General features: G+C 66.9%; 57 protein-coding genes and 3 pseudogenes (1 of these 60 cut by a window edge). 16 read left to right on the top strand and 44 right to left on the bottom strand.

Annotated elements, in window-relative coordinates:
- The 15 genes from eccD to C0J29_RS30400 form a co-directional block, all read right to left on the bottom strand.
- A protein-coding gene (gene eccD, locus C0J29_RS30470; RefSeq protein ID WP_120795068.1) for a type VII secretion integral membrane protein EccD crosses the window boundary here: on the bottom strand, positions 1-1,462 show its 5' portion. The gene continues 47 nt to the left of window position 1, outside the view; only the first 1,462 of its 1,509 coding nucleotides appear in the window; the start codon lies at positions 1,460-1,462; the stop codon falls past the left edge of the window.
- Positions 1,459-2,784 carry a MinD/ParA family ATP-binding protein gene (locus C0J29_RS34600; RefSeq protein ID WP_162951652.1) on the bottom strand — a complete coding sequence of 442 codons (1,326 nt, stop codon included), beginning with the start codon at positions 2,782-2,784 and terminating at the stop codon, positions 1,459-1,461. Before C0J29_RS34600 ends, eccD begins: the two co-directional genes overlap by 4 nt.
- A gap of 153 nt (positions 2,785-2,937) precedes the next feature.
- Positions 2,938-3,840, bottom strand: coding sequence for an ESX secretion-associated protein EspG (locus C0J29_RS30460; RefSeq protein ID WP_120795066.1), 903 nt, complete (start codon positions 3,838-3,840; stop codon positions 2,938-2,940).
- Between the two features lie 73 nt (positions 3,841-3,913).
- Positions 3,914-4,204, bottom strand: coding sequence for a WXG100 family type VII secretion target (locus C0J29_RS30455; protein ID WP_120795065.1), 291 nt, complete (start codon positions 4,202-4,204; stop codon positions 3,914-3,916).
- Positions 4,205-4,243: 39 nt separating this feature from the next.
- Entirely contained in the window at positions 4,244-4,540 is a 297-nt protein-coding gene (locus tag C0J29_RS30450) for a WXG100 family type VII secretion target (protein WP_084023600.1), read from the bottom strand.
- A 169-nt stretch (positions 4,541-4,709) separates the two neighbouring features.
- A complete protein-coding gene (locus tag C0J29_RS30445) occupies positions 4,710-5,903 on the bottom strand; it encodes a PPE family protein (RefSeq protein ID WP_120795064.1) in 1,194 nt (397 codons plus the stop codon).
- 7 nt (positions 5,904-5,910) lie between these two features.
- Entirely contained in the window at positions 5,911-6,207 is a 297-nt protein-coding gene (locus C0J29_RS30440) for a PE family protein (protein ID WP_120795063.1), read from the bottom strand.
- Positions 6,208-6,303: 96 nt separating this feature from the next.
- Positions 6,304-10,527, bottom strand: coding sequence for a type VII secretion protein EccCa (gene eccCa / locus C0J29_RS30435; protein WP_120795062.1), 4,224 nt, complete (start codon positions 10,525-10,527; stop codon positions 6,304-6,306).
- Positions 10,524-12,038, bottom strand: a complete 1,515-nt coding sequence (eccB, locus tag C0J29_RS30430) for a type VII secretion protein EccB (RefSeq protein ID WP_242460701.1) — start codon at positions 12,036-12,038, stop codon at positions 10,524-10,526. The genes eccCa and eccB overlap by 4 nt, the downstream gene beginning before the upstream one ends.
- A gap of 14 nt (positions 12,039-12,052) precedes the next feature.
- Positions 12,053-13,138, bottom strand: a complete 1,086-nt coding sequence (locus tag C0J29_RS34180; protein WP_242460702.1) for a VldE C-terminal domain-containing protein — start codon at positions 13,136-13,138, stop codon at positions 12,053-12,055.
- A gap of 83 nt (positions 13,139-13,221) precedes the next feature.
- Positions 13,222-13,713, bottom strand: coding sequence for a hypothetical protein (locus C0J29_RS30420; protein ID WP_162951651.1), 492 nt, complete (start codon positions 13,711-13,713; stop codon positions 13,222-13,224).
- Positions 13,714-13,742: 29 nt separating this feature from the next.
- Positions 13,743-14,891, bottom strand: a complete 1,149-nt coding sequence (locus tag C0J29_RS34175; RefSeq protein WP_242460703.1) for a lysozyme family protein — start codon at positions 14,889-14,891, stop codon at positions 13,743-13,745.
- A 108-nt stretch (positions 14,892-14,999) separates the two neighbouring features.
- Positions 15,000-15,344: a type II toxin-antitoxin system PemK/MazF family toxin gene (locus tag C0J29_RS30410; RefSeq protein ID WP_084023347.1), complete on the bottom strand. Its 345-nt coding sequence runs from the start codon at positions 15,342-15,344 to the stop codon at positions 15,000-15,002.
- Positions 15,338-15,598, bottom strand: coding sequence for a ribbon-helix-helix domain-containing protein (locus C0J29_RS30405; RefSeq protein WP_120795059.1), 261 nt, complete (start codon positions 15,596-15,598; stop codon positions 15,338-15,340). Before C0J29_RS30405 ends, C0J29_RS30410 begins: the two co-directional genes overlap by 7 nt.
- A 254-nt stretch (positions 15,599-15,852) precedes the next feature.
- Positions 15,853-16,746: a hypothetical protein gene (locus tag C0J29_RS30400; protein ID WP_084023351.1), complete on the bottom strand. Its 894-nt coding sequence runs from the start codon at positions 16,744-16,746 to the stop codon at positions 15,853-15,855.
- An 831-nt stretch (positions 16,747-17,577) separates the two neighbouring features.
- Here C0J29_RS30400 and C0J29_RS30395 point away from each other — a divergent pair.
- A complete protein-coding gene (locus C0J29_RS30395; RefSeq protein ID WP_139809394.1) occupies positions 17,578-17,985 on the top strand; it encodes a hypothetical protein in 408 nt (135 codons plus the stop codon).
- Positions 17,986-18,168: 183 nt separating this feature from the next.
- Here the strand turns inward: C0J29_RS30395 and C0J29_RS33075 are convergent, their stop codons facing one another.
- The 5 genes from C0J29_RS33075 to C0J29_RS30380 form a co-directional block, all read right to left on the bottom strand.
- The gene (locus tag C0J29_RS33075) at positions 18,169-18,390 is read right to left on the bottom strand and encodes a hypothetical protein (protein WP_139809395.1); all 222 of its coding nucleotides are present in this window, start codon (positions 18,388-18,390) and stop codon (positions 18,169-18,171) included.
- A gap of 61 nt (positions 18,391-18,451) precedes the next feature.
- Positions 18,452-18,760 (bottom strand): hypothetical protein, encoded by a 309-nt coding sequence (locus C0J29_RS33070; protein ID WP_139809396.1) that lies wholly within the window; start codon positions 18,758-18,760, stop codon positions 18,452-18,454.
- 28 nt (positions 18,761-18,788) lie between these two features.
- Positions 18,789-19,049, bottom strand: a complete 261-nt coding sequence (locus C0J29_RS30390; RefSeq protein ID WP_139809397.1) for a hypothetical protein — start codon at positions 19,047-19,049, stop codon at positions 18,789-18,791.
- 63 nt (positions 19,050-19,112) lie between these two features.
- Positions 19,113-19,811, bottom strand: coding sequence for a hypothetical protein (locus tag C0J29_RS30385; protein ID WP_162951650.1), 699 nt, complete (start codon positions 19,809-19,811; stop codon positions 19,113-19,115).
- Between the two features lie 35 nt (positions 19,812-19,846).
- Entirely contained in the window at positions 19,847-20,350 is a 504-nt protein-coding gene (locus tag C0J29_RS30380) for a helix-turn-helix domain-containing protein (protein WP_162951649.1), read from the bottom strand.
- A gap of 385 nt (positions 20,351-20,735) precedes the next feature.
- Here C0J29_RS30380 and C0J29_RS30375 point away from each other — a divergent pair, with 385 nt between their 5' ends.
- A complete protein-coding gene (locus tag C0J29_RS30375; protein WP_162951648.1) occupies positions 20,736-21,089 on the top strand; it encodes a WhiB family transcriptional regulator in 354 nt (117 codons plus the stop codon).
- Positions 21,090-21,834: 745 nt separating this feature from the next.
- A complete protein-coding gene (locus C0J29_RS30370) occupies positions 21,835-22,896 on the top strand; it encodes a helix-turn-helix domain-containing protein (protein ID WP_236725529.1) in 1,062 nt (353 codons plus the stop codon).
- Between the two features lie 30 nt (positions 22,897-22,926).
- Here the strand turns inward: C0J29_RS30370 and C0J29_RS30365 are convergent, their stop codons facing one another.
- The 5 genes from C0J29_RS30365 to C0J29_RS30350 form a co-directional block, all read right to left on the bottom strand.
- Positions 22,927-23,265, bottom strand: coding sequence for a YbaB/EbfC family nucleoid-associated protein (locus tag C0J29_RS30365; RefSeq protein ID WP_084023363.1), 339 nt, complete (start codon positions 23,263-23,265; stop codon positions 22,927-22,929).
- Entirely contained in the window at positions 23,262-24,953 is a 1,692-nt protein-coding gene (locus tag C0J29_RS30360; RefSeq protein ID WP_207106138.1) for a PPE domain-containing protein, read from the bottom strand. The genes C0J29_RS30365 and C0J29_RS30360 overlap by 4 nt, the downstream gene beginning before the upstream one ends.
- A 14-nt stretch (positions 24,954-24,967) precedes the next feature.
- Positions 24,968-25,273, bottom strand: coding sequence for a hypothetical protein (locus tag C0J29_RS33065; protein ID WP_084023623.1), 306 nt, complete (start codon positions 25,271-25,273; stop codon positions 24,968-24,970).
- 80 nt (positions 25,274-25,353) lie between these two features.
- A complete protein-coding gene (locus C0J29_RS30355) occupies positions 25,354-25,653 on the bottom strand; it encodes a hypothetical protein (protein WP_084023624.1) in 300 nt (99 codons plus the stop codon).
- Positions 25,654-25,718: 65 nt separating this feature from the next.
- Entirely contained in the window at positions 25,719-27,023 is a 1,305-nt protein-coding gene (locus C0J29_RS30350; RefSeq protein ID WP_162951646.1) for a DUF4226 domain-containing protein, read from the bottom strand.
- 653 nt (positions 27,024-27,676) lie between these two features.
- Here C0J29_RS30350 and C0J29_RS30345 point away from each other — a divergent pair.
- Together C0J29_RS30345 and C0J29_RS30340 are read left to right on the top strand one after the other, a co-directional pair.
- The gene (locus tag C0J29_RS30345; RefSeq protein ID WP_162951645.1) at positions 27,677-28,381 is read left to right on the top strand and encodes a WhiB family transcriptional regulator; all 705 of its coding nucleotides are present in this window, start codon (positions 27,677-27,679) and stop codon (positions 28,379-28,381) included.
- Between the two features lie 4 nt (positions 28,382-28,385).
- Positions 28,386-30,287: a hypothetical protein gene (locus C0J29_RS30340; protein ID WP_120795056.1), complete on the top strand. Its 1,902-nt coding sequence runs from the start codon at positions 28,386-28,388 to the stop codon at positions 30,285-30,287.
- A gap of 188 nt (positions 30,288-30,475) precedes the next feature.
- On the opposite strand, the gene C0J29_RS30335 is transcribed toward C0J29_RS30340, so the two are convergent.
- From C0J29_RS30335 to C0J29_RS33060, 3 genes are all read right to left on the bottom strand, one after another.
- The gene (locus C0J29_RS30335) at positions 30,476-30,868 is read right to left on the bottom strand and encodes a hypothetical protein (RefSeq protein WP_084023630.1); all 393 of its coding nucleotides are present in this window, start codon (positions 30,866-30,868) and stop codon (positions 30,476-30,478) included.
- Positions 30,861-31,655 carry a ParA family protein gene (locus tag C0J29_RS30330; RefSeq protein ID WP_084023632.1) on the bottom strand — a complete coding sequence of 265 codons (795 nt, stop codon included), beginning with the start codon at positions 31,653-31,655 and terminating at the stop codon, positions 30,861-30,863. The genes C0J29_RS30335 and C0J29_RS30330 overlap by 8 nt, the downstream gene beginning before the upstream one ends.
- A 478-nt stretch (positions 31,656-32,133) precedes the next feature.
- Positions 32,134-32,391 (bottom strand): hypothetical protein, encoded by a 258-nt coding sequence (locus C0J29_RS33060; RefSeq protein WP_162951644.1) that lies wholly within the window; start codon positions 32,389-32,391, stop codon positions 32,134-32,136.
- A 91-nt stretch (positions 32,392-32,482) separates the two neighbouring features.
- Between C0J29_RS33060 and C0J29_RS30325 the strand changes: the two genes are divergently transcribed.
- Positions 32,483-33,196, top strand: a complete 714-nt coding sequence (locus C0J29_RS30325; protein ID WP_084023631.1) for a ParA family protein — start codon at positions 32,483-32,485, stop codon at positions 33,194-33,196.
- Entirely contained in the window at positions 33,196-34,065 is an 870-nt protein-coding gene (locus C0J29_RS30320) for a ParB/RepB/Spo0J family partition protein (protein ID WP_120795055.1), read from the top strand. Before C0J29_RS30325 ends, C0J29_RS30320 begins: the two co-directional genes overlap by 1 nt.
- A 26-nt stretch (positions 34,066-34,091) precedes the next feature.
- On the opposite strand, the gene C0J29_RS30315 is transcribed toward C0J29_RS30320, so the two are convergent.
- Positions 34,092-34,520, bottom strand: a complete 429-nt coding sequence (locus C0J29_RS30315; protein ID WP_084023284.1) for a hypothetical protein — start codon at positions 34,518-34,520, stop codon at positions 34,092-34,094.
- Positions 34,521-34,714: 194 nt separating this feature from the next.
- Between C0J29_RS30315 and C0J29_RS30310 the strand changes: the two genes are divergently transcribed.
- Both C0J29_RS30310 and C0J29_RS30305 read left to right on the top strand, forming a co-directional pair.
- A complete protein-coding gene (locus C0J29_RS30310; RefSeq protein ID WP_084023282.1) occupies positions 34,715-34,927 on the top strand; it encodes a hypothetical protein in 213 nt (70 codons plus the stop codon).
- A gap of 107 nt (positions 34,928-35,034) precedes the next feature.
- Positions 35,035-35,427: pseudogene (locus C0J29_RS30305) on the top strand (AAA family ATPase); the annotation flags it as partial.
- 105 nt (positions 35,428-35,532) lie between these two features.
- On the opposite strand, the pseudogene C0J29_RS30300 reads toward C0J29_RS30305, so the two are convergent.
- Together C0J29_RS30300 and csoR (C0J29_RS30295) are read right to left on the bottom strand one after the other, a co-directional pair.
- Positions 35,533-35,822 (bottom strand): annotated as a pseudogene (locus C0J29_RS30300) (DUF1490 family protein); the annotation flags it as partial.
- Positions 35,823-35,992: 170 nt separating this feature from the next.
- Positions 35,993-36,364: a copper-sensing transcriptional repressor CsoR gene (gene csoR, locus C0J29_RS30295; protein WP_084023299.1), complete on the bottom strand. Its 372-nt coding sequence runs from the start codon at positions 36,362-36,364 to the stop codon at positions 35,993-35,995.
- A 149-nt stretch (positions 36,365-36,513) separates the two neighbouring features.
- Between csoR (C0J29_RS30295) and C0J29_RS34900 the strand changes: the two are divergent.
- Positions 36,514-36,588: pseudogene (locus tag C0J29_RS34900) on the top strand (molybdopterin-dependent oxidoreductase); the annotation flags it as partial.
- Positions 36,589-36,975: 387 nt separating this feature from the next.
- On the opposite strand, the gene C0J29_RS30285 reads toward C0J29_RS34900, so the two are convergent.
- From C0J29_RS30285 to C0J29_RS30275, 3 genes are all read right to left on the bottom strand, one after another.
- Positions 36,976-37,593 carry a DUF5134 domain-containing protein gene (locus C0J29_RS30285; RefSeq protein WP_084023280.1) on the bottom strand — a complete coding sequence of 206 codons (618 nt, stop codon included), beginning with the start codon at positions 37,591-37,593 and terminating at the stop codon, positions 36,976-36,978.
- Positions 37,594-37,660: 67 nt separating this feature from the next.
- Positions 37,661-39,955: a copper-translocating P-type ATPase gene (locus C0J29_RS30280; protein WP_120795126.1), complete on the bottom strand. Its 2,295-nt coding sequence runs from the start codon at positions 39,953-39,955 to the stop codon at positions 37,661-37,663.
- A 61-nt stretch (positions 39,956-40,016) separates the two neighbouring features.
- Complete coding sequence (locus C0J29_RS30275; RefSeq protein ID WP_084023297.1) at positions 40,017-40,322, bottom strand: DUF1490 family protein; 306 nt, start codon at positions 40,320-40,322, stop codon at positions 40,017-40,019.
- A 471-nt stretch (positions 40,323-40,793) separates the two neighbouring features.
- Between C0J29_RS30275 and C0J29_RS30270 the strand changes: the two genes are divergently transcribed.
- From C0J29_RS30270 to C0J29_RS30240, 6 genes are all read left to right on the top strand, one after another.
- Positions 40,794-41,081, top strand: coding sequence for a metal-sensitive transcriptional regulator (locus C0J29_RS30270; protein ID WP_084023276.1), 288 nt, complete (start codon positions 40,794-40,796; stop codon positions 41,079-41,081).
- A gap of 302 nt (positions 41,082-41,383) precedes the next feature.
- Positions 41,384-41,746: a copper-sensing transcriptional repressor CsoR gene (gene csoR, locus C0J29_RS30265; protein WP_120795054.1), complete on the top strand. Its 363-nt coding sequence runs from the start codon at positions 41,384-41,386 to the stop codon at positions 41,744-41,746.
- 170 nt (positions 41,747-41,916) lie between these two features.
- Positions 41,917-42,192: a DUF1490 family protein gene (locus tag C0J29_RS30260; protein ID WP_084023295.1), complete on the top strand. Its 276-nt coding sequence runs from the start codon at positions 41,917-41,919 to the stop codon at positions 42,190-42,192.
- Positions 42,193-42,271: 79 nt separating this feature from the next.
- A complete protein-coding gene (locus C0J29_RS30255; protein WP_120795053.1) occupies positions 42,272-44,569 on the top strand; it encodes a copper-translocating P-type ATPase in 2,298 nt (765 codons plus the stop codon).
- Positions 44,570-44,632: 63 nt separating this feature from the next.
- The gene (locus C0J29_RS30250; protein ID WP_084023270.1) at positions 44,633-45,256 is read left to right on the top strand and encodes a DUF5134 domain-containing protein; all 624 of its coding nucleotides are present in this window, start codon (positions 44,633-44,635) and stop codon (positions 45,254-45,256) included.
- Positions 45,257-45,679: 423 nt separating this feature from the next.
- A complete protein-coding gene (locus C0J29_RS30240) occupies positions 45,680-46,465 on the top strand; it encodes a sulfite exporter TauE/SafE family protein (RefSeq protein ID WP_084023268.1) in 786 nt (261 codons plus the stop codon).
- A gap of 167 nt (positions 46,466-46,632) precedes the next feature.
- Here the strand turns inward: C0J29_RS30240 and C0J29_RS30235 are convergent, their stop codons facing one another.
- From C0J29_RS30235 to C0J29_RS30190, 10 genes are all read right to left on the bottom strand, one after another.
- Entirely contained in the window at positions 46,633-48,558 is a 1,926-nt protein-coding gene (locus tag C0J29_RS30235) for a heavy metal translocating P-type ATPase (RefSeq protein WP_084023266.1), read from the bottom strand.
- Positions 48,555-48,929 (bottom strand): ArsR/SmtB family transcription factor, encoded by a 375-nt coding sequence (locus C0J29_RS30230; RefSeq protein WP_084023264.1) that lies wholly within the window; start codon positions 48,927-48,929, stop codon positions 48,555-48,557. The genes C0J29_RS30235 and C0J29_RS30230 overlap by 4 nt, the downstream gene beginning before the upstream one ends.
- Before the next feature lie 34 nt (positions 48,930-48,963).
- Positions 48,964-50,364, bottom strand: coding sequence for an NADH-quinone oxidoreductase subunit N (locus tag C0J29_RS30225; RefSeq protein ID WP_084023292.1), 1,401 nt, complete (start codon positions 50,362-50,364; stop codon positions 48,964-48,966).
- Between the two features lie 15 nt (positions 50,365-50,379).
- Positions 50,380-51,870 carry a complex I subunit 4 family protein gene (locus C0J29_RS30220; protein ID WP_084023262.1) on the bottom strand — a complete coding sequence of 497 codons (1,491 nt, stop codon included), beginning with the start codon at positions 51,868-51,870 and terminating at the stop codon, positions 50,380-50,382.
- 5 nt (positions 51,871-51,875) lie between these two features.
- Positions 51,876-53,708, bottom strand: coding sequence for a proton-conducting transporter transmembrane domain-containing protein (locus C0J29_RS30215; protein ID WP_174814925.1), 1,833 nt, complete (start codon positions 53,706-53,708; stop codon positions 51,876-51,878).
- 4 nt (positions 53,709-53,712) lie between these two features.
- Positions 53,713-54,015 carry an NADH-quinone oxidoreductase subunit NuoK gene (locus C0J29_RS30210; RefSeq protein ID WP_084023258.1) on the bottom strand — a complete coding sequence of 101 codons (303 nt, stop codon included), beginning with the start codon at positions 54,013-54,015 and terminating at the stop codon, positions 53,713-53,715.
- Complete coding sequence (locus C0J29_RS30205; protein ID WP_084023256.1) at positions 54,012-54,575, bottom strand: NADH-quinone oxidoreductase subunit J; 564 nt, start codon at positions 54,573-54,575, stop codon at positions 54,012-54,014. Before C0J29_RS30205 ends, C0J29_RS30210 begins: the two co-directional genes overlap by 4 nt.
- A gap of 4 nt (positions 54,576-54,579) precedes the next feature.
- Entirely contained in the window at positions 54,580-55,500 is a 921-nt protein-coding gene (locus C0J29_RS30200; RefSeq protein ID WP_084023254.1) for an NADH-quinone oxidoreductase subunit H, read from the bottom strand.
- Positions 55,493-56,632 (bottom strand): hypothetical protein, encoded by a 1,140-nt coding sequence (locus C0J29_RS30195; protein WP_242460704.1) that lies wholly within the window; start codon positions 56,630-56,632, stop codon positions 55,493-55,495. Before C0J29_RS30195 ends, C0J29_RS30200 begins: the two co-directional genes overlap by 8 nt.
- Before the next feature lie 116 nt (positions 56,633-56,748).
- On the bottom strand, positions 56,749-57,069 hold the full coding sequence (locus C0J29_RS30190; protein ID WP_371872517.1) for an NADH-quinone oxidoreductase subunit A: 321 nt from the start codon (positions 57,067-57,069) through the stop codon (positions 56,749-56,751).
- Positions 57,070-57,388: the final 319 nt, after the last annotated feature.

Below are 57,388 nucleotides of genomic sequence, written 5' to 3'. Positions count from 1 at the left end.
ACGGGAAAACGGCGGCCAGACACAGGTATTCGATCCACTCCACGACTTTGCGGAACGTCGGGGTGTAAAACCGGTGCGGCACCACCACCCCGGCCACCAGTCCCGCGACCGGCACGGCAACCATCACCGATGCCCCGACCACCAAAGCCGCCACCGTCCACAACCCCACCACGTAACGGCCCGCCACACCGATCACCACCGCGACGGCCGCCGCCGCCAGCACCGTGGCCTGCCACCGATCAGTGAACGAGCGGCCTCGCAGTAACACAGCCACCGCCACCAATCCCGCCACCAGCAGCGGCAGCCATCGCCGCGGCCCGTGCGGATCGCACAACCCCACGCAACACACCACCATCAGGGTGGCCGTGGCGATCAGCAGCCCCGACAAATAGGCGTGGGCCCGGTCGGTGCACACCACCACATCACGCACCGACTCCGGCCCGTCATAGGTGGCGATGCCGCCGGAGGCCACCACTTTGTCCGACGGCAGGTCTGGGCGGGTTTCAAAAATCCAGCGCCCCGACGCCGATGGGAACACCGGCAACCGGATCCCCGCCGCCCACCGCGCCACGGTCGGCGCCAGGTGCATCATCAGCACTGACGCCAGCAGCACAGTGGTCAACAGGGTCACCGCCGAGGTCACCAGGAACATGCGCGCCAGCGCAGCCAGCCCGGCCGCCCCACCGGCCACGACCACCGCTGTCCCCAGGGCGATATAGCGGCCGGTGAACCGAACTATCAGCACCGCCGCGCTGATCAGCGTCGCCAAACCCAAGGCCGCATGCGGGGCCCCGACCGGGCCCGGCACCACCGCTGCGGCACCCACCCCCGCCGGCACGCCACCGGTCAGCAGCAATGTGTCGCCGATTCGGCGAGGTTCGGTGCGGGTCAAGCGCACCACGATGATCACCGCCGCGGTGAACAGCATGACCGCCAGGGCGCCGCAGAACAGGCTCGGCCACCACCCCGGGTGGCCATAACGCCACCGCAGCATCAACACCGAGGCGGCCAGCACGCCGGCGACCACCATCGCCGCCCCGACCCGCCCCGCCCAGGCCGGCGTCAGACCCGGCCACCGCTTGGTGAGCTCCTCGGCCACCGCCGAGGTCACATGTTCGACCACATTGATCCGCGCCTCACTATCAGGCACGAACCGAAGCCACAGGCGCGTGCCGTCGCGGACACCCTGATCGGCCAGCGATCGCGATGGTTTGAGCGCGTTGCCGTCCACCCAGCACAACGCCCACCGGCCCCGGCCCTGCCCGGCGGTCATGGCGGGCTGCCCAAGCTCGTCGAGCCGGGCATTGATCACCTCGACCAGGGCCGACATCTGCACCGACACCGGCGCGCAGGCATCCAGAACCACACCGACTTTGGTCGTTGCGGCCGTCACTGCCACCAGCACCCGCGGCGGTAACACCGCCGCCGGTGTGCCCGCGGCGTCGTGCTGCTCGGCGCTCACCCGTGCAGCGCTCCTGCGGTGGGGAATCCGTCGGCCAGTTCGGCGGCCAGGTCGATCAACGCAGCGCGCGTCCGTGGTCGCAGCCCACCGAAGTCCAGCGGCTGCGCGTCGCGAAGGTGCGCGTCGAAGGGAATGACCTTCACCGCCGCCACCCGCGGACCCAGTGTCTGTGTGACGTGCGTGATGAACTTCTTGTTCGCGCACCGGTAGGCGTCGTTGAGCACGATCACCGACCGCTTCAACAGCTCGTGCCCGTTGCGGGCGGCCAGCCAGTCCAGCGTCTTTTCGACCGCCAGGCCCCCTTCGATGTTCATCGATCCCACGATCATCAGCGCGTTGGACGCCGACAACACCGACGGGATGACCGGATGGTCGATTTCAGCCCCGCAGTCCACCAGTGACAGCTGATAGAAGCCTTGGGTGCGCGCGATGGTGTCGGCGAACGTCTCCGGTGTCAGGGGCAGCGGATGGGCCACGTTCTGGTTGCCGGCCAGGACCTCGAGCCCTTCCTCGTTGTGGCCGAAGAATTGCCGGGCGATGCTGTAGCTCGTCAAGTCGCCGTGCCCCAGGAATTCCCGAATGGAGGACGGCGCCTTGGTGCCATCTGAGACCAAACGACCCAAGCCCCCGTAGGTCGGATTGGCGTCGACGGCGATGACCGGTTCGTTGCGGAACTTGCGCAGTGTGCTACCCACGGCCGCGACCAACGTCGTCTTCCCCACACCGCCCTTGATGGAAATCGCGCTGATCTGGTAGACGCCCGGGATGTTGGTCGTGATCCGTGCCGTCTGGTCCCGCAATGTCCGCTCGGCCGGGCCCGCGCCCAAGTTCACCTGATGCATCGTCGCTGCGTAAACCGCTTTGCGCCAACCCATTTCGGGTGGCCGCCGGCGCTGCTTGACGACCTCGCCGACTTGAATCTGCCGGTGGCCGTATGCCGCGGCATGAGGGTCGGCCTGCGGGGCCCACCGCTGGGCCGCGGCGGCTACTTCATGCTGGTGCCCGGCCGGGAGCGGCGGCGCCGGCTCGGGCCGGTTACCGCTGTCGGGAAGGTGCCCCACCCCGGCGGCCCCGGCTCCGGTGGGCTGGGGAGGCGCCGGGGGCGGTGGCGTGCGTTCGCTGGCCGGCGGCGCGAATGACGGCCCCGAGGGCGGCGGCGCCACCTGAGGCGGTCGCGCGGTCTCCATCTGGGCCTGCGGCGGCGCGACAGGGGCCGGCATCGACGGCTCACCCGGCTGTGGGGCCGGGCCGGCGGGATTGGCGCGGTCCGGGCCCTCAGGGGGCAGGTAGCGCGCCATGAAATCTGTATTATCGGTAGTCATTCAGTAACCCCACATAGTCCGTTCAGTGTGACCGTCTGCGCCAATCTTATGACGCGAATTCTCGCTATACCACGGCCACCCGATACTTTCCGCGAATCCGTTTGCTGGAATCACTTCCTGTCATGGCCGGCTGTGTCACGAGGCGGTACCCTTTCACCCCATTCTTTCGTGGGTGTCCCAGGACTTCACCGGCACACTGTCCATAGCCGACACCACCCCGTGACGCACTTGCGCCGCATTCGCCGGACCCACCGCCATCCACTGCTGCTGGCTGCCCCGCGGCGGATTCACCCGGTACAGCGCCACCCGCCCCGCGTCGGTGTCGCGCAAGTCCAGTACCGAGTCACCGGGTGCCGTCGTGGCATCGATGTACGCCCGCCCGTAGAGCACTGCCTCGGCCACCGGCTCCTCGAGCGCCTGCGCCACCTGCGCCAGCGCCGGCCCGGCCAACCCGACCGACGTGAGCGCCGCCTGGCGGCTGGCGGCAGTACTGGCCCCGGCCAATTCGGCTGCCGCACCGCAGATCCCGTCCAACGGCACATTCACCGCGCTGATTGCCGCAGGCGCCGCGCGGTGCACCGAGTCCAACGCCTCACACACCAACCGGCTTAACCAGTCCGGATCCACCACGGCGCAGTCATCGATGGTGACGTGTGAGCCGGCACGCACCGCCGACGCCCAGCGCCCGTCCCGGCGGGCCAGCACGATCCTGAGTTGCCCCTCCGGGATCGAGCGCCAGCTGGCCGGATCGTCCAGTGCCACCGGGGCTGACCAGCTCATCGGCCCCTGCGCCACCAGGACGATGACCTCCACGTCAGGGGTGCCCAGCACGCGCATGCGGGCTGCGATGTCCGGGCGCACGACGGCACCCTCGTCACAGATGCCCTCCTCGACGAGCACACCCAGACCCGGGTGCTGCATCACCCACTGCATCGAGCGCGGCTGCCCATAGGGCCGGCCGCGCAACTCCGGAGCAAGCCGACCCACCCCCAGCAGCGCCTGGAGCAGCCACAACCCGTCGAGGTTGACGGTGATGTCACCGGCAGTAGCGTTCACCGCGCCAACTCACCCTTCCTCAACGAAACGCGGCGGCACCAAACAGGTGCCGCCGCGCCGATGCCGCCCGGATCTATACCGACGACCATGCAGAACTGACCGCACCGTCGGTGCTGTGCATGTTGTTACCGGCGGTCTGCACCTTAGCCCCGTGAGCGTTGGCCTGCTCGTAAATGACCTGGAAGTTCCGTCCCAATTGGGTGATGAACTCCTGGCAGGACGCCGAGCCTGCGCCGCCCCAGAAATCGCCGGCGGCCAGCACGTCACGCACAATGGCCTGATGCTCGGCCTCGAGTGCGCAGGCCTGGGCGCGGATCGTGGCACCGTGGGCTTCGACGTCACCGAACTGGTAGTTGATTGACATGGTTCGCGTTCTCCTGACGGTTGTGGTTCTCGTCCGCGGCTAGCTGCTCAGAACCTGCTGGGACGCCTGTTCCTGCTGCTCGTAGTTGTTGGCGTCACGGATCAGCCCGTCGCGGACGCCGTGCAGCATGGTGACGATGTTGCGGAACGCCTGATTCATCTGGCTCATCGTGTCCAGCGAGGTCGTCTGGGCCTGACCGCTCCAGCCGGCACCGGCGATGTTCTGCGATGACGCCCACATCTTGCGGGCCTCGTCCTCGACGGTCTGGGCATGCATCTCGAAACGCCCGGCCATGTCCCGCATCGCGTGCGGGTCGGTCATAAACCGTGTTGTCATATCCTCTTCTCTCCTTAATTGACGGGTATTGCGCACTATTGTTCAGCGTTGCTGTGACCCAAGTCTATTGGCCGTTCACAACGTCGGGCAACGGTGGCCGGTGGCCAATTTCAAAGAAAGTTCGAGACTCTTTTGAACGCCATTCCGGTCCCTTTAATCCCGAGCGAGACTAGCGGCGGTCGAACACTTTCACCGGGGTCCCGTAGCGGGGTGTGCCCGCGCCGTCGCTGCGGCGTCCACCCAGCCCGGCCGCCATCGGTGCGCCTCCGTACATGCCCGCACCCGAGGCAGAGGCGGGTACCGCTGCCCCCGTCGCCGCACCCGGTGGCGCGACCACGGGCGCCGCAGCCCTGGCGGCTGTCGCGCCCGATTCGCTGGGCCCACCGGCCGTCCAGGTCGCCGGCACCGATAATCCGCCCAGTGACGCCGCGCGCCCCGCGATCGCCTCCACCCCGCCACCGGCCGAGGCGGCCCCGCTGAGCCCGGATAACCCCGAACCCGTGAGGCCACCGGCAGCTCCCGCCCCGCCAGTGCCCATCCCGAGCAGGCCAGGATTGTTCAGCATGCCCATAAAGGGGGACAGCAGGGATTGGAACTGGCCCAGACCGCCGGCCGGTGACCCCAGGCCACTACTGAGCGGAGACGAAAGTCCTTGCAGCGCAGAAGGTATCATGGTGACCAGCTGTGGCCCCATCGTCAGCACCGTTTGCGCGTCAAGGCCGGCCGGCAGACTGGTCAACCCGCTGCTCTGACTGGCGAGGTTAAACGGTTGCTGCCCACCGGCAGTACCGCCCGATTGACCCAGCACTGCGGCCTGGGCGGCCAGGCCCATCGGATTGGAGTTGGGCAGCGGTGGCAAAAACGGCACCAACGTGCCGGTGATTCCCGCCGCATCGGCGGCGAACCCGTACATTACCGTCGAGTCCTGGCCCCACATTTCGTCGTAGGCGGCCTCGGTGGCCGCAATGGCTGGAGTGTTGACGCCCAGAAAGTTTGTGGCCATCAGCGTCAACAGCGTGTTGCGGTTGGCCTCGATGACCGGCGGGGGCACCACCCCGGCCCGCGCGCCTTCAAACGCCGCGGCGGCCGCACCCGCCGCGGCGGCGGCCTCCTCGCACTGCTGGGCCGTGGCGATCATCCACACGACATACGGTGCCGCCGCCAGTGCCATCGAAATCGACGACGGCCCCAGCCACGAACCCGCGGCCAGCGCGGAGACCACCGACCCGAACGCCGCGCCGGCCGAGCCCAACTCCACTGCCAGCGCCTGCCACGCGGCGGCCGAGGCGACCAGAGACGACGAGCCCGGGCCGGCATACATCCGTCCCGAGTTGATCTCCGGTGGCACCTCGTAGCCGGTCATGGCACGGCTAGATCATGGCGGCGATGTTGAGCGCCTCGGCGGCGGCGTAACTGCCGGCGCTGGCCCCCATCGTCGCCACGAACATCTCGTGCACCACCGCTGCGATGGCCTGGGTCACCTGATACACCCCGGCATGGGTTCCGAACGCGGCGGCCAGCAGCGCAGAGGCCGGCTCGGCCGCCGGCGGTAGGACGCCCAGCGTGGCCGGGGCACCCGCGGCATTGCCCGCCGCCACGGTGCTCCCGATTGCGGCCAGGCTCGACGCCGTCGATTCCATCGACGTCGGTAACGCGGTTACGAACATTACAACCTCCTGAAACGTCAGTGCATCGCAAACATCGTTGAATGGATGATGGTTCCTTGGCCGGAGTCTAGCGCCACCGACTCGGATGCGCGCGGTTCACGACGGCCCCGATTCCCGCAGCGCCGGGTCCGCGACCTGCACGTATATTCCCGATTCGGTGGTATTCATCAGGAATCCGCGGCCCGGTGGCATGGGGTGCCCCTTCCATCGGGACTGGATGAAACCGTCATCGGGGTCGGAATCCATCACCAGCAGTGGAGCCCGGGACTCCCGCAGCCGGCGAAGGACAGGATCGGCCCCCATCGCCGAGACGAACCCGCCGAACGCGCGGGTGTAGATGATCCGCAGGCCCACATCGGCCCCGGACTCCACGAACCGCGCGATGGGTTCCAGCGGGGAATCGAAGCCCGGCGGCAGGCGCTGGGCGTCGTCGATCACCAGCCAAATCTCGGGCCCCGTCCAGCTGTGCTGCGCGATCGGGCCCGCCTGCGGGGTGTCGTCGGGCTCCCGCGCGGCCAGGACCGCGGCCAACTCTGCCATCCGCTGCTTGATCGTCGACGGCGTGGAGGCGAAGCGGTGCACATAGGACGGGCCCAGCACGTTGTGCAGCTGCCGGCGAGGATCGATCAGCCACACCTGCACCGCCTTACGGCCATCGGAGTGCGGTGCATGCCCCTCAGCGCCCGGCGCACACGCCCGGGCGAGCTCGGTCATGAGCAGCGCGCACACCGACGTGCGCCCGCACTTGCCCTGCCCGGTGATCAGCAGATGCTGTCCCTCGAAGTGCACCGGCTGCTCGGTCTCGCTCAGCGCCCACACCAGCGACTCATCTGCGCTGGAAACGGCGCCGGCCAGCACAGTCAGCTCCGCCGACGTCACCCGCTTGGGCAGGCGGCGCACCCGAGGCGCCGCACGGAACCGGGCCGCCCGCGCGCTCACCGCCTCGACGACACTGCGTGAATCGAACCCGTCGCCCGTGGCGGCTTCGGTGGTCGGGCGTGCCATCAAGGTGTGCAAACCCACCGGGTCCGCGCCGCGGCGCTCATAGTTCTGCGCGATCATGCCCCGGCCCGGACGGCTCGCCGGAACCGTGTCGGCCATTCGCGGCTTGACCAGCACCGCATCGGTGGTCTCACCGAGGCGAAGTTCGACCCGCGACCCCACCCCGAAGCTGTTGCGTACCTCCGGGCGCAACTCGCTGGTCTTGCTCACCGTGACCACCACATGAATCCCGAAGGTGGGCCCCTCCTTGATCAGCTTGTTGACCGGGTCCAGTAGCACCTCATACTCGGTTGCCAGGCCCGCGTAGTTGTCGATCACCAGGAACACATCGCCGTAGCCGTCGTCGGGAACGTCGCCAGGTTCACCGCCGAACTTGCGTCGCCGAAACACCTCCATCGACATCACCCGGTGTTCATCAAAGCTGCGCTGGCGTTGCTTGAGCAGATGTGTCAGTTCGAACACGCTGCGGCGCACACCATCCCGATCCAACGCCGGTGCGACCGAGCCGACGTGCGGCAAACCCGCCACACTGCCCAGTGCGGCACCGGAGAACGCCAGGCAGTAGAACTGCACCTGCTCAGGGGTGTGGGTCATCGCGGCCGCGCACATCAAGTCCTGCAGTGCGGTCGTCTTACCCGAACCCTGCGCGCCGACAACCAGAACGTTGGCGCCCGGGCCCGACACATCCAGCCTCAACGGGTGCTGATCATGCTTGAACGGCCGATCCACCACACCAATCGGGAACACCAAGTCCCCGGTGCCGGCATAGTCGTCCTGCCAGTTGCGGCCCAGGTGCGCATTCACCAGCTTCTCAACGCTCCACGGCTCGTCCAAGGGAGGTTGCCACAGCCGGTACGGCTCGAAGTCGACGTGGCGAAGCTGATCGATGATGATGCGCGCGACCTTGGGCCGCATCAGCGCCGCATTGACCGCGTCCTCACCCGCGGCGGGCTCCGAATGCGGCGCCGATGCCGGCACACCCGAATCGGGTGCACCGGCGCGGTCCTCGCCGGCATCGGAGGACGGGACGGGTGTCAAATCCGTCGTAAAGAGTTGCGGTGCAACGTAGGTCACGGACGGGCCAGCTCCCGCGGAACTGTCGTCGTCGAAGTCCTCGATGCCCGGCTTGCGGTACTCCCGCCACAGCCATTCGCCCCGGAACTTCGTCACGTCCGCGTTCGACGGCGTGCCGTGCAGGAAATAGCAGTCACCGGACTGTTTCAGGTTGACCGCGTTGGGCACACCCACCGCCGTCGCCGCCGCCTGGGTCTGCGCTTTCAACGCCAGCCGGTACCCCATGTTTCCCAGCAGCTTCTCGGCCCGGTTGTCGATCTCCTGGCTGGCGATCAGCAGATGGACCCAATACGAGCGGCCCTGCCGGCAGATCTGATCCAGGGCGTCTTGAACGTCGGCCGCCATCATCTTGAACAGCTCGGCGAACTCGTCGATGATGACCAGCAGCACCGGAAGCGGCGGCAACGGCTGCTGCCCCGAGGCCAACCGGGCCGTGCGCATCTTGTTGTACTCCGTGGCATCATCGGCGCCGGCCTTATCGCACACCGCTTTACGCCGCGCGATCTCCCCCCACATCGCGTCGACAAACCTGTCCAACAGGCTCTGGTCGTCCTCGAGGTCGGTGATGATGTGCGCTACGTGCGGAACGCCGGCGAACGGTTTGACACCCGAGCCGCCCTTGAGGTCGGCCAGCATCAACTGAAGGTTCTGCGGAGGATGCCCCAGCACCAGCGACACCAGCGCAGTGCGCAGCATCTCCGTTTTCCCCGAACCCGTTGTTCCCGCCATCACCCCGTGCGGGCCGTGGCCCCCCTGCGATGACTCCTTGAGGTCCAGGAAGAACAGCTCTCGGTTGTCGGCTCGGTTGCCCAGCGGAATACGCAGTCGCTGCACGGAATTGATGTCACTTCGACTCGCCCACAGCGCCTCGAAATCGATGTTTGCCGCATCGTCGATCCCGTAATGGGCCAGGATGTCTCGCGCCATGAACCGGTCCGCGCTGCTCATATCCAGGGTCTCGTAAGCTTCCGCCAACCGCCAGCGGGCCATCCGTTCGGCGAAGGCTTCGGCGTCATCGCGGCTCATCTGGTCGGCGACGGCGAAAAACTGCCGGCGGTGGGCCTCCTTGGCGTCCCAGGTCACCGGGTCACGCGGAACCGCCGTGATTGTCCCGACCTCAGAGATATCCAGCACCCGCTTCGGGTCAGCGCAGGCCGGCACCACGCCGCTCCCCCGCATACCGAAGAACGTCACCCCGCTGATTCCGGCGCTATCCCCCAACCGATCCCAACCCTCGCCGGTGTCGCACACAATGACCGTCTGCGGCAACGGTGCGATCGGTTCTTTGATCGCCCCATGTCGTGCCCGGAACTCGCCGCGCCCCCGCAACGCCAGCGCCTCCTGCTGGGCTGCGAGAAAATCCGCCACCGACCCATACACCATCCGTATCGGCCCGGCGCCGTCCTCAACAGCCGGGTCAGCGGCATGCGGCAGCCACTTCACCCAATCCCATTCCGCCGCATCCGATGTCACCACGACAAGCCGAATGTGATCGCTGCCGTGGAAAAACGCCAGCTGACAGATGACCGAGCGCATCAGCCCCAGCACCCGCTCCCGCGGCCCCCGCAACTCATAACCCGGCTCGACCATCAACGACACCAACGCCGGCGTGCCGTAAGCCACCGTCTGATAGCGCACGAACTCCTGCAACACCTTGCCCGTCACCGGCTCCAGCTCGATATCGGTCGGCATGTCTTGCGGCTCGACGAATCTCGCCGCCCCGGACTCCACCAGATCCGTCATACCCACGCCCACCCGCACCACGCCGAACCAGGTATCGGTGCCGTCGGCCTTGCGTTCCCACATCCGCACGCTGCCCAGGCTGGCCTCCAGGGTCGCAGGCGGTGGGTGATACCACCGGTAATTGGCATCCAGGCGGTCCGCCATCTCCGCGGTGCTGGTCCGCAACTGGTCGACCACCAACAAGAACCTGGCCCGCAACGCATCCAACTTGGTGCGCGACAACTCCTGCGAACCGCCACGGCCGGTGAACAGCATCGCCAGCAGACCGCCGACCATCAGGATCGGGAAGAACGACCCCGCCCCGGTGAACGATCGCGCACCGCTGGCAAAGCTGATCCCCACCATCGCCCCGACCAGGCCGATCAACCCGATCACCAGCACCACCGTCCACCACGGCTTACCCTCCGGCGGAGGCGTTTTCAGTGGCGTGGGAAGCTCAATCGATGCCGGCTTCAGTTCCGGCGCAGCAGCGGGCTTGGACCGGGCGAACGCTTCCTTCACTTGGGGATCTCCAATGGGGCAGGGTTACCGTCCACCGGCAACGCGTTGTGCCGCACCAGTGCGTCGGCACGCGACAACATCGGGCCGGCCGCCAACAGCCGCAACACCGACCACGGAGCCGGCCGCGGAGGACTCGACAACCCCAATGCCCTCAAAGTCTCATCCTCGCGAGCCACACCGAACCTCACCCCGGAATCGGACAGCCACCACAACGACTCGGCCGTGGACGATGACGGTGAATTACCGGTGGAAACAACGTAATTAGCGTAATCGCGACCGAGAAACACCCGGTCGGCCTGCAACGCCGAACCGCCGGCTTTCACCAGTTCAACCACCTTGCCGGTATCAGAGTCGGCCACCGGGATGGTGGGCCCCACAATCAGCGACGTCGACGCCATCGACTCCCCCGACACCCTCTCCCACTGCCAGCACGCCGACGCATTGACCTGGCTATCCACCACGCGCGGCGGGGCGGCCGGAAACGCCGACAGATCCAGCACGTTGACGACGGGCAGCTTTGCCAACACCGCACCCGCGACAACCGGCGTCCCCACCCCGGCAGGGCCCGCATTCTGCAACACCTGCGCCGCTAACGCCGACACCGGCTGCACACCCTCGGCAAGCACCACCGAATACGCCGTCTGACCACCGACCTGCGGAGTCGACACCACCGTGCCCACCGGCCCCGGGGCCCCAACGAACCTCGCCGGTGACCCCGCACCGGCGATCACCGGCACCGACAACACCGGACCCACCGGAATCGCATCCAACAACGCCCGGCTCATCGGCCGCGCCGACGACAACGCCTCGGCCCCCAACCCCAACGCCAGCAACACCGCACGTGAGCCCCGATCAATCAGCGAACGCCGACCATCGCGGATCAGCCACACGTCGTCACCGAACCGGCGCACCAGCGCATCATCAGGGCCCAACACGCGGCGGCGCTCACCCAACTGCGGGCGCCCGTCGATCACCGTCACCGTCACCGGCTCGGGAGCTCCAGCGCCCAACGCCTTCGTAATCTCATCGCACACCAACCACGACGACCGCGGCGGGGACGTCGCCGACATCTCCTGCGGGGCCCCCGCAATACCCACCAACGGACCCCGGGGGCGTGCGTCGATTTCACTGCGCCGCACCCGATCCGGAATGGACGGCTCACCGGCAATCAGCCGGGCCGACACCAGATTCAGCGCCGGATACAGCTTGTCGCCCACCTGCACGTACAAGGCGCCGGAATGCTGGTCAGCCAAAATCCGAGACGAGCCCGCCGAGCTCGCTGGCCGCACGAACGACAAGAACAACGCGCCCAGACACAACACCGCCGTGGCCGTCACTCCCGCCAGCAGCGCCATCGACTGGCGCCGCCCCGGCTCGGCCTCCATCCGCACCCGCCGCCTGGTCATCGCCAACACCGCGCGGCGGGCAAAGAACTGGTGCCCCGACACCTGCACCCGCGTCGAGAGCACCAGACCACGGCCCGGCCGCCGATCCTCCTCAGACCTGCTCACAGGCTCTATCTCACTCACAGCCGGTACACCTCGTCGCCACGGGCATGCCCGCCGCCGTTGGTCGCGATATGGACGTGATCCATGTGGTTTTGCGTCGCAGACCCGCGGTTCTCCATCAGCTGCGACGACCCGTCCGGGTTGTATAACGTCTGGTGCCAAATCACGTGATTCAGGTTGAACTGGTCGGTGTGCGCAAGCGCGAACCGTAAAACCGCATCCCCCAACGCTTTGCCGTGCGGTGAACTCGGATCAGGAATCATCACATCGATCGCCTGACCATTCGGATGCCACTTCAACGAATCAGGACGCACCCCACCGATAGTCCGGATCTCAGGAAACGCCGCCGACACCGCCCGAGCGGCCAGAATCGTGTCGCGCTGCAACCCCTTCTCCGACGCCACACCCGGCGGCAACACCCCACCAGCCGAGCGGCCCACCAGACTGGCCGGTATTCCGGCACCGCCGCTCGCCCCGCCTGAGCCCAGCTGGCCCAGCAGTGACGTCGGTACGCTACCCAGGCCACTGAGCCCGCTGACACCCCCGCCCCGGGCAGCGCCGAGCATCATCGGAATGCCGCTCAGTCCCGACAACCCGCCGCCACCACCGCCGACCCTCAACCCCTGATAGGCCTGAGCCATCTGCCGCAACCGCAGCGTCAACAACCGATTCTGGGCGGTGGTCTGCTCGATCTGACGCTGCATCGCGCCCAACCGCTCGTCCATCGCCGACACCATCAGGCGCATCCCCGCCCCGGTGTGGGCCACCCGCCCGATCGCGGCCGCCTGGGCCCGCGCCACCTCACGCACCGACCCCGAACCAGCATGTCCCCGCTGCCCCACCGCCCCCGCTTCACCGGCACCGTGACCCGACTCCGCATCCAGGCCGGACACCAGGCCGCGCACTGCCCCATACGCACCGGCGGCGCCGGCCACCCCGGCGCCTAAGCCGCTGCCACCACCAGGAGCCGGCGGTGCAGCGCCCTGACCGCCACCAGCGGCGAACACCCTGCCGGCGGGGCCCCCCGAGGCGGGAAACAGCTCATGGGCGCGGGTCAGCAGACGATCCACATCCGCGACCAACTGCGCCACACCAGCACCCACCCACCAAAATTAACCCGCCAAAAACCCCGACACCACAACGGAGGGAGGAAAAGCGGACCCGTCCACCACCGCCGCCGGTGGCGTCAAACAGATTGTTGACCGTAGCCGCGCGCCAACTCACGAAGCTGCTCGGCCGCAGCAGAATTAGCCTCCCTGACCGCCTCAACTCGACCCTGCAAATCCCCCAGACGCTCATCAAGCACCGAGACCAGCAGCCGCATCCCGGCCGCCGAATTTGTCACCGGCAAAATCGCCGACACCTGCGCGCGAGCCTGCTCCCGCAGCAACTCGGCCTCGCGGCGGGCATCCACGCCCACCTGACCAGCAGCCGCCACCACCTGCGCGCTGGCCTCATCCGCGCCCCGCACCGACGACTGCACACGAGCCAGCTCACCCTGCGCGCCGGCCACTGTGTCCGCCAGCGCACCCCCCGCCGGCACCGCCGCGGCCGAATCCGTCGTAGCCAACGCCACCGCAGGTTCAGCGCCAGGAAACAGCGTGCACCCACGAGCCATCAGCCGATCAATCACCAGATCGGCGAACTCCTGCATCACCGGATCAACCTCGCCGCTCACGCCACCACGCTAACGCTGAACCGCCGCCGTTAGTAGCCGTGGTGAACCCCAGGGTTGGCCTGCCCGACCAGCGCCCGCAGATTGTGCCCATCACGCGCCACCCCATAACGCGACAGCTGGTAGTTCATCGATGCGCACGCATTGGCCACCGGATCCCAAATGTGATTCGAGGTCCCCGGATGGTGATGCTGAGCGAAAGTGCCCGGCACCAGTTGCCAGGGCCCACGACTGGAATTCAACGGCCCGCCATCCACCTGACGCGACCCGCGCGCATTGCCGTCAATGAGATTGATCGCATCAGCCCTAAAACTCGACTCATGCTCGGCGATCGTCATCATGCCCGCCCGCCAGTTCGCCCGCGCCCTCGGATCGGAGATCCCCATTCGGTCCAGCGCTTCGTCAAGGAAACGGCCAATCGCCCCCTGGCCTCCCGGCCAGACCCCTTTCCCTTCGAACGACACCTCAGACAGCGGAATAGCGCCCCGATCCACCCCGGCGGCCCCCGCCGCCAACCCGGCCGATCGCGTCGCCGCCGTGCCGCCGCCCGGCCCGCCTGAGCCCAGCTGGCCCAGCAGTGACGTCGGTACGCTACCCAGGCCGCTGAGCCCGCTGACACCCCCGCCCCGGGCAGCGCCGAGCATCATCGGAATGCCGCTCAGTCCCGACAACCCGCCGCCGCCACCGCCGACCCTCAACCCCTGATAGGCCTGAGCCATCTGCCGCAACCGCAGCGTCAACAACCGATTCTGGGCGGTGGTCTGCTCGATCTGACGCTGCATCGCGCCCAACCGCTCATCCATCGCCGACACCATCAGGCGCATCCCCGCCCCGGTGTGGGCCACCCGCCCGATCGCGGCCGCCTGGGCCCGCGCCACCTCACGCACCGACCCCGAACCAGCATGTCCCCGCTGCCCCACCGCCCCCGCTTCACCGGCACCGTGACCCGACTCCGCATCCAGGCCGGACACCAGGCCGCGCACTGCCCCATACGCACCGGCGGCGCCGGCCACCCCGGCGCCTAAGCCGCTGCCACCACCAGGAGCCGGCGGTGCAGCGCCCTGACCGCCACCAGCGGCGAACACCCTGCCGGCGGGGCCCCCCGAGGCGGGAAACAGCTCATGGGCGCGGGTCAGCAGACGATCCACATCCGCGACCAACTGCGCCACACCAGCACCCACCCACCAAAATTAACCCGCCAAAAACCCCCACACCACAACCGAACACATCGAAAGAGGGTGGCCAACACACCACCACCCGCGCCGCGGGTCGGAAATGCTCGATTTAACTTAAAGGTCGAGTACGCGACGAAGTCCGCGGTCGACTTCGTGCATCAAGCTCGCCGGTATCTCCCCGATGCGATCGATGAGGTCGGTCTTGTTCAGCGTCACAAGTGCCGTGACGTTGACGACCGAATCACGTGACAGTCCCGTTGTGGACGCAGGTAGGAACACGTTGCCTGGCATGGCTGCTAGCCCCGTGTTGGAGGTGATCACGGCGGCGAGCACCGTGGCGAGGCGACTGGCGTTGTAGGGATCGGATTGGATCACTGCTACGGGACGACGCTTTCCGGGTCGGCTGCCGGAGGGGGCGCCGAGGTCGGCCCAGTAGATCTCTGCGCGGCCGATCACCACTCGTCGTCCACGGCGTCAAGCACCCGGTGCCCGACGGCCACCGCTGCGGCTTGCCCCCCATCGCTGTCACCAAGCCGCTCACCAAGATGCTCAAGAGCGTCGTCGATCTGCCCGGTCAGCGATTGGCTGTCCAACTCGTCGAGGTAGCGCTGCGCGGCCCGGGTGAAGAACTCCGACCGGCTCATGCCGAGGTCACGGGCCCGGCGCGAAGCGCGATCGAACGTCTCATCGGGTAGGGAGATGGCGGTCTTCATAGGCCAATAGTATAACCCGGTATAACTCGTTCCTGAAATCCTCACCGGGCGAGATTGCTGCGTCAGACGTTGCGCGGCCTGTGTGCTTAGGCTTCCAGGGCGACAGCAGCCAAAACGGGAAGGCTTCACGAGGGCGGAGAGGATAAAATCTTTGTGGAGGTTTCCGGACAGCATCGTTCGGCCGCCGACGCGGTGCTTGCTGCCACAGCTGGTGAGGGTAACGGTTCCGGGCTGCTCGCCCTGACTGGCGCGGGTCAACACACGTAATCGAGAATGGGCACTCGCACCCCTGCAACCGATGCCGCGTACACCACATCAGCTGCCATCAACGGATCAGATCTCTTCCAGCACAACAACATTTCGAGCCTACGACAGTTGATGAAGCAGTTGTGGTAACTGACGACCTGCGCAGGATCCTCCAAGCCGTTGAGGCCAGGGCGCTGTGCGGCCATCATTAGCCGCTCGGCATCGTATTCGGCGCTCAACGCCGACCACTCCTCAGCCTTGGGCCACCCGCCCGCCACCAGCGCGTGTGCTACCGCCTGCGCAACCGGTGACAACTCAGGCCCGCCGCCGAACACCACTCGCCGAACCAACTCCCGGCAGTATCCGCGAACCGCCGCCTCATCCAACGCTTTCAAATCCCCATACAAACCGGGGCTCACCGTCTGTAGCCGGTGCATCCGTGTGCGCCGCAACTCCGAGGCTGGACCATCCGGACCGGCATGGGGCACACCGATCGCCACCTGACGAACCCCCTCATCCGGATCTTCGAGGAACTCCGAGGGCCAAGCCCACGTCGTCGCGACGGCGCCTACTTTGTCCCCGTATGCGCGGGCCGCACGTACCGCCTTCTCCGCCGGGTTTGACCACCCGAGCCACCGCGCATCGAAATCCTCATCGAAACCCGCCGCAACCGCCATCCCGTTCCGCAAAAAGACTCCCGGCGGGATGTAGCAGGCCCCGTCATTGGTTGCCACCCACAAGGTCGTACCGCCAGATCCGTTGTGGCCCAAGGCCACCGCCCAATCAAGCCCGGCATCCACCACACACGACGCGCCGGCCAGTTCAGCCACCGCCATCTTGGCCAGCTCCACATCCGACGCCGAATCGTCACGTGACACCGAGGCCGCGGCTCGTCCTCCCATCGCCGGCACCAACCCTGCACCAGGTCCAGGCGAGGCCGAACTCACGCTTTCGCCTGGAAGCCCCGGCATAGATGGAATCGAACTCGGCGCGGGCGCGGCAGGTCCGGCCGGTGGCAGCACCGACCCATAAGGAGTCAAACCACCCGCCGGCATCCCCGCCGCTGGCGCTGGTGCCGCAACAGCTGACGGCGCAGCCATAGAAACTGCCGCGGCCGGCGCGGCAACGGTGGGCGCGCTCGCAGCCGGGGCAGCCAGCGGCCCGCTTGGTGGCTGCGGCACAGGCCCAAGCGCCGGGGCCGCGGCCCCACCTGCGGCCGTCATACCTGCGGCCAAGCCGCGACCGAAGTCCAGACCCGCCGTCGAAGGCGTGGTTGGAGCCTGCACTGATGGCGACCCCAGCCCAGTCGGCGACATCGGTGCCGCCGATGGAAAACCTAAGCCGCTGAACAACCCCTGTAGCCCAGAAAGCGGAGAACCCGACCCGCCGCCACTCGGCGCGCTGGGCAGTCCAGACATCGGCAAACCGCCAGCCGAGCCCAACTGCGTCGGTAAGCCACGTCCAGGTGGCGTGCCCGACGAAACTGAGGAATCCGTAGGGTGAGGCTGTCCTGCAGATCCAGTCACAGTGCCGGGATCGCCTGCCGATGCGCCGTAGGGACCAGGTCTGCCGCCTGGACCCCGTCCTTCTGGCGGTGTCCCCGGAGGCGGGTCAGCTGACGCATCCGTCCCTCGACCTGCGGGTTTAACACTTCCGCCGCCTTCCGGCGTAAGCGGGAAATTCCCAAGCATTTGGGTGGTGTATTGGGCGGAGTAGGTGTGCAGGTCTGCCATGTGCGCCTGCACGACTGCCCGATATTTGCTGGTGATCACCGCGATCTGCGCCACGGACTGCCCGCTACCGCTGCGCAGGTACGCTTCGATTTCGGTGTGCATAGCGTTGTTCGCCTGTGCCATAAGACGTTTCGTGCGTTCTACATCCGCTGCGGCTTGTGCGAGGAGCTTTTTGGCGAGCTTAGATGCGCCGACGGAGTCGTTGAGCAGTCGCTCCAATCTGGCGTAGGCCGCGTCGGCGGCGTCCGCGCCTTTGCCTTGCCAGACGCCGGGGTTGAACACTGCGCTTCGCGCGGCGTGAACGCCATCAGACTGACCTTCACGAAATTTCTGGCGCTGTCCCTCGGCCTCCGAGGCGTTCTTGAGCTCCGTTTCGGAATCCTCGGGCCACACAAACGGCGCGAATAGTGCGGAGGCGAACAAGCCTTGCGGCTTTGGGTGATCGCCACCCGACAGCAGAGGAATCCCGATGTTCGGCACGCCTGACAACGGTTTGGCCTTTGTAAACATCCTCAGTAGCTGCCCAGCCTGGTCCTTATTGCGTTCCGCCCAGGCGTCAACGGAACCCGTCACTACCGCCATATGCAGCTACTACTTCGGCAGTCCGCAGGCATCAGCCAGCGCATCGATCGCCTCGTTTGATGCATCGGTCAATCGGTTGACTTCACTGGTCGGTCTTCCGCCCATCGTTGCTGTCGTCACGGCCAGTGTCGCGTCGATATATCGGCGAGCCGCAGCGTTCACATCTGGTGGAACGGCCGGACCAAGCGCGTGTTCCACAGCGATGGCACTCGTGACCGCCTGGAGCGTCACGGGCACATTTACTTTGCCTTCAACTCGAAATCCGCCTTGACCCTCATGCCCTACAGATCCGTCAAAAACGGTACAAAGGTTCTGCTTGGCTGCGGCTGTCTCTGTTGCGCTGAACTGTGGCGTCGGCGCTGTTGGTGGCGCGGAGGGTGGCATTGATGCGCCACGGTCGCTTCGCGCGGCCAAGTAAGTGACCGCCGAACCTAGCCCTGCGGACAAACTCACCACGACGAACAATGCAGCTACGGCCCAGGGCCAATAACGGCGTGAGCGTGGGGGGATGCTGCTGGCCGCTGGCGGCAGGGGTGGTGGTGTGAAGGTCGCGGGTGGTGGTGGAAATGTCACCGGCGACGATGATGCGTTCTTGGACCACGGCGACGCCATCTCCAAAGTCCCCCTTTTTAGCAGCTCAACGCCCCGGAATTACCCGCCTCAGTCGTCTCGACTGCGGCGACGCTGATTTCGCGGCTAACCGAATTGGCGGTGGCGTGGGCCTGCACCTGTGCATCCCGGACGGCGTGCACCGCATCGACTGCATGTAGCAGCGGCGTCATGTAGCCGCCGATTCTTAGACTCCGAATCTGCCCGCTCGGTTGGGCCGCCGCAGAGGCATCCGCATCGGCCAAACCGGTACGTGTGGCGGCGGGATCCATTTCGAACATGGTTGGCATGCTACCGTCGCCGACCCTGCTATACGTGGGTCGACCAGCACCAACTTCCGACGCTTAGAGCAGTAGCGCGGCCAGCCGCGGATCATCGGCCCAGGCGTCGCCGAACATTCCGTAGGCGCTCAACAGGCTCAGCGCTGGTGTAGCCACGCCGCTGAACCTGACCGGAACAGTCGAGCCGAAGCCAAGTGTCAACGTCCACTGCTGCAGGTCTGGGTGGAACTCCGTGCAGTCCCCGAACCACAAGCTGACCAGGCCGTGCGGCTCGGTGGCGCACAGCAGTCGCTCGGTCGTCACGATCGCCGCGGTGGTTTGGTGCCATCGCCACTGCGGTGCGGCTTGACGTTGTGCTGCTGATTTCCGACGCTGGTTGACCAGACTTTGAACGGCCAACGCGCCAACCATGACCCCCGGCCTGCCCGCCACGATCAGCGGCAGCGACGAATAGCTCGCCTTCGACCCGCAATAGCGGCTGTAACCGACCTCGACGTTGAGCAGCGCCAGCTCGCCTGCTCTGAGCACTGGCCCGAACACGCTCACCGGTGTCGGCGGTAGGCCAGCCTGCAGCGCCGCAGCACAGTTGCGGCTGTACTGCCACCACTGCTCGGCGTCGCTGAGTGGCCGCGCAGCAGTTCGGGGATTTTGGCCGGCGCGCACTCTCGGGCTCGCCGGGGCGCAGACGCGCGCCGGGGCGGCGACTGTGCGGATGGCGGGGAGTCGTTGTGGGCCCGTCGGCATCCCAGGAATGTCAAACATGTGCAGACCGTAAGCGGAGGGGCCGACACCGCCGTTTAGCCGTCGCGCAGCTCCGCCAGAATCCGGATCGCCTCGGCGCGTTCGCCATCGTCTAACCACGGCAGCATCCAAATCAGCGCTTCTTCCATCTCGCGGGCCGCGGTGGCGAACTCTTCGTCGAGCGCGGCCCGCGCTGAGGCAGCCATACCGTCTCGGTGCTGGGAAAACGAGCGCCGCATCTTGAGCATCCAGCGGGCCCTGGCGAAACGCTCCGCAGTCGCCGCCGGATTCTGGCCACCTGCTCGCGACGCGGGGGCGGTGGTGGTAGCCACTGGGCGTGGGCCACCGCCCTCGAGCACGGTGTCGATGGTGCCCGGCTCCCACTCAATCGCGCGCTCCAGTGCGCGGCGCAGCCGCGGACTAAGACGGCCTGCGCGGTTGGTCTCGATGGCGCGGATCGTGGCCACCGAAAGCCCACCGCGCTCGGCCACCTCAGGCTGCGTCAGTTTGAGGTGCTTGCGCCGAAGCCGCACCTCATCGCCGAGCCGCTCCCACGACATAACCAGTATTTTGCCCGACAGACCGCTAAACATCGCTATCCGCCCCGTCGGTTCGGCTAAATCAGCGCTGCGGCCCATTGCTCGGCGGCCCACTACTCGGCGGGCCCAGAAATGATCGCTGACATGCGGATATTACACCTCAAGCCACCGGCCTGACCAAGCATCCCAACCATCTCACGCCACCAGGTTAGCGGTATAGGCGCTAGAACCGCTAAAATATCTGTTAGATTGGCGGTGATTCGCCGGCTTACGCACCGGTGATGAACCGGGCCGACCGGTCCGGGAGTACCTGCCCTTGAGCACAAAACGGAGGATGCCCATGACCAGCCCGATCACGGCCCCGCTCACGAAATCGCCTTCGGGCCGGCCGTTTGCATCCATTCAAATGCCGACCTCTGTACGGCTGTTTCACACCGCTGACACCGAGTTGGCCTGCCGCCAACACCCCGACATGTTCTTCAACCCCCACCGGATGCGCCGGGCTGTCAGCCTGTGCGCCGGTTGCCCTTTCCGCGGACGCTGCGGTTACAACGCCGTGGCCACCGGCGCCACGCACGGTGTGTGGGGTGGCATGGTGTTGCCCGGCGACTACCCCTCCAAACTTGCGCCGATCTACGCTCGCCTCGCCGAACAGTTCGAGCAGTGCCGGCGCAGCGAAGTCGGCGACGTGCCAGTGGCCGCGCTGCACAATGTTGAGGATCGCGACAGCCCTCCAGCGACGTACGCCGGCGCCGCGTAGGCGCCCCCGGCAATGCCGCGCGCACGACTGAATCTGGTCGACACCCAAGCCTTTTCGCGCTACTTCCCCCTGGCCGGGATCAAGCGTTCCCTGCGGTCAGGGCATCGCGCACAACGAGTGAGACCTCCGGCGTGTCTTGATGCTGCGTCATCCCGGTGAGTGGGCACGTCGAGGCCGTGCCGGCTCATTACCAGGCCGACGCGAGGCGTTGACCGTTCGGCCGCCGAACGAAGTCGTCCCTCTGCTTGAGGCGAAGTCAGTGGACTCCGGGGTCTCCTCGATGTCGCAGCATCTAGCGGATCTTGTCGCGATCCACACAGGCCGCCCAGATTCGGCCCGCGGGCTCGGGACGAAGCGGCGGCAGGAGTTGCCCCTGGCGATGTGAAACCCGGGCTCCGTGGCCCGGCGGGCGGCTTCGCGGAGCAGACGTGAACATCTCAATAGCGGGTAGGGACCAACCCCCCTCTGACATGACAAAAGCCCCGCCGAAGCGGGGCCATGTCTGAAGGTTCGATCCGAGTTGGCGCTCGTCTGGGTCTTCCTACCCATTTCCCCGAAGGGACGTGTCGTGCCTGACTCGTCTCACGGTAGCGCATACCTATGTCAGGTTCCACTGGCGCACCGTGGCTTTTCAGTAACAAGTCCAGCACCAAACCACTCTCTCTCGCCACCGTTTTACCGCGGCTGTAGCTCCCGCTCTCCGCGGCGCGGCGTCGCGCGTACGCGCCCGCGAGCGCATGTCGTTGTGGCGGCCGGCTGCCGCGACCTGGGCGGCCGTTTACCGCCGCCGGCCATCCAGCTCGACCCCGGCGACGATGCCTATCATGGGCTGCCGTGCTGGGCGGGCCGGGCTGCCCGGTGGGCGCACTGGACGGTGCCGATCGCCTACGACCTGCACTACGACCGGATCCGTCCGTTGATGCGCAACGGAGGTGTCAGCCGCCAGGCCCTTGTTGCCGTCGCCGCTGCGCGGGCGCGCTACGCCGACCACGCCACCGGCCGCAACTCACGGCCCACCAACGAGCGCCTCGCGCAAGACACCGGCTACACGGTGCGCACCGTTCAGCGGGTGGATGAAGCCCTACGACTGCTGGGCGTGGCCACCGAAGTCCTGCGGGGCAGGCAGCGCACCCGGGCCGAGCGGCTGGCGTCCTGGCGCGTCGGCGACCGCGGCCGCGGCTGGGCCTCGGTGTGGGCGCTCCACGACAACCAGCAGCTGAGCCGTCTTATCCACAGCGTGTCATCCCACCCACGTAGTGGTGTTCTTACCTCGAAGAGGTCCTTCTTGACATCTCTTACTACCCACCGCCGGCACTGCGGCCGCCGGCAACGCGGCGCCACGCGCCGCCGCAGCCCAGACGAAGTGGGGCTGGCCCTGGCCAAAGCGTGGCGGGCGCATACCGGAGCACCGCCGTGGTGCCGGCGGCACAGCTCAGCGGCCTGGTCTGGCATCCTGGCTCGTCCCGCACGTCATGGCTGGACCCCTCGCGATCTCAACCAGATGGTCACCGACTGGCTGAGCACCGGGCACCGGATACCCGACAGCCCCCACAAGCCCATCGGATTGCTCGGTGCGATCCTGGCCTGGCACGGTCGCTACAACCTCGACGAACGACCCGCAGCCCTCGACGACGCCCGCGACGCGCAAGCGCTGGCCCTCCGGCAGGCCCGCGAGGAAGCATCAACAGCGGAGCTCGACGAGTCACGTCAGGCCAAATTCGTTGGCCGCCAAGCACTGTCCGGCCCGGGTCGGGCTGCTGTCCGGCAGGCTCTCGATGACGCCGCGCGCCGACGAAATCACGTGTGAGAGGGACGCCCGATAGCTAATCGATCACGGTCACCACTCCTCGGCCAGCGCGTCCATCTCCCGCCATGCCGAGTCGGTCCCGAAGTACCGCTCCACCGCTTTGCGCATCGCCTCACGCAGCTTGGCGCTGCCGTCGCGCAGCACCAGCGTGATCAGCTCCTCCAGCTCGGTGTGCGTGTACTGCGCAGGCGCGGTCGGATCGATAACCAAGTCCTGCAAATACCCATCCCCGTCGAACGTCGCGGCCACCACGTCGCTGACGGGGTCGAACTGCATCGCCCGCTGCACGACATCATTGAACTGCGCCATCCAGGACCGCGACTCCCTGAGGCCCTGCGTCACAGTGTCCACGTATTCGTCGTCGGTCACTTCGCAGCTCCGTCCCTGTTCCCGCGCCCTTCGCGACGACCCTTCACCGGCTCGCTATTGGGCGGGGCCACCACCTTAAGCTCCCGATCCTTATACAGCTGGTTCTTGTCATCCCCCGACCCACCCCCCCGCGACCCGCCCATCATCGGCGGCACCATCGCACCCATCGGCGCCCCGGCAGCCGGCGCCGCCTCCGGCAACGCGCTACCTGCCGCCGGCGCCGACATCGGCGCAGCGGCCGCCGGGGCGGCCGACAGACCGGGCGGCGCACTCAACGAACCCTGACCCCAGGCCGGCTCCGTGTCCCCCGGCTCCCCTCCCCCGCCGCCACCCGGCGCTGCCTCATCCCCACCACCGGGCGGCGGCGGCGCCTCCTGCGGCGGCGCTTCCCCGCCCTGCTGCGGCCCGCCGCCGCCCGGCTGCTCGCCAACACCGCTCATCATCGACGCCGGCTGCAACCCCTGCAGGGCCCTGCTCCCGGCCCCCGTCAGACCGCCCAGCGCGCCACCGGCTCCGCCCACCACGGCCCCGACAACCGCCGGGATCACTTGCGGCGCGACGGCCGCCGCATCCGACAGCGCATCCGCTGGCCGCCCATCGACCGCGGCCGGGTCCACTCCGGTCGGCGGCCACGTCGGACCCGCGGAAACCACGTCCTCCCCCACCCCGTTGGCGGCATCCACCGGTTGCAGCGGTGCGTTCGCCGGCGCCGCATCGGTTTTGTGTGAGATCACCGCGTCGCCCGGGCCGGCGGCCGGAACCGGCTGCGGGTGGGGCCCCGGTGTCCACGCCGGCGGTGCCGGCGGGGGATGCGGCGAGGTCGCCCCCGCAGCGGACGTGTAGTTCTTGAAGCCGTCGGCCGACTGCGTGTACAGCCTGCTCAACTGGACCTGAGCCCGTACCACCGCCGGCTGCAACGTGCCTCGGCTGCGAACATTGGCGTCGTTGGCGGCGCGCAACTCACGCTCGGCCGCGACGACGGCAGAAAACTCCGGAATCTGCGCCGCGGCCGTCCGGAAATCCTCCACATGCGCCGTCGCAGCGGCGGCCAGGCCGCGCACGTACGTGGCGTGACCTTCAAACCAGGACTGCAACGACCCCATCCGCGCCAACGCCGCATCAGCCGCTGTCGAATTCCACCCGTGGTGCGCGGCGGCGATCACAGCTGCCAGCTGCTCGGAGGCCCGCTCCAGACGGCCCGCCTCCTTCCGCAGACTGTCGGCCACCCCCTGCCACGCCGGTGGTCCAGGACCCGTGCGGCCGCTGTCGATCAAACGGGCGATATCGCGGGGTGACGCCGGAACCTGCCCGCCCGGCGCGCTCGGCAGCGAGGGGGGTTGCCCACCCTCGAACCAGGCCGCGGCCTCGAGTGCCGCGGTCGGTGAAGACGCCCCGGCCGGCGCGCCTGGCGGCGCCGCCCCGCCCAACATCGCTGACGAGGCCGCTTCCTGCCCGTCATAGGCATCAGCACCGGCATCCAGCAATACACCGAACTGGCGGGCCATCCGGTTCGCCACGGTCGTGTACCAGCGAGCCAGGACGACCTGGGCGTCGAAGCGGGTGCTGGCGCCCACAGATACCACGTCCGGCGCGCAGGGTTGCACGTGGCCGACCCCCGGCGATGCGCTGGCCGCCGCGGCTGCTGCCCATGATCCGGCCGACCTCAGTGCCGCGGTGTCGGCCCGCACCGAATCGGCCAACGTTACGTGCGCAGCGTTCGCTGGTTGGTGTCCTCGGACTGCGTGTAGGCGGCAAGGCTGGTACGGATCTGACCGGCCACGCCCTCGCAATAGCGGCCCAAGGAATGCCCGGCGTCCGCCCGGGCCTGCAAAAGCTCCTGCAATGCGGCCCCCACCGTGGAGGACCCGATTTTGCCGAACATCGAGCGGGACTCGTTCAAGACCTCAGGGCTCACGCTGAGCTGCTCGCGAACCCGAGGCCCTTCCGCATCCCACCACCGTGCATGTTCGTGCCATTCGTCGACGTCGAGCACAACCTCTGCGGCCACCGACTTTTACCTCCTACACTCCGAACTTGCTGTTTGCGAGCCTAACCAGTCGATGCGCCCTAATGCATGGTCGGGGACGCTCAGAAATCGATGGCTGAGCGGCGGTATTCGTCGACTTCAGCGTGACTTGGCCATCCCCTGGTCGGGCTGACCCCGAAGTTCTCGACCAGTCGCCTATCGGCCCGGGCACGCATCAAGGCCAAACGATGCAAGCGAATGATCCGGTCGGCCAGAACCTCCATCGGCCAGGTGGCCGCTTCGGGCTCCAACTGCACCCGCACCTGCTCACCGGAGTAATCGACCTCGATCAGCAGCGTGCCATCAGCAGAGCACTCGACGATAGTGGGCTCGGACGCGGCTTGCTCATCGCTGTCGGCCATCCGCCCGCATATCCCTTCAACCACAACCGATTACGTACCTGCCGGCGCTTTGGGTGGCGGTAACGTCACCGGCGCGGCGCCAGCTGCTGAGTCGGGTCAACCCAACCCAAAAAATCCGCAGTTGGCAATGTGCTCTGGGGCTGTAGCTGGCCGTCCAGCCAAATCTTCCCATGACCCATGTACATGACAGCTTCGCGAGTCTTGAACTGAGCGATCGCACCCGGCGCCAAATGGCTGGGATCGGCGGGCTCAGCGACCGGGGTACCGGGCGGCGGCAAATCGACATGCGCCGACTTCCACGCCTCGGTCACCGACATCCCGTTGAGCACCGAACGCAGCGCCGTCGCATGCTGCCCCGACGGCGCGGTCACCGGCGAACCATCGGGCATCTGCACCACCAGCGCCGGGTCCGCGCCGGCGCTGGCCGGCACCGCGCCAGCCGGCGGCGTCTGCGCCGGCACCGGCGACGGGGAGGTTTCCGGCTTCTTGTCCCCGCTGCCATGGTCATCTGCGGCAGCGTCGGCCTTGGCGCCCCCGCCGTCCTTGCCGTGCCCATCGTCGACGACATCGGCCGGCTTCGCCGCATCCCGAGCGGCCTGGTCTTTGAACCCATCCCCGGACCCAGCGCCGCCCATTTGGCCGGCCAAAGGCGCCAACCCCATCGCACCGGCCGGAAGCGAGCTGGCCAACCCGCCCAGCGCGCCGGGAATCGAGCCCATCCCCGCCAGGGCGGGCCCCAGCATCGACATCGGATCGGCCATCGCGCCCAACCCGCCGGGCAAGCCCACACCGGCCAACGGATCGCTCAACCCTGCCCCGGCCGCACCGGGATCTCCCCCACCGGCGGCTCCGCCGCCCCCGCCGTCAGCAGCAGCATCGCCCGCGCCGCTACCGCCACCGGTGTGGGAATCGTCTTTCCCGGAGCTCTGCTGATGCGCAGTTGCCGCCGCGGCGCGATAGTCAGCTGTGAGCGCATCGAGCAGATCCGCCTGCTTAGCGCTTTCGACCTTGGCGGACTCCATCAGCTGCTGGATCTCGCCCAGCTTGTGGTCTACGAACTCCCCGAAACGCTTCATCGCGCGCGGATCGTTGGCCAACGTTGGATCGGCCGCGATCTTCTGGCGAGCCGAGTCAATCTCGCCGATGATGGCGGTGACCTTGTTCCGAAGCGCCTCGTTGGACGCGAAAAACTGCTTCAGCAGGTGCGCCAGCTTCGCGTCGGCCGCCGCTGCCGCACCACCGGCCTGCTGGTATTCCTCCCCAGCGCGGTCAAGCCCATCGCGCAAACCACCACTACCCCCGGGCGGCGTCACCGGCCCGGGCGGCGGTGTCTCGTTGAGGATCTGCTCGACACGCTGGCTTGGCGTCAATCCACCCCCGCCCGCTGGCGGCTTGTGGCCGCCAAACAATGCCTCAGCGCCCTTCAACAAAACCCGCAACCCAGGTGGGAGAAGGCTATCGATCGCATCTAGCACCAGGTCAGTCATGAGCGCCCCTATACAACCGCTGACTTGCACTTATCTGCCCCGAGAACGCTACCGGCGCCGACGTCGCTATGCGACGGTCGCAGGCCGACAGAACCGGTGACGACGACTGCACGCCCGGCGCACCACCATCTCCGAGACCCTGACGGCCACATTCGCAACGGCGGCCGGGCCTCACTACGTGGTCCACAGGCGGGCGGCCAGACTGTCTGCCGCTACGGGCAGCCGGGGTGGGGCGACGCCACTACGTGCGTGCGGTTAAACCGCGCGGCGTGTCTGCGCGGTTAAACCGCGCCGTTATGTCACTCTTGTCCCACCAAAGACACAGACAACACGAGTCACTAGGAGTCGCCGGAATCCAACGCACGGCCCCCACCGCCCCGCCGCCGGCGAGCCCACCACGACAACTTCACACGGCCCAAACGCAGAAATCCCCGCCGAAGCGGGGACACCTGCACCGGAGCTCGCGACTCCGGATATGGCCTCTGACAACAGAAACCACGCCTAGCCAGGCCGGTTTCACGATAGAGGACACCTCCGTGAACCACAAGACTGACACTTCGTCACCGTCCCTACCCTGCCAGCAAGACCCCGACGACTGGTTCGATCCAAGCCGACGAGCCTTCACCCGCCGGCAGTGCCTCAACTGCGCCGATCGCAGCTGCTGCGCGGCCGCCGCGATACGCAACCGACCCAACTACGGCATGTGGGCCGGGGTCTGGATCGATGGCGACTTCGCCACAATGCAGCACCTGCTGGGCCTGCCCCACCCGGACATCGGCCCCAGCGTGACACCGGAATCCCCTGACCCACAGGCACATCCGCCGACACCACCGCCGGCGCCCGCGGGGCGCCCACCCGCCCGCCGCGCCCGGGTCGGCAGACTCCTCACCGCGCCCCCTGCCCCGGCGGTGGCCGCGCTCATCACCGCCCGCGCCAGCGGGCACTGCGAAATCATGGCGCCGGCCTGCACCCACCAGCAGTCGGCGATCTTCACCCGACGCCGCCGCACGGCACCCACCGCGCTCACCAGCCCCGCCGACGCCATCGCCGCCTGCCGCAACTGCATCGACCTGATCGAACACACCGATACCCCCACCGCCTTGGACCTCGGATACATCGTGGACCCGCGCTCCACCACCAGCACCGCGCCGATGCTGTGGCGCCAACACCGCTGGGTTTACCTCGACACCCAGGGTCGCCTGCACCCCACCGGCGGTCCCGACCTGGTCGAAATCGCCTAATCCAATGCCCACCACTGCCCCGGCCGGTGCTCGCACCGACCCGGCCGCCACCTGGAAAGCGCTGGCCCACCTGATCGCGGCCCGACCCGCCCTCCGCACCTGGAACCCGGCCACCAACAAGTTCGACCGCAGCACACCGCTCACTAGCCGACTGCCCCGCGTCCCAGCTGCCGTGCTGCTCTACCTGCGCGGGCGCACCCAAGTCCTGGCGCTGGACTTCGACACCAAACACCACCACCAGCACACCGTCGACACCGACTTCACCCGCGCGCTGACCTGGATCACCGAATGCGGCGGGGTGGCGGTCACCGATCAGTCCAGCAGCGGGGGCCGCCACATCCTAGTGCCCCTGGCCGCCGGCACCTCGGCCACCGCCGCGGAGATCACCCCACTGCTGCGGCTCCTGGAAGCCCGGCTGCCCAGCCTGGACAAGACCCCGATGACCAATCCCAAGACCGGGTGCATCACCGTGCCCGGATCACCGTGCCGCGAAGGGGGATACCGCAGCCTCGACGGTGAGCTGAGCACCGCCATCGACGCCTTCGCCAGCCGGTCAGACCCGGCACTGCTCCCCCGGCTCAACGTCTTATTGGGCGCCCTGCAGCCTGCCGGCGGCGGCACCCGCAGTTCCGGCCACCCGACGCCGGATGCCCACCACGCACTCACCGGCACCGGATCCCACACCCGGCTGCGCCCCGAATACACCCGCACCACAGAGCTCCCCGAGCGGATCACCGCCTACGCCACCACCGGCCAGCTCCCCCCCGACACCACCTGGCGAAGCCACTCCGAGGCCCGCCAGTCCGTCCTGGCTCACGCCGTCCTGCACGGCCACAGCCTGGCCACCGTCGAGGCCCTGATCGCCCCAAGCCGGCCCTGGCAGCCCGGACTGGGCGGCGCCTATGCCCGCTACCACCACAACGCCGCCACCGCGCTACACCGTGACTTCCACAAGGCGCTGACCTGGGCCGCCACCAACAGCCCGCTTTTCCGGCCTGTCTGTGCACAAGTACAAGTACACACACGGGGGGGTGGCAGGGGCCCAGAGCTTCACCGGCAGTGGCTGGCGAACGCGATCGCGTGGGTGGAAAGGGAATACCCCGGTCACCCGTACCGCTGGATCGGGGCGGCGATCTTCCAGGCGCTGGCGGTGCACGCGGTACGGGCCGGAGAGATCATCAACGGCGTGGCCGTGGTCGGGGTGGGCGGGCGTTCACTGTCGATCGCCACCGGCCTGCTGAGCGAGACCACCGTGTGGCAATTCCTGCGCGACATCCGCGATCGGCCCGGCTCTCCGTTGGTGCGGACGCGCGTGGCGCAAGGACGCCGGCCTGACTACTACGCCCTGACGCGACAGAATCTGGTGGAAACCACACCAGCAGTGATCGCGGCGACCCGGGTCGAAGACGTCCACACGGCCTGGAAAGTGATCGGGCACCGGCACCGGCGCGTCTACGAGCTGATCGTGCACCGCGGGCTCACCGACCCCCAAGACGTGTTCGCGGCCGCACACGTGGGGACCAGCACCGGATACGCCACGCTGGCCGCCCTGGCCACCGCTGGACTGATCACCCGCCGACGAGGCCACGTCAGCCCGGGAACAGTCACCCTCGATGAGATCGCCACGGCCCATCACCTGCACGAGGTCCGGGCCCAACGCATCCAACGACACCAGCGCGAACGCGCCACCTGGCACGACTGGCTCAGTATTCGCGAAGATGCCCGCGAGCAGCCCCGCGACAACCAGACCGCGGTGAGCACGGCTGTCGCCGAGCCAATCGACCCCGACCGCCAGGACTATCTGAGCGCGGTCCTGGCGACTGGACCGCCCACCGTCGACGAAGAACGCCACGCCATCGACCTGCTCGCCGAACTTGTCGGAGCCAGAGTCCTGAGCGGCCCGTGACGGTGGCCGACGCCGGCCGGTGGGCGCGGTCGAACGCTACTGCGGTGCACCGAGAGACCGGGGGCCGGGAAGTTTGCCACTTTACCGCGGTAAAGTGCTATTCGCGGTCTTGTGGGAAAGAATGCCAGTTCACCGGTGTCTGACGCGGTAACGGGCGGGCATGACGGCGTTTGCTCGACGCGTTCAGGTCAGGCCGTGCTAGACGCGCGGCGCCGGCGCTGGCGCGACACCAGCGCCTCCTCGACGAGGTTCGACGCGAAATCCTGCGCGGTCAACAGCACGTCGTCGCGCTTGGCTTCCAGCCATGCCGCGCGCAGCTGGGTAGCGGTCTCGGGCCGCAAACGCAGCGTCCGCGGGGCCCCGGGCACCTCAGACTCGGCCGGTGGCGGCGGGCTCGCCGGTTCGGCAGGCGGCACCGGCGCAGCAGCACGTGGCACCGGCGCCGGGCGGCGAGACACCAGCGCCGCGCGGGACTGGTGTGGTTCGGCGGCGGGTTGGCGTTCGGCCTCCCCCGCGGCGCGGGTGGCCGAACCGACGTCGGACAACATCCCCATCACGACGTCCGACACGTTCTTAGCCATGGTGTCTCCCTCGGTTGCGGCGGCCCTGGTCAACGCGGTGCATCACGTCGACGGTGAAGGCGGCATAGGCCTGGGCCAGATCGGGGTCGGCCTCGGGGTCGCCCAGAACGAACCCCCCGCTGACCATCCGCTCGGCGGCGGTGCGCTTGGGGATCAGCGCCTCGAACAGCGGCAGCCCGTCGGCGCGCAGGGCCGCCAGGGTTTCGCGGCTGATGACCGTGTTGGGCTCGTACTTGGTCAGCAGCACCCCCAGCAGCTCGGCCGAGAGCACCTCGTGCTCACGCAGCGAGGCCGCCCACTGCAAGAACATGTGGACCCCGCGGCGGCCCCACTTGCTGGCATCGGTGGGCACGATCATCCAGTCGGCGGCGTTGAGTGCCGAGATCACCAGCTGCCCCAAGTTCGGCGACAGATCCAGCACCACGGCGTCATAGTCGCCGTAGACCGGCGCCAGGCGCATCGCCACCTGATACTCACGGCGATGCATCATGACCAGCTGCTGATCGAGCTTGGCCACCGCCAATGTCGAGGGCACCAACTCCAGATTCGGGATCCGGGTCTTGCGGATCACCCGGGCGATCGGGGCCTGCTCGGCGATCAAGTCGTACAGGTCGAGGTCCACATCATCGTCGGGGTCGAACATCGACGTCGAGTTGGCCTGCGCGTCGCAGTCCACCAGTAGGGTGCGCCAACCCCCATGGGCCAGCCCGGCCGCCAAGCTGACCGCGGTGAAGGACTTGCCCACACCGCCCTTATGGTTCGCGATCGCAATAATCTCTGCTTTCACATCCACCCCTTACATAACAGCCGTCACAGTGGTGATTAGAACACGGCGTGACCCGGTGTTCGCGCGACGCGGCAACGGCGTGTTGCGATCACCGGGTGATCCCGCCACCCGGACACCGCGCGACTCAGTGATCGCGACACCCGATCGCGGGGTGGCGCGGTGACGACGTGTTTGTGCGATGCGGCGACGCGATCGCCGGGTGATCCCGCCACCCAGACACCGTGCGACCCGGTGATCGCAACACGCGGTGGCGCGGTGATGAAATCGCGCGGCCACCTAGTGATGCGATAACGCGCACACCGTGTAATCGGATCGCCCGATCGCCGGATCACCCTATGACCCCGTGATCGGCTCACTGTGCGACGGGGTGGCGCCGTGAGCCGATCACGCAATCAGGCCATCACCACGTGTCGGGGTGATCAATACACCCCGTGATCGGCTGACCGGATCAGCGCATCACCGGGTGAGGCGATCACGGCTACACCGGGCCGCGCTGTTCTCCGATCACAGAATCACAGGGAGCCGCGGGAAACCTGAATTCGCGGCCGAGGCTGGCGAGATCGGTACTGGCAAATCGGGCATCGCCGTCCTGATAAGCGGACTTCACAAGAAACGCCCAGCTAATGCGGGTTTTGAGCAGGCTTTCCCACTTTACCGCGGTAAAGTGGCAAATACCTAGCCAGCCACCGCCCTCGTTGACGGGGGAGTGGTGCGCGCTCAACAGGCCGTGTGTCACTAGCGGCACAACCTGGCGGGGGCCGTTAGCATCAGGTCCTACCTCATCCGAAGTACTCCGCCGTGCGGGGGAAGCATACGGAAGGCCTTCCATGGCTGTGCACGTCGTTCTCAACCAGAAGGGCGGCGTCGGCAAGAGCACCATCGCGGTCAACTTGGCCGCCGTAACCGCCGACGTCCTCAACCACCACGACGATCCGGACGCCAGTTCGCCGGTGGCCGCCGTCTCTGTTGACCCGCAAGGCTCCGCGGTGTGGTGGGCCTCCCGGATCAACGATCTGCCATTCCACATCGTGCAGGCCCACGACGATCTGGCTGGCCTGGCGCGTCTCAAGCAGCTCCCCGACATCAAACACGTCTACGTCGACACCCCAGGCTGGATCGACCTCGACGCAGGCGCCAACGCCAGCGACCCATTGGGCCGCGGACCGGCCGCCGACGCGCTGCGCGCGGTCCTCAACGTCGCCGACCAAGTCATCATCCCCATCGAGACCGAACCGCTGTCCTTCGACCCGACCGCGCGCACCATCAACAAGGTCGTCAAACCACGGGGCCTGCCCTACACCGTGGTGATCAACAACTGGGACCCCCGCGACGGCACCCACGACCTCAACGAGACCAAGGAATTCATCCGGCTCAACGGGTGGCCCCTGGCCAACACCGTCATCCGCCACTACAAGCTGCACACCCGAGCCAGCGCCGACGGGCAGGTCGTCACCGAATACCCGGCCAACCGCGTCGCACTGCAAGCCCGCGAAGATTTCTACCGCTTTGCGCTCGAGCTCAACATCGGGGGAGGGAACTGATGGCGCCCCGCGGAAAACGCACCAGCCTGGCCGCACTGGCCGGCGACGTCGGCGACAACTCGCCCGTCGACCAACCACCCGCCGACGTCGGGCCGCCCCGCAGCGCACCGCTGAGCGAACTGACCCCCAACCCACACAACCCCCGCGAGGACCTCGGCGACCTCACCGACCTGGCCTCCGTCGCCGACATGCAGCTGCAGCCCGCCGTCGTCGTCACCGCCACGGCGTACCGGGCCCTGTATCCCGACGACCGCATCACCACCCGCTATGTCGTGGTCAACGGGTGCCGGCGGCTGGCCGCGGCGCACAAATACGGTCGCACCGACCTCGACATCGTCGTCAACGACGCCATCGCCCGCGACCGGATCACTCTGATCTCGGCGGCGATCACCGAAAACGTCGACCGCCAAGACTTCGACGTCATTGAAGAAGCCCGCGCCGTGGAGGCCTTGGTCGCCGAGTGCGGCCGCGCCGATGAGGCCGGAAAGCGTCTGCACCGCACCGAAAGCTGGGTGTCGCAGCGCCGCGCCCTGCTCAAACTGGCCCCGGAACTGCAAACCGCCCTGCGCCGTGGGGAACTGGCCATCCGCGAAGCCCGCTCCCTGGCCCGGGTGCCCCTTGAACAGCAAGTCGCCCGCTGGCGCGCAGCACTGGATAAACAGCAGTCCCGGGACGACAAGACCACACCCGAGAATCCCAGGCCGACCCCGCGGTCGCGTGTCCTGGCGACCGCCCTGGCTAAGTTCGACGCCGAACCCAACCTGCTCGCCGATGCGCTGCGCAACTACCTCGGCAACGACGGCCTCAGCCGCCTGCTAGCGCTGCTGCAGCCCGAGCATGCCGGCGGTGCCACACGTGGACGCTCCTAGGTGGGGTTGACCTGCTCACCGGCGCGTCAGAGTTGGTCAGCCAGTTCACCCAGGTGCCCCGGCGTGACGAACTGCGCCAGCGCATCCAGATAGTTCTGGGCCGCCGCCCGATACTTCTCGGCCGCACTCTCCCCGGCCAGCATGTTCTGCTGCGCCGCGATCAGCAGCCGGTTGACCTCCAGCTGGGTGACCAGCTGCGCGCGTAGGTCAGCGAGTTCGGAGCTTGATGGCGCGGTAGGGGAGGGGGCCGCCGGCGCCGGCAGGGCATCGGCGTAGACGTACCACCGCAAGCGTTCGGGGCGGGGGATGGCTCCGCCGCGCAATTCTCCCGTCGTGATGGCGCGCACCACCGTTCGCGGGTCCTTGCCCAGCCGTGCAGCGGCCTCCTGCAGCGACACGTGGGGACCCGTCGGTGTCGTCTCCACACCTGGCGGTGCCTGTTTGAGCTCGCTCATCGTCTCGATCCGCGTGCGGGGGAGCGCTCCTTCCTAACGACATGATGCGGTTAATTAGTGGCATTGTAGCGACATCGGCCGCGCGGCGTGAGCACGAATGTCGTTAATTAGCGACATCCATGCCCTAAACTAGGGGCAGCGAGGACCGCGGTAGCGCGGCAAGTTGTTGAGCGATGTTGTCGAGGGGAACAGTTGTGGCGACACAGACCGAACACCAGGCCCGGACCAGGAAGGGTACCGAGACCAGGCAACGCACCAAGATGGTGGGTTTGCGTCTTCGGCCCGAAGACCACCAGCGGCTGACCCGGCTCGCCGAGCTGCGCGGCGTCAACGTCGCCGCCCTGTTCGAATCGACCGTGTCCGACCTGCTGGCCACGCCCCTGCCCGACGAGGCCCTGACCGCCTAACTGCCAGACCTCAATGTCCGTGGCTCAAGACTGCGTGCAGAACCGGCCCGGACAGCGCCGCCCGGTCCAGTAGGGAACTGACGACAAAGGAATCCAATTCGCACACCGCCAAGCGGGAGATCAAACGCATCCGCTCGACGACCACGGTGAATCTGGCGCGTTCCAAGGTGGGGCTGCTGGTGCTGGTGACCTCTCGGCACACCTTCCTGCTCGCCCTGCCCAGGCACCGGGAAGACTTCGGTGGCAAGGGCTTTCACCAAGCAGCTGTGGGGGTTGAAGGTGCTGCGCAAACCGCTGGTGGTGGAGACCAGCCGCGCCAAGCTGTGGGCCGTTACATGGCCGACGCGGAAAAGGACACCGAGGAGATGTTCGAAGGTGTGCTGGGCGGGGCGGTGTTCTTCGACGAGATGCACAGTTTGCATGAGCGGAGCTATTCCACCGACGACCCGTACGGCGCCGCCATCATCAAAACCCTGCCGCTGTCGATCGCGACGGCCCGGACCGCGTCGACACAAAACCCGGTGGCGTGCACCCGCATCCGCCCCGCCGCGTCGGATAGAACTCTTAGCGTGACGTCGGCAGAAGAACATCAGTGGTGATTCGTCGTCGCCCGAGCCGACGACCGTCATCACTGGAACGTCCTCTCCGGCCCGCTCTCTGGCCTCGGCCACCACGTCGGCGACCGTCAGTCGAGCAGTCGAGCTTGCTCAGCACTCGCCCCGGCCTTGCGCTCGGCCTCGCGGACAACGCCTATGCCCCATGCGGTCACTGTGACGGTCGCCTTCCGCAGCGGAACCTTCGCCGCTACCTTGCGCACTGCCTCGTACGCCGCAACCCCCACCGCGCCCGTCACCACCGCGGGAACCGCCTTCGCCAGCAATCCATGCAACACCATCGTTCCTAACGCTCCCTTCACATTTGTCGCCCCTAGCAGGGCTTGCGCCCGGTCCCAATCCTGGCCGTCACGTCTATATTTGGACCGCAGCCGTCCCGGCGGCGGTTATGACATCTCCATCGCCTCTCGCTGAGTTTCACAAGGTCGCTGACGCCAAGAATTGGAGGTCGTCATTTCGTGCCCCCTGCCGGCACTGGCGTCTCATCGCTCGGTTCGCCGACCGCGGCGCCGTTAAACTGCGCCTGCGGACCCGTCAGTGCCGGCGTGAACTTGAGCGCATCAATCAGCTCCTCAATGGCCACTTGCCCGCGGCCATCCAGCACCTCGGCGGAGAAGCACGTCTCCAAGTGGTTGTGCAACATCACCCGATTTGCTCGCTCCAGCGAGGACTGCACCGCCGAAATCTGCTTCATCACATCCACGCAGTACGCATCGGACTCCAGCATCCGAATGATCCCCTCGAGGTGACCCCGCACCGTCTTCAACCGGTTAAGGGCGGCTGACTTCTTCGCCGTCAATTCCCGCTCATCGCAACACCGCATCTGCCCAACATACCCCACCCCACCCGGGGTGGGACACCACTGCCTGCTCTACCGCCAGTTGGCCACGTTCCTACAGTCGCGCGCCGAACATCAGGGCTGTGCTAGCGGCGCTGAACGCCCCGCCTGCGAGTATGGCCGGCGCACGCGGGTCCCAGCAGACCGACTACCCGTCGGTCGGAGCCGACAGGCCGGAGTACGAGCCGCACGGCTGCCCTCGCGGAGCGCAGCGTCGGCCCGGGTGAGGTGTCGTTGTACCCCAAGGCATGCGTGTCCCGTCCGGCCACCTGCACCCCCGGTGCACAGATCTAACACATGCCGCCCGGCAAGAGGCAGCGGCCTTGGTCACGGCGTCGATAAGAAGCCACGAATCATGATGCGGCGCAAACGCCCGTGCCTCAGGCGCGGCACGGCGGAAGCGGTGTCAGACCGCCGCACTCAGCTCGGTGAAATGCCCAATCGTGTGGTGGTCGATGCTCCGGGACCAGCTTGCTGACAGCGGATCCCGACGCTGCCCTGCATGCTGAACCGTACCGTTGGCGCACACAAAAGGGGAGCGGGGCACAGAGATACGGATCGGACCGGAGGGCGGCGCGCTGGGGAGCTGCATTGCTTCAGATCGCGAAAAGCGTTGCCCCGAACAAGATTGCCATGGCGGCTGCTGTCATCGCCTGCGCGACATCGCCGAGCGGCCCGAAACGCGTTGTGGTGTGCCGCCGCTCGACGAAGTATGTGGACACCCAGAAAGCTGCGGCGATCGTGAAAACGACCGCCCCGATCCAGTTCAGTGCGGTGAATAAGGCGGGCGCTTCGCTGCTCGCCTGTTCGTTCATCGCAGCCATGTCCATGCCGGGCATCGGAGTGCTCGGCGAGTGGGGGGAATGAACGTGCACGGGGTTGTTCATGCTGACGTACATCCACGCCGTGGCCAGCATCATCAATGCGTGGTACCCGTTGGCCATTCGTGGATAGCGCGATCGGACCGTGATGATGGCTACCGCGAGGAACCACAAAGCTGCCAGCAGAAAGAACACGGCGGGTCCGAGAGTGGGTACCTTCGCGCCCCATGGCCACGCCATCACGGACATGGAGATGGCCATCAGCAGGTGCAGACCGTGGCTGACCGCCGCCGTCGCAGGGAGGCGTCTAATGAGGAGCGGCAAACCGCATTCAGTGGCTCCCAGCGCGAAGAGTCCCGTGACGACCCAGCGCAGCAGTGAGTCGTGGATCATCCGATCGCAAGCCGCTCGGATCGCGGTGGTTGATGAAATTGTAGATCGCCGGGACAGGAGCCTGCTGTCATCGGTCGCGGCCGAAGCGTCGGAGGCGCAGGGAGTTGGTGACCACGCTCACCGAGGACAGCCCCATCGCAGCGCCCGCGACGACGGGATTCAGCAGCCCCAATGCCGCCAGCGGTATTGCGGCGGTGTTGTAACCGAAGGCCCAGCCCAGGTTCTGGTGGATCGTGCGCAGCGTCTGTCGGGAAAGCTGGATCGACCGCACCACACCGTCCAGGCGGTCGGACATCAGGGTGATGTCGGAGGCCTCGATGGCCACGTCGGTGCCGGTGCCGATGGCGATCCCCAGATCGGCTTGCACGAGTGCAGGGGCATCGTTGACGCCGTCGCCGACCATGGCGACCAGCCGGCCCTCGTCTTGGAGTCGGCGGACCTCGTTGACTTTGTCTTCGGGCAGGACCTCGGCCAGCACCCGGTCGATGCCGACCTCGTTGGCGATGGCGTTAGCGGTGCGGGCGTTGTCGCCGGTGATCATGGCGACCTGCAGCCCCATCGCATGTAGCTGACGCACTACGTCACGGGCGTCGTCTTTGATCGTGTCAGCGACCGCCAGCACGCCGACTACTCGGTCGTCGCGGCCGACGAATACCGCTGTGCGGCCCTGCTCTTCGAGTTTGGTGGCGGCCGCAGCGAGATATTCGGGGAGGCGCATCTCGTTTTCGTCGACCAGTTTGCGCCGCCCGACCAGCACGGCTTGGCCATTGACCTGGGCGCGGACGCCGTGGCCGGCCAGGTTGGTAAACGCTGTGGCCGTTACGATATCGAGGCTGCGTTCTCGTGCGCCGGCGACGATAGCCGCGCCGATAGGGTGTTCGGAGCCCGACTCGACCGCGGCAGCAATCTGCAGCACCGTATCTGACTTCTGTCGCTTGTCGGGGATGACATCGGTGAGCTGCATCTGGCCGCGGGTGAGGGTGCCGGTCTTGTCGAACACCACGGTGTCGATTTTTTTCGACGCTTCGAGGACCTCTCCGCCTTTGACCAGGATCCCCATCTCCGCGCCGCGGCCGGTGCCGACGATGATCGCGGTGGGAGTGGCCAGGCCCAGCGCGCACGGGCAGGCGATGATCAGCACCGAGACCGCCGCGGTCATCCCCGCGACCGGGTTGGCTGCAAGAATCGCCCAGCCGGCAAACGTCAGGGCGGCCACACCCAGGACGGCGGGCACGAACACCGCCGAGATCTGGTCGGCCAACCGCTGTACCGGCGCTTTGCCGCCCTGCGCCTGCTCGACCAGGCGCACGATCTGGGCCAGTGCGGTGTCGGCGCCGACAGCAGTGGCGCGCACGGTCAGAAGTCCGTCGATGTTGACGGTGGCCCCGGCGACTCCGTCCCCCACCGATTTTTCCACCGGGACCGATTCGCCGGTCAGCATGGACTCATCGACGGCCGCGCGTCCCTCGACGATCTCGCCGTCGACCGGGATCTTCTCCCCGGGCCGTACCAGCAGCAGGTCGCCCACTTGCACCTGCTCCACCGGCACCAGAAGCTCTTGGCCGTCGACGAGTAGGCAGGCTTCCTTGGCGCCCATCTCCAGCAGTTTGCTGATCGCCTCGCGCGTCTTGCCGGTCGCTCGGGCCTCGAAATAGCGGCCCAACACCACGAACCCGACGATCAGAGCCGCGGTGTCGAAGAACAGGGGTCCCCCGACGAAGAGTTGGTAGGTGGAGTAGGCGAACGCGGTCAGCGTGCCCAGTGTGATCAGGGTGTCCATGTTGGCCGTGCGGGCACGCGCCTGCCGGACAGCCCCCGTCAAGAACGCCCAGCCGGCCACGAATTGCACCGGCACCGTCGCCGCGAAGGCCAACCACCCCGCCCAGGATGCGCCGAGCAACATCGGCGCCGCCATTGACACCAACCCCAGCGGCAGGGCCAGCCACACTCGTCGCAGCCACTTGCGCTGCTCACCCTTGGGATCTGCTGGCGGCGCCCCGTGGCACGACGGCGCTGGCTCATGGCAGCTGCCCCCGCCGGTGGACGGTTCGGCGGTAGGGCCGGGCGCGAGTCCCAGCAACCGGTAGATCCCGCTGGCAATCCTTTGCACCACTCCGGGCTCGTCGGATCGCACTGAGTGTGGGGCACGTGCGGGAACCGATCCGGCGGGGATGTGCTGGGCGTCGTCGATCGCGGACAGGACCGCAGCGGTGTCGCAGTCATCTGGCGAATACCAGATCACCACCGAAGCCGATCGCGGGTAGGCACGGACTGCGAGCACACCGTCCACCGTGCCCGCCGCTTCTTCGATCGCAACGGCCCGCGTTTCGTCGACGTCAAAACCATTGACGCGCACACGTATTCGTCCGCCACCCTGGGATATGACGGTCAGCGTGGGGCAGATGTCGAGACCGACCCGGGTGTCAGTGGCAAGCATCGCCGGCCTTGGGAGTCAAGGTCGACGTCGTCGGTACCGCCGTGGGGGGTTCGACCCGTTCACCGATGCGGTCTGCTGCCTCAGCGAGCACGTCGGCCACCGCCAACCGAGCACGCTCGGCGCCCGCTTTGGTCTTGCGCTCGGTCGTGCGCGCCGCGCGAAGGCCCAATGCGGTCGCGCTGACCGTCACTTTCCGCCAGGGCGCCTTCGCCAAGGCTTCAAACGCTGCGGCGCCGACGAGCCCGGTCACCACAGTGGGCACCGCCTTTGCCAGGAGTCCCTGCCAGGCCATGTTGAACACTTCCTTCCTATCGTTGAACCATCACAGGTCGCGGACAGCTACTGTCCTCGCCACGTCGTCTGAAGCTGATGTTGCGGGTCTAACCAGCGTTGTGACATTTTCGGCGACTCGAGCTGTCGGGAGCCGGGAGCCGCGCCCGGTGCCTGTGCAACTGCGGGCCTCGTCCATGCCGAAGAAGGTACCCCCACGGGGTACTGCACCGCAAGCGGTGTGAGAAGTACCGGCGGGGAGGGTGATCTCTGATGCCAACGGCATTGCCAGTCAATGGGACTCGACCGCGAACGGGCGTGCCGCCTGACGACTGGCCTGAGTCAGCGTCAAATCCCACCAGAGGTAGTCGTGAGTTGCGAACCGGCGGCACCCCCACCGGGTATGCTGGTCCAAAGACGGCTTGGCGGCTGATTGCGATCAGGGCGCGGTAGCGATCAGAAAACTAGCCGATCACGAGGCAGGAGCTAGGTAATGTCAACATACGGCTATGCGGCCAATAAGGACGCCTACGCTAAGCGCCTGCGCAGAGTCGAGGGCCAGATCCGCGGCATCGCGAAGATGATCGACGAGGACAAGTACTGCATCGACATCCTGACGCAAATCAGTGCGGCCAGCAGTGCTTTGCGATCCGTGGCATTGAACCTCCTCGATGACCACCTTGACAGCTGCATAACGCAGGCAATCGCAACTGGAGGGACCGAAGCCGACGCCAAGCTCACTGAAGCGTCGGCAGCAATCGCACGACTTGTGCGCTCATGACGCGGTTGCGCCGCTGGTACTAGGTCCGCTCGATGCAAGTCATGATCACCCGGAGTATCTCGGCCAGGGTGGACTAGGGGTCGGCGCTGAAGCGCCCCGTCGATGCGTGTGATGCGTTGTGCAACAGCGCCTGGACGACTTTCGCGACCTGAACACGTGGAGCTGTGCGCCTGTGCCTCCGCGCAGCTCTGAGTCTTAGCTGCGTCCTGAGAGCGCCTGCGCCGCCAACGGTGTCGACGTATACCCTTTCCCACCCCGGGTGGGGTGGAGTACCGTGTCGGTTGTGACACTCGGCGGAACGTATTGACATGGAGTTGACGGCCAAGAAGCGCGCGGCGCTCAATCGCCTGAAGACGGCGCGGGGTCACCTGGACGGCATAATTCGGATGCTGGAATCCGATGCCTACTGCGTGGACGTCATGAAGCAGATTTCCGCCGTGCAATCCTCGCTAGAGCGGGCAAATCGGGTAATGCTCCACAATCATTTGGAGACATGTTTTTCCGCGGCGGTGCTCGATGGGCACGGGAGAGCCGCCATCGACGAACTCATCGACGCGGTGAAATTCACGTCAGCTCTGACCGGTCCGCAAGCGCAGTTGAGTGGCGCAGCCGTCGGCGAACCGAACGGCGGCCAACCCTTCATGACCGCGGCGGGCGTGGAATGACGAACACCGGAATTCTTCGTGGCCGCCTTCGGCCGCCCGTGTGGCAGGTGGTCAACACCCCCTCGCCGACCGGTGCGCCGGCTGCCGTCCGCACGTAAATGTGCCAGCCGCGATCTGGACTGAACGCAGACCTATGGCATGACAATAGAAAGGTAGTGAGGGAGATGTTGATGGCGTTGCACGGAGTCGCCGCCAAGGCGGTTCCGACGGTGGTAACCGGCCTGGTGGGGGCTGTGGCGTATGAAGGGGTGCGCAAGGCGGCCGGCAAGGCTCCGTTGCGCCGGGCGACAGTGACGGTGACTGCATGGGGCTTAAGCGCTGCCCGAAAGGCCGGACGCACCGCCGCGAAAAGTGCCGAGCAGGCTCGATTGACGGCCGCCGACGTGCTGGCCGAGGCGCGGGAGCGCTCTGCTGAGGATGGTGCGCCGCTCAAAGTGGTGGACTAGGGCGCGCGCGACCATGCCCACTGGCACCCTGTCTGACGTTGATCTCACGCTGCGTGTGGTATCGGCTGCTGGCGGCCGAATGCGCGTGCAGACTGATGGGTTTGAGTTCGATGACGCGCGAGCCGTGGCGATCGAGGACTCGGTCGCCGTGGTGCCGGGCGTGCAGGCTGTGCAGGCTTATCCCCGCACCTCTTCGATTGTGATCTGGTCTTCGCCCGAGCATTGCGACCTTGAATTGGTTCTGGCGGCGATCGCCGAAGCGCGGCACATCTCGGCAGAATCAGTACCGGCGCGCGCCCCGCACTCGGCCGATGGCAGTGCGACCGGAGTGGTGCAGAAAGTCATCGGCGGGCTTCGCCGCTTGCTGGGTCGAACGTCCGCCGTCGATCACGAGGCCGCGTTAGATAGCGCCTGCCATTCCGCGCCGGCCGCGGCGTGCCATTCCGCGCCGGTCCAGGACGGTGGTCGCGAACGGCGGAAGTGGTTACGACGGGTGTGGCTGGCCGTGCCGTTGGGGTTGCTGGCGTTGGCATCGACCATGCTGGTAGGTGCCTATCCGTGGGCGGGATGGCTGGCCTTCGCCGCGACAGTGCCGGTGCAGTTTGTGGCCGGGTGGCCAATTCTCACAGCTGCGGCGCAGCAGACGCGGGCGCTGACAGCGAATATGGACACGCTGATCGCATTGGGGACATTGACCGCGTTCATCTACTCAACGTATGAGTTGTTCGCCGGCGGGCCGCTGTTCTTCGACACCGCGGCGTTGATCATCGCGTTCGTCGTGCTGGGCCGCTATTTCGAGGCCAGAGCCACCGGGAAGGCGTCAGAGGCGATCAGCAAGTTGCTGGAGATGGGCGCGAAGGAAGCCCGGCTGCTAGTGGATGGCGAGGAGCGTCTCGTCCCGGTCGATCAAGTTCAAGTTGGCGATCTGGTACGCGTACGACCTGGTGAGAAGATCCCGGTCGACGGTGAGGTCACCGACGGGCGCGCTGCCGTCGATGAGTCGATGCTCACCGGTGAGTCCGTGCCAGTCGAAAAAGCCGTGGGTGACCGTGTTGCCGGGGCCACCGTCAATACCGACGGGCTGCTAACGGTGCGCGCTACGGCGGTGGGAGCGGACACAGCGCTGGCCCAGATTGTGCGTCTGGTCGAGCAGGCGCAGGGCGGCAAAGCGCCGGTCCAGCGGCTGGTCGATCGAGTCTCGGCCGTTTTCGTACCGGCGGTCATCGGTGTTGCGGCCACGACCTTTGCCGGGTGGACGCTGATTGCCGCCAACCCGGTGGCCGGGATGACCGCTGCCGTGGCGGTGCTCATCATCGCCTGCCCGTGTGCGCTCGGCCTGGCCACCCCCACGGCGATCACGGTCGGCACCGGCCGTGGCGCAGAGATGGGGATCCTGGTCAAGGGCGGCGAGGTGCTGGAAGCCTCGAAAAAGATCGACACCGTGGTGTTCGACAAAACCGGCACCCTCACCCGCGCCCAGATGCGTCTCACCGACGTCATCGCCGGCAAGCGGCGCCAGCCGAATCTGGTCCTGCGGCTCGCCGCCGCGGTCGAATCGGGTTCCGAACACCCGATCGGCGCGGCAATCGTCGCTGCTGCGCAGGAGCACGGATTGCAGATTCCGGCGGCCACGGAGTTCACCAACCTCGCTGGACACGGTGTGCGGGCCCAGATCGACGGCAAGCCGGTGGTGGTCGGGCGGCGCAAGCTCGTCGACCAAGAGGAATTGCTGCTGCCTGAGCACCTGGCTGCAGCGGCGCAGGAGCTAGAAGAGCAGGGCCGCACCGCAGTGTTCGTCGGCCGCGACGAGAAGGTTGTGGGTGTGCTGGCTGTCGCGGACACCGTCAAAGACGACGCCGCCGACGTTGTGCGTCGGCTGCACACCATGGGGCTGCAGGTTGCCATGATCACCGGCGACAACGCCCGCACCGCCGCCGCGATCGCCGATCAGGTCGGCATCGACCGAGTGCTCGCCGAGGTATTACCGCAGGACAAGGTCACCGAGATTCGGCGGCTCCAAGACGAGGGCCGGATAGTCGCGATGGTCGGCGACGGTGTCAACGACGCCCCTGCCCTGGTGCAAGCGGATCTGGGCATCGCCATCGGCACCGGTACCGATGTAGCCATCGAGGCCTCCGACATCACGTTGATATCCGGCCAGCTCGACGGGGTCGTCCGTGCGATTCAACTCTCCCGTCAGACCCTACGCACGATCTACCAGAACCTGGGATGGGCGTTCGGCTACAACACCGCCGCCATTCCCCTTGCCGCCCTGGGCATGCTCAATCCCGTCGTCGCGGGCGCGGCGATGGGATTGTCGTCGGTCAGCGTGGTGACGAACTCGCTGCGGCTACGGCGCTTCGGCCGCGACTCGTGACAGTGCCGCATCGCTCTATCCGTATCAGACTGCGTCAACCAGTGCCTGCCGGGAGCGCCGTGCGTGATTGATGACCTCATTCTGCGGTGGGTAGTGACCGCACTGTTCGTGATCTCGGCCGCTGAATGCGCTCGGGCGATCGCAAAAAAACCCCGGCCGTGGACGTTGTCCGTGAGCCATGGGTGGCATTTGCTGATGGCTGTTGGCATGGCGGTGATGGCTTGGCCGTGGGGGGTGCGCTTGCCGGCGACGGGCCCTGCGGTGTTCTTTCTGCTCGGAGCCGTGTGGTTCGTGGCGGTCGCTGTCGCGGCTGGTCCGATTCGTGACCGCCTTGCACTTGACGGCTATCACGCGCTGATGATGTTGGCGACGGCTTGGATGTACGCCATCATGGACCCCCATCTGCTAGGCACCCAGCCGGCGACGCCGATGCCGGGCATGGAGATGATGCCGGGGATGGACATGGATGCGGCGCACATGTCGGGAAGCAACGGGCACCCCGTGTGGTTCAGCGCGACGAATTGGGTCGGGGTCGTCGGGTTTGCAGCTGCCGCCCTATGGTGGACCTATCGCTACTTCCACCGGCGGCAGCACGAGCCGGTTGGGTGTTCGCTGAGCCAGCTTGTTCAGGCGATGTTGGCTGCTGGCATGTCGATCTTGTTCCTGGCCGCGCTGTTTCCGATCTGATCTTCACCGTCCGGGTACCCAACGTGTGGGTGCTGTCGGCAACCTCTGGGGTACACGCGTGTGCTCGTGAGCGTGTGAAACAAGTAGCGCGGCCGGTCGTCGGTCAGCGCTACCAACACAAGGCGCAGTGGATAGCGCGTCGCCTACCTCAGCCCAGCGCGGCCGCGCGCACCGTCGAAGATCTCGTCCAGGGCCGCCGCAGTCAGCGGCCCACCGCGCCGCGGTCCCTTCAACACCACGAATCCCGGGTCCGTAGACGGCAAGTTCTTCTCGGCGGGGGAGCGGACTCGCGACACACGCCTCCGCTGCCCTGCCGGATGGACCCCACGACGGACCCTCCGACCTCCCGAACGTCGTTTTCCTCGCCGAGAACGGTGATTTCAACCCTGGTCAGACCCCACGTTCATCAGCCACAGTCCCCACGTGAGCACCGCCGCCCTGCTAATCCTCAGCCTAGTCGCCGGCGTGGTCGTCGCGGTCGTCACCGCGCCCGTCGGCGTCTCCGGGGCAGTGTTCCTGCTGCCCATCCAACTCAGCGTCTTACACTTCCCCAACCCAACAGTCACCCCCACCAACCTGCTGTTCAACGTCGTTGCCATTCCCGGTGCCCTGGCCCGCTACCGCCGCCGCTCACCACTGCGCAACCCGCTCACGACCACCCTGCTGCTGGGCACCGTGCCAGGCGTCATACTCGGCGCCGTCGTCCGAGTCACCCTCATCCCCGGACCCACCATATTCCGGCTGCTGGTCGCCGCATTCCTGCTGCCCCTGGGCATTTGGCTCCTGCCTACCCACCCGAAGACCCCATCCAGGCGGCCACCGGACCCTCCACCAGATTTCACCATCACGGCCGCGGTCGTCGTGGGAACCCTTGGCGGTATCTACGGGATCGGCGGCGGATCACTGCTCAGCCCAATCCTGATCGGACGCGGCATGCCGATGGCCACCGTCGCACCCGCAGCCCTGCTCACCACATTCATCACCTCCATCGCAGGCGCCGCGACCTACCTCCTGCTGGCCATCACTACCGCCGGCGGCAATATCGCCCCATACTGGACAGTCGGAATATGTGCCGGCACAGGCGGACTCATCGGCGCCTACCTCGGGGCACTGCTGCAACCCCACCTGCCCGTACGAGTCCTACGCATCACCCTGGGCGCATCAGCAATCGCGACCGCCAGCCTCTACCTCGCACAAGCGGGGCACTAAAGCTGACGCGCAACCGCCGCGCGCCCACCCGGAGCCAGCCCATCCCACCCAGCACAACGGCTGCCCGCAGCACCCCTGAGCAACCTCTGTAAGCGGAATGGCATTCCGCCTGCTGTGCAGATGTGTCTCGGGCCTGACCGGGACCCTGCACAACAAAGCATTTGTTGTCATGGGCCATCAGCAGAAGTCAGGCGAACCGGAGCGCGGCCGGCTCGCACGCCGTTGGCGATGACGATGACCTCGGCTAGTTCGTGCACCAGCACCACCGCGGCCAGGCCGAGCACCCCGAAAAGCGCCAGCGGGATCAGCGCGCTGATCAGGGCGAGCGACAGGCCGATGTTTTGCCACATGATGCGCCGGGCCCGGCGGGCATGGCTGAACGCGTGGGTGAGATGGCGCAGGTCTTCGCCCATGAGCGCCACGTCGGCGGTTTCGATTGCCACATCGGTGCCCATGGCGCCCATCGCGATGCCCAGATCGGCGGTGGCCAGCGCGGGTGCGTCGTTGACGCCGTCGCCGACCATCGCTGTGGGGTGCTGAGTGCGCAACTGGGTGATCAGCGCGGCCTTGTCTTCGGGGCGCAGCTCGGCGTAGACGACGTCGATGCCGGCTTGGGTCGCGAGCGCAGCGGCGGTGGCGTGGTTGTCGCCGGTGAGCATCGCCACCTGATAACCATCGCGGCGCAACGCCTCGATGACGTCGCGGGCTTCGGGGCGCAATTCGTCGCGAACCGCGATCGCGCCGATGAGCGTCTCGTTGTCTTCGACCAGCATCGCGGTCGCGCCGGCCTGCTGCATCCGATCGACCTGCGCTGCTAGGGATCCGGCGTTGATCCAGCCGGGCCGGCCGAGCCGGATGGTGTGCCCGTCGCGGTGGCCGATCAGCCCGGCGCCGGGGACGGCCTGCACGTCATCGGCGGGGGTGACCTGGTCGGCGGCGGCCAAGACGGCCTGCGCGAGTGGATGCTCGCTGCGGGCTTCCAGGGCCGCCGCCGCGTCGAGGATTTGGTCGCGGGTGGCGCCGTTTGTGGTGGCAATCTCGATGACGGTGGGCTGGTTTGCGGTCAGCGTGCCGGTCTTGTCCAACGCCACACCACGGATTGCGCCGAGCGCCTCCAGTGCGGCGCCACCCTTGACCAGTACACCGAGCCTGCTGGCCGCGCCGATCGCAGCGACCACGGTCACCGGCACCGAAATCGCCAACGCGCACGGGGAGGCCGCCACGAGCACGACCAGGGCCCGCTCGCTCCAGAGGGCCGGGTCGCCAAACACGCTGCCCACCGCGGCGATCATCGCGGCGGCGATCATGATCGCGGGCACCAGGGGTTGGGCGATGCGATCCGCCAGCCGCTGCGAGGCGCCCCTGCGGGCTTGCTCGGCCTCCACGATCCGCACAATGCGGGCCAGCGAGTTGTCTTCGGCGGTAGTGGTCACCTCGATGCTCAGCACGCCGGCGCCGTTGATCGATCCGGCGAACACCTCATCGCCGGGGCCGGCCTCGATTGGCACCGATTCGCCGGTGATCGCCGACACGTCGATCGCGCTGCGACCCTCGCCGATGATCCCGTCGGTGGCAATTCGTTCACCGGGCTTAACCAGCATCTGGTCTCCGACCCGCAATTCGGTTGGGGTGACGACGATTTCAGCGCCGTCGCGGATGATGGTGGCCTGGGCGGGCACCAGCGACAGCAGCGCGCGCAGTCCTCGGCGGGTGCGCGCCAGCGCGTATTCCTCCAGGCCCTCGCTGATGGAGAACAGGAACGCAAGTGTGGCGGCCTCACCGACCTCGCCGAGGATCACCGCGCCGACCGCGGCGATTGTCATCAGCGTGCCCACCCCGATCCGGCCGCGTACCAGCCGGCGCAGCGTCGAGGGGACGAAAGTCCACGCCCCCACCGCCAGCGCCGTCGAGACCATCACGAGCTCCACCGGTCTTGACCCGTGGGTCCAGCCGACCACGTAGCCGGCCAGTAGCAGGACCCCGGCCAGCGCGGCGGCGCGTAGCTCGGCGACCTGCCACAGCCGTTCGGGTTCGTGCTCGACTTCGTCGCCGTCGGCGGGTTGATCGTGGCCGCAGCCGCAGGCATCGCTCATTGCGCCACCGCCCCCGCGGTGGGTTGGCCGTAGTGCGGGCACAACGCGACCGCGCTGCCGGTGGCCTCCAGTACCGCCTCCGCGGCCTTGAACAAGTCCAGCAGCTCAACGCGGGTGAGTCGATACACCGACGCGCGGCCCTGCGGTCGGTAGTCGACCAGCCCACAGTCTCGAAGACAGGCCAGATGCGCCGAGACAGTGGACTGGGCCAACCCCAGCTCGGTGGTCAGATCCACCACTCGCGCCTCCCCGAGCGCCAGCCGGCGCAGGATCGCCAACCGGTTCGTGTCCGAGAGGCTGTGGAATAACGCTGTTGCCGCATCCAATGACGCCGGCTCAACTGCCGCCGTCTTGCAGCCCTGCATCGCCATATGGCGATGATATCGCTCAATACGCCGACATCGGCTACCGCAGCGGTGCCGTCGGGAGCACGTCCCACAGTGGTCCCGCCGCAATGCCGAGCCCCAAGCTCCAGGCTGCCGCGACAATCGCGGTGCGTGCAGACCACCCGCCGAGGGTGAAATCGTCTGACTGATCCGGCTTCTGAAAGACCGGAGCGATCCAACGCAGGTAGTAGAAGAGGCTCAGCAGGCTGTTGACGAACACCACCACGGCCAACCATGGGAACCCACCGTCCCAGACCGCCATGGCGGTGGTGAGTTTCGCGACGAACACACTGGTGGGCGGGGTGCCGACCAGTCCGAGCAGCGCCACCACCAGCGCCCCCGCCAGCCAGGGCCGGGCTCGCGCCAGCCCGCGGTAGGCGACAAGTGCGCGGCGATCGGGCAGTGCGGTGCTCACCGCGAAGGCGGCGCCGTTGGTCAGCGTGTAGCCGACCAGATAGAACAGCAGCGACGGCAGGGCCAGTTCGCTACGGCCGGCGACCGTGATCGGCACAAGTAGGTAGCCGACTTGACTCACTGTCGACCACCCCAGGAGCCGCCGGGGATCCTCTTGGCCGTACGCGGCCAAATTGCCCAATGTCATACTCGCCACCGCGAATATCGCGATCAGCACCGGCCACGGCACTAGGGACGGTGGCAGCACGGCGGCCACGCGGTACAGCGCGATCAGCGCGCCGATTTTGGGCACTGTCGTCAAGAAGACGGCCGCCACACTGTTGGCAGCTTGGGCGGCGTCGGGAACCCAGAAGTGAGCGGGCACCGCCCCCGCTTCGAACATCAGCCCGGCCGCGACGGCTACGACGCCCGTCGCCACCACCGCGGCCGGCGCCCCGCGCATTTGTGCGGCCAGTTCGTTATAGCGGGTGGCGCCGCTGATCCCATAGAGGACGGTCACCCCCAGGAGCAGGATAATCCCGAACAGGGCGCCGATCAGGTAAGTCTTCAATGCTGCCTCGGCCGCCACACCCGAGCGCAACAGCCCGATCAGTCCGTAGAGCGGGATGCTTGCCAGCAGGTATCCGGTTGCCAGGACGAGCAGGTCGTCGGTTCCGGCGAGCACCATGACGCCGGCGGTCGAAAAGAGAAGCAGCGCATAGGTTTCGCTCTCGCGGGCAGTCGCTCTTATGTCATCGCCGGCTATGGCCAGGACCACCAGCACCCCGATCGCGGCCGTGATCCGTGCAACGCCAGTGGTGGTGTCGACGGCGAAGGCCCCGTCGAACGCCGTCTGATCCGGGGCCGCGATTCTGACCGCCGCGACCACGACGACGCCGATAAGCGCTGCGGCTGCAACGATTCGGGCCCACCATTGACGCTGGCGGGGCAGAAATGATCCGCCGATCAGCACCAGTAGGCCACTGCCGAAAGTCAGTATTTCCGGCAGCATCAGCAGCGGCCGCATCCCGGTGTTCACCAACTATCTCCCCACTAGCCCGATCAGCGAGCGTGACGCCGGTTCGATCACATCAAGCAGCGGGCGTGGCAGGACGCCGATGATGATGGAGAGCATGAGAAGCATTCCTGCCGAAGCGGATTCGCAAGGATGCAGATCGAGAAAGTTCTGTGAGTGACCGCGGGTATCGCCAGTGAACATGTTCTGAAGGGCGCGCAGAAACAAGGCGGCGGTGATCAGGATGCCCGGTAGCGCGAGCGCGGTGAGGGGTGCGGCGGCGATGCTGCCGGTGAAGATTTGGAACTCGGCGATGAAACCGGAGAATCCCGGCAGCCCCAACGACGCGAACGCGCCGAGGGTGAACAGCACAGCCAGCTTCGGGGCCGGTGCAGCCAGACCGCCGTAGGAACTCATGTCGTAGCTGCCGGTGCGGTCGTAGAACACTCCGGCAAGCAAAAACAGCGCCCCGGTGATCAGCCCATGGCTGACCATTTGTGTGACCGCTCCACTGACCGCCACGGCCCGCGCCTGGTCGGTGCTACCCGAGAGCAGGCCGGCAGCGCCGAGCGCCAGCACGATGTAGCCCATGTGGTTTACGGAGGTGTACGCCACCATGCGCTTGAAGTCCTGCTGCGCCAACGCAACCAGGGCTCCGTAAAGCACCGATACGACACCGACGGCAATGATCGCCCAGGCCCAGGCGCGCCAGGCGTGCGGCAGCATCGGCATCGCGATTCGCGCGAATCCGTAAGTGCCCATCTTCAGCAACACCCCCGCCAGCACGGCCGAGCCGATGGCCGGAGCGTCGGTATGAGCCGGGGGAAGCCAGGTGTGGAAGGGAACCGTGGGTGTCTTGACCGCCAGGCCGAGCAGGATCGCAGCGAGGACCAGCCCGCCGGCCAGCGGGCTACCTGCCAACGGGTTGGCGGTGATCAGCTCGAGCATGTCGAACGTGTGAGGGTTGGCGGCGATGTATAAGCCGATGAAGCCCACGAGCAGCGCCAGTGACCCCAGAAAGGTGTAGAGGAAGAACTTCAGCGCCGAGCGGGCGGCGTTACCGTGGCCCCATCCGGCGATGACGAAGTACATCGCCACGATTGACAGGTCGAAGAACACGAAGAACAAGATCAGATCCGCGGCGACGAACAGACCTAGGCTCACGGTCTGCAGGAACAGGAACAACGCCGCCTGAGACCTGGGCCGGTCGCGAACCCGCAGGCTATAGGTCGCGCAGGCAAAGAAGATCACCGCCGACATGACGACCAGCGGCAGCGACAAACCGTCGACGCCGATGTGGTAGCTGCTGTTGACCCCAGGGATCCACCGGGCCCGCTCCTCGAAAGCCAGGCCGTTAAGACCCGGATTCCTGTAGCGGGTCCATGCCAGCACCGTCAACGTCAGATCCGCTGCGGCGGTGCCGACCCATACCCATCGGGCTGCGGCTTCGCCGGACTTCGGTATCGCAAGCACACCGGCCGCGGCTGCCAACGGCAGAAAAACGATCAAACTGAGCATCTGGTTTACCCCACCGCTATCAGAAGCAGGACGCCTGTCACGACTATCACCACGCTGGCGAGATAGTAGTTGTGCAGCTGGCCAGTCTGCGGTCTGCGCGCCAGCGCCCCGAGCTGACGTATTCGTGTCGCCAACGATTCCACCGCGGCATCGACACGACGGTCATCGATGCGCGCAGCCCACCTGCCGGCCTCTAGCGATCCGGACGCGACCCGGTGCACGGTGCGGTCGAGAACGTCGTCGTCGAACCGGGCGAGTGCTCGAGCCAGGTGCATGGTGGGACGGGCGACGATCACATTGGCGGCCCGTTGCAGGCCAAGCCAGTCGGCAGCCCATCGCGGCTCGGGAATCCCGAAACGCACTACCGCAGCCACGACCAGAAGCGACAACAGCGCCGAGACGGCCAACTCCGCCGCGGCCGGCTGCACCACCGAACGGTGGTCGAGGGCACGGCTGAGCGTGGATGCGATCGGCGGCAATGCCAGCACACCTGCCGTGGCGGCTCCGGCGGCTGATATCAGAATCGGAAACTGCGCAAAAGCGTTGAGCACCTTGAGATTCAGCGATTCCTGTAGTGACGCCGGCGCGCGCCAAACTGTAACGAGGATCTTCGCCGCGTAGGCCGCCGAGAGCCCGGCGGCCACCAATCCCATGACATAGAGGGCGATCGAGTGGTCTAACGCGACCGCCAGCACTGCATCCTTCGTCGCCCACAGTGACAGCGGGGCGATTCCGGCCAGCGCGGCCGCACCGACGGTGGCGGACCAGCCGATCAGCGGCCATCGCCGGGCCACACCGTGCAGCTGGTCAAGCTGTTTGGTATTCAGCAATAGAAGCCATGCGCCGGCCGCAAGAAACAGCCCCGCCTTGGTGAACGCGTGCGCGACGAGTTGCGCGGCGCCGCCGCTGACGGTGCCTACACCGGCTGCCATCACCACGAACCCGAGCTGGGCTGCGGTGGAGGCGGCAAGCAGTTGTTTGAGGTCCCGCTGGGCTACCGCGACAGCACCGAGTAGTACCGCGGTCACGGCGCCGGACCAGGCCGCGCATTCGGCGACCCATCCCGTCGCTGCCAGCAGCGGCTGAATACGCAGCAGCAGGTACGCGCCCATGGCCACCATCGCCGCCGAGTGCAGTAGCGCGCTGACGGCGCTGGGGCCTTCCATGGCCCGGGAAAGCCAGAATGAAAACGGCAGCTGCGCCGCCTTGCCCAAGGCTGCAATGAACAGCCCGACCGCGACGATGTCGCGCCAAGGCGCGGTTGCCTGGGTCAGGTTCGCCAGCTTCAACCCCGCGCCGCCGGCAAGTGCCGCCCCGGCGCCCAGATACAGCCCGAGATCGGCGCTGCGGGTCGTCAGGAACGCGGTGAGGCCGGCCGACATCCGGAAGTCGTCGCGCCACCAGAACCCGATCAGCGCATAGGACGCCGCACCCATCAGCTCCCACGCAAGAAGCAGTGCGGGCAAGGTGGCGGCCGTTGCGGTCAGCAGGGCAGCGGAGGCGAATAACAGCATCAACCCGTGGAATCGACCCGCCGCTTCGCGAATGTCCGCTACGGCGAACATCAGGACCAAGACGGTGATCATCGCGACCGCAGGGACCACCACTGCGGACAGGCTATCGACGGACAGCCCGAATTGCCCACCGGCCACAAAAGCGACACTGACAGCGGGGTGAGTCAGCGCCACCACGATCGACAACGCCGCCACAACCGCAGACACAGTTACCGACATCGCAGCCGCGAAACGATCTCGGGGGCGCGTGAGAAGCAGTGCCGCGCCGCAGCCTGCCGGAAGGCAGATCAACAGCCACAAGGCCAGCTGCGTCGTCGAGGTCACCTGCTCACCCGGCCAAATCGGCGGCCGCGTCGGTCATGTCGGTTCGGCGCTCGCGGTGCAGGAGCGTGGCCACCGCGAAGCCCATCGCCATCTCCACCGTCATCGCGGCGATGATCACCAGCAGCACGACCTGTCCGGCCGGTGTGGGTGCCGAAAACCACCAGAACCCGCCGGCCGCCAGGATGACGGCGTTCATCATCAGCTCGAGGCCCATCATGACCATGACCACGACCTGCTGCGAGAGTGCTCCGTACAGGCCGACGCTGAACAGCGCCGCCGCCGCCAGTAGAACGGTTTGTAGCGTCATCGCCCCAACCCGCCGGGTTGGGGGTCGCTCGCGGGCCTGCGTTTGAGATCGTCGCCGAAGCGGTCATAGCGGCCTCGGCGGGCGGCCAGGACGACGCCTGCGACGATGGTCGCGACCATCACCGGGCTGATCACCGTCATAGCCAGCATGCTGGGGCCCATCAACTCCTCGCCGAGCGCGAAGGTCAGATCCTTCGGCGGTGCACCCCGCCGAATCGGCCAGTCGGACAACAGGATCCCTGACGCAAGAATCAGGAACGTTCCGATCGCAGCAGCTAACGCGCGTCGGTTGTCATGCACCATGCTCATGGGCATCAGCGCCGGGTTCATGCCCATGAACATGACCATGTAGACCGCCATGACGGCCATCTCCATCACCATCATCAAGATGATGACGATGCCAATGTAGTTCTGCTGCAACAGCACAACGACGACGCCGACCGCAATGAACGAAATGGCCAGAGCATAGGTGGCGCGGGCCATGGAATCGAAGACGAAGACCGCGGCCCCGGCCAGCACGGCAATCACGGCGAGGACTCCGAAGACGATGTGCACGATCATGACGTCACTTCCTCACTGCGACGATGGCCACGACCAGGTCTTGGACGAGCGTGAGCGGCAACAAAATCATCCACCCGATCTCTAAGAATTTTTCGGGGCGCAGCAACGGAAGTCGCCTGCGCAGCCACACGAACACCGACAGCACGCCAATTGTCTTAATCAACACCCAGGACCAGGCCGGTAAGAGCGGACCCGCGCCGCCGCCGAGGAACATCGGCACCGCGAAAGCTGCACCGGCAGCCAAGATGGTGTAGCGGCCGGCCTGGAATACCAGTCGATCCACCCCGGACAGCTCCGCGCTGACACCGCCGGCGATATCAGCTCCCAGCGCCGCAGAGAAGGGCCCCCACACCGAAAAAGCCATTGCCCCTAGGCAATACACGACGAAAGCGACTGGCATCCACACCGCGAACCACAGCTCGTGTTGGGCGGCGACAACATCGGCGACCCGTAGGCTTTGCGCGGCGATGGGCGGCGCGACCAGCGTGAACATCAGGGGCAACTCGTAGCCGAGCCCATGAGCCAGAAATCGATAGCCGCCGACGAGGGGATGGGCGGAGTTCGGACCCCACCCCGCAAGCCACACCAGCGCCCACACCATCACGTCCATGGCGTTGAACCACATAACCCCTACGTCGAGATCGGCCAGCGTCCAGCGCCCTAACGGCACAACAGTCACTATTAGCGATGCGGCGACGATCAGCCCCGCTCCGCCGGCGCGCCACAGCAACGTATCGGCGGCCACGGTGGTGCGACGGCGCTGTCGCATCAGCCGGGCGACTTCGTAAACCGCATTAGCCGGCCCGGCGCCTCGGGCGGCAAGCAAGCCGTCGAGGGTCGCCGCGTAGAAGCCGAGGCACAGCAGCAATGCCACACCGCCCAGCGCCCACACGCCTGGGACCGTGGTGATCGAGACGTCAGCCATCGCGACGACCCGGGTGCGATGCTGTGTCGATGCCTAGGCTGGCGATCCCCAGCCGGGCAGCCGCGACGTCCAGTCCGCTGACTAGATCGGGCAATGCGTCAACGACGGTGGTTGCAGCTGTGGAGACGCCAATTCGTTCGTTCGTGAGCGCGTGCTGCGCCGCATTGACCTGCGCGAGGAGGCGGTCGTAACAATCGCCGACCAGGGCCGGCGGCAGCGCGAGGGTGTCGCAGTCCTCGGGCGTCAACGTTGCGATGTCGCGCAACGACCAGCGCAGCGTTCGTGAGCGCCGGAGCTTGCTGTGCAGGGTGTCCAGCAGACGAGCGGCGTGCCCGCTGTCCGCCTCGCTGAGCAGCGCGTCGCGCGCGCTGCGGGCGCTTGCTGCCGCACCCGGCCAGCCGGCCAGTGCCAGCAGATCAACGACATGGTCACAATGTCGCGCCGCAACGTGAGTACTCGGTCCGGTCGGCGGAACCTGCTCGCCGACTTCTCGGTCGACGATCCACGCCTCGGCTCGGGTGAGGACGTCCCCCTGTAACGAGCACCGCACCACCAGCCCCGCGGGCCAGTAGCGCAGCACCGGCCCAAGGCGAAGGTGCAGCACATCCATTTCCAATCCGTCACGGTCGTCGCCGCCTTCGGCCAGCGCAATCCCAGCCGGCGCCATGTCCATCCCACCGTGGTGCATGTGCTGGTGTGCGCTGTGGTCCATGTGCTCGTGCCCGCCCGGACTGGGGGCGGTGTGCTCGTGATGCTCCTGCTCGCCGTGGTCCATGGCGTGGTGGTGGTGCTCGCCGTGGTTGGTGGCGTGGTGCTGGTGCTCGCCGTGGTTGGTGACGTGGTGCTCCTGCTCGCCGTGGTTGGTGACGTGGTGCTCGTGTACGCCGTGGTCGTTGCCGTTCAGCTTCGGAGATTGAGCGCGCTTTCGCGCGTCCCGGCGGTGCACCTCGACCTCCGCCAACTGCGTGCCCGCGCTATGCAGCGCCGACTCGACCGCGTCGGGACCAGCCAAGTCGATGCGAACCCGAGGCCCCGGCATCTGGTCCCAGACCCGCTCGATCGCCTCGTTCAGTTCTGGTCCCGGGGTACCGCAGACCGCTAACACGTCAGCGTCCGCGGGGGATGTAGCCACACACCAACCGCGGACTCGAAGTCGGTGTTCGGTCTGTGCGCGCAACATCCACGACCCAGGGGCCTCCACGATGAGCACGTGTGCCCGTCGTGCTGCGCATCGGGCCAGCTGCCGCGTCAGACCCACCGCAGGACGCCCTCGCGCCAAGCCCATGCGACCGCCACAAGCAGCACCGCCAGAAACGCAAACATTTCGGTGATGGCGGTCGCGCCCATTTTGATGACCACCAGCGCCCACGGATACATGAACAGCATCTCGACGTCGAAGGCGAGAAACACCAGCGTCGCCAGATACCAGCGAACGTGATACCGCGACAACGCATGCTCTTCAGGTGGCCATCCTGACTGAAAAGGCAGCACCGTCAACGTGTTAGGGCTGATCGCACTGAAGCAATGCAATCCGTACACACTGGCAAGCCCCGCAACAACAACCGCCAGGGTCCACGCCACACCCGCATACATCGCGGCTCCTCGTCTGTCGTGGTGGCACGAACTCGGTACCGTCGCGGCCGCTTCTAAACCCAAGTCGTCGATGACTTCCATCGGCAGTGCTAGTCCGCAGGCGCTGTCGTCGCCAGGCAGTGGCCGTTCAAATAACGTATCAGCCCTTAGCCAGTGCGGAGATTCTCGACTGACGGAGATTCGGTCGCGATCACTCCTCAGCCCAACCGGTGACAAGACGAAGTGGTATAGGGCGCATCAGTTTCTTTGGTGCCTTGGCCGTGGCACGATCGGCTCAAATGCAAGAGTCATCAAA

Origin of the sequence: Mycobacterium paragordonae, assembly GCF_003614435.1 — a bacterium.
In the GTDB taxonomy this organism is placed as follows: domain Bacteria; phylum Actinomycetota; class Actinomycetes; order Mycobacteriales; family Mycobacteriaceae; genus Mycobacterium; species Mycobacterium paragordonae.
This window is presented reverse-complemented; position numbering and strand designations above follow the sequence as displayed.

Coding starts and splice junctions, on each gene's coding strand:
- C0J29_RS34600 (WP_162951652.1), bottom strand. CDS start 2,784: ATGACTACCGATAATACAGATTTCATGGCGCGCTACCTGCCCCCTGAG.
- C0J29_RS30455 (WP_120795065.1), bottom strand. CDS start 4,204: ATGTCAATCAACTACCAGTTCGGTGACGTCGAAGCCCACGGTGCCACG.
- C0J29_RS30450 (WP_084023600.1), bottom strand. CDS start 4,540: ATGACAACACGGTTTATGACCGACCCGCACGCGATGCGGGACATGGCC.
- C0J29_RS30445 (WP_120795064.1), bottom strand. CDS start 5,903: ATGACCGGCTACGAGGTGCCACCGGAGATCAACTCGGGACGGATGTAT.
- C0J29_RS30440 (WP_120795063.1), bottom strand. CDS start 6,207: ATGTTCGTAACCGCGTTACCGACGTCGATGGAATCGACGGCGTCGAGC.
- C0J29_RS30405 (WP_120795059.1), bottom strand. CDS start 15,598: ATGAAGACCGCCATCTCCCTACCCGATGAGACGTTCGATCGCGCTTCG.
- C0J29_RS30400 (WP_084023351.1), bottom strand. CDS start 16,746: ATGGGAGGACGAGCCGCGGCCTCGGTGTCACGTGACGATTCGGCGTCG.
- C0J29_RS30390 (WP_139809397.1), bottom strand. CDS start 19,049: ATGTTCGAAATGGATCCCGCCGCCACACGTACCGGTTTGGCCGATGCG.
- C0J29_RS30385 (WP_162951650.1), bottom strand. CDS start 19,811: ATGTTTGACATTCCTGGGATGCCGACGGGCCCACAACGACTCCCCGCC.
- C0J29_RS30380 (WP_162951649.1), bottom strand. CDS start 20,350: ATGTCGTGGGAGCGGCTCGGCGATGAGGTGCGGCTTCGGCGCAAGCAC.
- C0J29_RS30375 (WP_162951648.1), top strand. CDS start 20,736: ATGCCGACCTCTGTACGGCTGTTTCACACCGCTGACACCGAGTTGGCC.
- C0J29_RS30355 (WP_084023624.1), bottom strand. CDS start 25,653: ATGGCCGACAGCGATGAGCAAGCCGCGTCCGAGCCCACTATCGTCGAG.
- C0J29_RS30340 (WP_120795056.1), top strand. CDS start 28,386: ATGCCCACCACTGCCCCGGCCGGTGCTCGCACCGACCCGGCCGCCACC.
- C0J29_RS30335 (WP_084023630.1), bottom strand. CDS start 30,868: ATGGCTAAGAACGTGTCGGACGTCGTGATGGGGATGTTGTCCGACGTC.
- C0J29_RS30325 (WP_084023631.1), top strand. CDS start 32,483: ATGGCTGTGCACGTCGTTCTCAACCAGAAGGGCGGCGTCGGCAAGAGC.
- C0J29_RS30320 (WP_120795055.1), top strand. CDS start 33,196: ATGGCGCCCCGCGGAAAACGCACCAGCCTGGCCGCACTGGCCGGCGAC.
- C0J29_RS30315 (WP_084023284.1), bottom strand. CDS start 34,520: ATGAGCGAGCTCAAACAGGCACCGCCAGGTGTGGAGACGACACCGACG.
- csoR (WP_084023299.1), bottom strand. CDS start 36,364: ATGCGGTGTTGCGATGAGCGGGAATTGACGGCGAAGAAGTCAGCCGCC.
- C0J29_RS30285 (WP_084023280.1), bottom strand. CDS start 37,593: ATGATCCACGACTCACTGCTGCGCTGGGTCGTCACGGGACTCTTCGCG.
- C0J29_RS30275 (WP_084023297.1), bottom strand. CDS start 40,322: ATGGCCTGGCAGGGACTCCTGGCAAAGGCGGTGCCCACTGTGGTGACC.
- C0J29_RS30270 (WP_084023276.1), top strand. CDS start 40,794: ATGTCAACATACGGCTATGCGGCCAATAAGGACGCCTACGCTAAGCGC.
- C0J29_RS30260 (WP_084023295.1), top strand. CDS start 41,917: ATGGCGTTGCACGGAGTCGCCGCCAAGGCGGTTCCGACGGTGGTAACC.
- C0J29_RS30255 (WP_120795053.1), top strand. CDS start 42,272: ATGCGCGTGCAGACTGATGGGTTTGAGTTCGATGACGCGCGAGCCGTG.
- C0J29_RS30235 (WP_084023266.1), bottom strand. CDS start 48,558: ATGAGCGATGCCTGCGGCTGCGGCCACGATCAACCCGCCGACGGCGAC.
- C0J29_RS30230 (WP_084023264.1), bottom strand. CDS start 48,929: ATGGCGATGCAGGGCTGCAAGACGGCGGCAGTTGAGCCGGCGTCATTG.
- C0J29_RS30225 (WP_084023292.1), bottom strand. CDS start 50,364: ATGCGGCCGCTGCTGATGCTGCCGGAAATACTGACTTTCGGCAGTGGC.
- C0J29_RS30220 (WP_084023262.1), bottom strand. CDS start 51,870: ATGCTCAGTTTGATCGTTTTTCTGCCGTTGGCAGCCGCGGCCGGTGTG.
- C0J29_RS30210 (WP_084023258.1), bottom strand. CDS start 54,015: ATGACGCTACAAACCGTTCTACTGGCGGCGGCGGCGCTGTTCAGCGTC.
- C0J29_RS30205 (WP_084023256.1), bottom strand. CDS start 54,575: ATGATCGTGCACATCGTCTTCGGAGTCCTCGCCGTGATTGCCGTGCTG.
- C0J29_RS30200 (WP_084023254.1), bottom strand. CDS start 55,500: ATGGCTGACGTCTCGATCACCACGGTCCCAGGCGTGTGGGCGCTGGGC.